Source organism: Pseudomonas danubii, from assembly GCF_042980055.1.
GTDB lineage: Bacteria > Pseudomonadota > Gammaproteobacteria > Pseudomonadales > Pseudomonadaceae > Aquipseudomonas > Aquipseudomonas danubii.
The window spans coordinates 660,071-716,538 of the sequence record NZ_CP116502.1 but is presented as its reverse complement, the minus strand read 5'-3'; the positions used below and the strand labels follow the sequence as shown (position 1 = coordinate 716,538).

Annotated in this window: 51 protein-coding genes (2 of these 51 running past the window's edge); 25 read left to right on the top strand and 26 right to left on the bottom strand. The window is 63.2% G+C overall.

Going from position 1 to position 56,468, the window contains the following annotated elements:
* From epd to fba, 5 genes are all read left to right on the top strand, one after another.
* A protein-coding gene (epd, locus tag PFZ56_RS03385; protein ID WP_110652412.1) for an erythrose-4-phosphate dehydrogenase crosses the window boundary here: on the top strand, nt 1-764 show its 3' portion. The gene continues 316 nt to the left of window position 1, outside the view; only the last 764 of its 1,080 coding nucleotides appear in the window; its start codon lies beyond the left edge, outside the window; it ends in the stop codon at nt 762-764.
* 17 nt (nt 765-781) lie between these two features.
* Entirely contained in the window at nt 782-1,945 is a 1,164-nt protein-coding gene (locus tag PFZ56_RS03380) for a phosphoglycerate kinase (RefSeq protein ID WP_102862035.1), read from the top strand.
* Nucleotides 1,946-1,977: 32 nt separating this feature from the next.
* Entirely contained in the window at nt 1,978-2,199 is a 222-nt protein-coding gene (locus tag PFZ56_RS03375) for a hypothetical protein (protein ID WP_102881132.1), read from the top strand.
* 60 nt (nt 2,200-2,259) lie between these two features.
* A complete protein-coding gene (locus PFZ56_RS03370; RefSeq protein ID WP_102862033.1) occupies nt 2,260-2,589 on the top strand; it encodes an MliC family protein in 330 nt (109 codons plus the stop codon).
* Between the two features lie 209 nt (nt 2,590-2,798).
* Nucleotides 2,799-3,863, top strand: a complete 1,065-nt coding sequence (gene fba / locus PFZ56_RS03365) for a class II fructose-bisphosphate aldolase (RefSeq protein WP_003229012.1) — start codon at nt 2,799-2,801, stop codon at nt 3,861-3,863.
* A 73-nt stretch (nt 3,864-3,936) separates the two neighbouring features.
* Here the strand turns inward: fba and PFZ56_RS03360 are convergent, their stop codons facing one another.
* Nucleotides 3,937-4,608: a polysaccharide lyase family 7 protein gene (locus tag PFZ56_RS03360; RefSeq protein ID WP_102881131.1), complete on the bottom strand. Its 672-nt coding sequence runs from the start codon at nt 4,606-4,608 to the stop codon at nt 3,937-3,939.
* Between the two features lie 319 nt (nt 4,609-4,927).
* Between PFZ56_RS03360 and PFZ56_RS03355 the strand changes: the two genes are divergently transcribed.
* Genes PFZ56_RS03355 through PFZ56_RS03345 form a run of 3 tightly spaced genes read left to right on the top strand, consistent with a single transcriptional unit; the run spans nt 4,928 to nt 7,926 of the window.
* Entirely contained in the window at nt 4,928-7,051 is a 2,124-nt protein-coding gene (locus PFZ56_RS03355; protein WP_102881130.1) for a bifunctional diguanylate cyclase/phosphodiesterase, read from the top strand.
* 42 nt (nt 7,052-7,093) lie between these two features.
* Nucleotides 7,094-7,606, top strand: a complete 513-nt coding sequence (locus PFZ56_RS03350; RefSeq protein ID WP_110594381.1) for a M48 family metallopeptidase — start codon at nt 7,094-7,096, stop codon at nt 7,604-7,606.
* Between the two features lie 23 nt (nt 7,607-7,629).
* Complete coding sequence (locus PFZ56_RS03345) at nt 7,630-7,926, top strand: helix-turn-helix domain-containing protein (protein ID WP_102862029.1); 297 nt, start codon at nt 7,630-7,632, stop codon at nt 7,924-7,926.
* A 3-nt stretch (nt 7,927-7,929) separates the two neighbouring features.
* Here the strand turns inward: PFZ56_RS03345 and PFZ56_RS03340 are convergent, their stop codons facing one another.
* On the bottom strand, nt 7,930-8,382 hold the full coding sequence (locus PFZ56_RS03340; protein ID WP_102881128.1) for a GNAT family N-acetyltransferase: 453 nt from the start codon (nt 8,380-8,382) through the stop codon (nt 7,930-7,932).
* Between the two features lie 277 nt (nt 8,383-8,659).
* Here PFZ56_RS03340 and PFZ56_RS03335 point away from each other — a divergent pair, with 277 nt between their 5' ends.
* Complete coding sequence (locus tag PFZ56_RS03335; protein ID WP_102881127.1) at nt 8,660-9,397, top strand: ABC transporter substrate-binding protein; 738 nt, start codon at nt 8,660-8,662, stop codon at nt 9,395-9,397.
* Between the two features lie 96 nt (nt 9,398-9,493).
* Here the strand turns inward: PFZ56_RS03335 and yccS are convergent, their stop codons facing one another.
* From yccS to betI, 9 genes are all read right to left on the bottom strand, one after another.
* Entirely contained in the window at nt 9,494-11,686 is a 2,193-nt protein-coding gene (gene yccS / locus PFZ56_RS03330; RefSeq protein WP_102881126.1) for a YccS family putative transporter, read from the bottom strand.
* A 228-nt stretch (nt 11,687-11,914) separates the two neighbouring features.
* The gene (locus PFZ56_RS03325; RefSeq protein WP_110652410.1) at nt 11,915-13,093 is read right to left on the bottom strand and encodes an NAD(P)/FAD-dependent oxidoreductase; all 1,179 of its coding nucleotides are present in this window, start codon (nt 13,091-13,093) and stop codon (nt 11,915-11,917) included.
* Between the two features lie 125 nt (nt 13,094-13,218).
* Nucleotides 13,219-14,604 carry an ATP-dependent RNA helicase DbpA gene (gene dbpA / locus PFZ56_RS03320; RefSeq protein WP_170001837.1) on the bottom strand — a complete coding sequence of 462 codons (1,386 nt, stop codon included), beginning with the start codon at nt 14,602-14,604 and terminating at the stop codon, nt 13,219-13,221.
* A gap of 195 nt (nt 14,605-14,799) precedes the next feature.
* Complete coding sequence (mdtD, locus tag PFZ56_RS03315) at nt 14,800-16,230, bottom strand: multidrug transporter subunit MdtD (protein WP_102881123.1); 1,431 nt, start codon at nt 16,228-16,230, stop codon at nt 14,800-14,802.
* A 75-nt stretch (nt 16,231-16,305) separates the two neighbouring features.
* On the bottom strand, nt 16,306-17,643 hold the full coding sequence (locus PFZ56_RS03310; RefSeq protein ID WP_170001839.1) for a TldD/PmbA family protein: 1,338 nt from the start codon (nt 17,641-17,643) through the stop codon (nt 16,306-16,308).
* Nucleotides 17,643-19,085: a TldD/PmbA family protein gene (locus PFZ56_RS03305; protein WP_170001841.1), complete on the bottom strand. Its 1,443-nt coding sequence runs from the start codon at nt 19,083-19,085 to the stop codon at nt 17,643-17,645. The genes PFZ56_RS03310 and PFZ56_RS03305 overlap by 1 nt, the downstream gene beginning before the upstream one ends.
* A 241-nt stretch (nt 19,086-19,326) precedes the next feature.
* Nucleotides 19,327-21,030 carry a choline dehydrogenase gene (gene betA / locus PFZ56_RS03300; RefSeq protein WP_102881120.1) on the bottom strand — a complete coding sequence of 568 codons (1,704 nt, stop codon included), beginning with the start codon at nt 21,028-21,030 and terminating at the stop codon, nt 19,327-19,329.
* Nucleotides 21,031-21,204: 174 nt separating this feature from the next.
* The gene (gene betB / locus PFZ56_RS03295; RefSeq protein ID WP_102881119.1) at nt 21,205-22,677 is read right to left on the bottom strand and encodes a betaine-aldehyde dehydrogenase; all 1,473 of its coding nucleotides are present in this window, start codon (nt 22,675-22,677) and stop codon (nt 21,205-21,207) included.
* 81 nt (nt 22,678-22,758) lie between these two features.
* A complete protein-coding gene (gene betI / locus PFZ56_RS03290) occupies nt 22,759-23,379 on the bottom strand; it encodes a transcriptional regulator BetI (RefSeq protein ID WP_016966359.1) in 621 nt (206 codons plus the stop codon).
* A 486-nt stretch (nt 23,380-23,865) separates the two neighbouring features.
* Here betI and PFZ56_RS03285 point away from each other — a divergent pair, with 486 nt between their 5' ends.
* Nucleotides 23,866-25,818: a BCCT family transporter gene (locus PFZ56_RS03285; RefSeq protein WP_346010519.1), complete on the top strand. Its 1,953-nt coding sequence runs from the start codon at nt 23,866-23,868 to the stop codon at nt 25,816-25,818.
* Between the two features lie 188 nt (nt 25,819-26,006).
* On the opposite strand, the gene choV is transcribed toward PFZ56_RS03285, so the two are convergent.
* The 3 genes from choV to PFZ56_RS03270 form a co-directional block, all read right to left on the bottom strand.
* Nucleotides 26,007-27,185 carry a choline ABC transporter ATP-binding protein gene (gene choV / locus PFZ56_RS03280; RefSeq protein WP_170001845.1) on the bottom strand — a complete coding sequence of 393 codons (1,179 nt, stop codon included), beginning with the start codon at nt 27,183-27,185 and terminating at the stop codon, nt 26,007-26,009.
* Entirely contained in the window at nt 27,182-28,027 is an 846-nt protein-coding gene (gene choW, locus PFZ56_RS03275) for a choline ABC transporter permease subunit (RefSeq protein WP_102862017.1), read from the bottom strand. Before choW ends, choV begins: the two co-directional genes overlap by 4 nt.
* Before the next feature lie 65 nt (nt 28,028-28,092).
* The gene (locus tag PFZ56_RS03270; RefSeq protein ID WP_102881117.1) at nt 28,093-29,037 is read right to left on the bottom strand and encodes a choline ABC transporter substrate-binding protein; all 945 of its coding nucleotides are present in this window, start codon (nt 29,035-29,037) and stop codon (nt 28,093-28,095) included.
* Between the two features lie 427 nt (nt 29,038-29,464).
* On the opposite strand from PFZ56_RS03270, the gene PFZ56_RS03265 reads away from it, so the two are divergent.
* Together PFZ56_RS03265 and PFZ56_RS03260 are read left to right on the top strand one after the other, a co-directional pair.
* Entirely contained in the window at nt 29,465-30,841 is a 1,377-nt protein-coding gene (locus PFZ56_RS03265; protein ID WP_102881116.1) for an L-serine ammonia-lyase, read from the top strand.
* Nucleotides 30,842-31,288: 447 nt separating this feature from the next.
* Nucleotides 31,289-32,392 (top strand): GlxA family transcriptional regulator, encoded by a 1,104-nt coding sequence (locus PFZ56_RS03260; RefSeq protein ID WP_060841469.1) that lies wholly within the window; start codon nt 31,289-31,291, stop codon nt 32,390-32,392.
* Here the strand turns inward: PFZ56_RS03260 and aac(6') are convergent, their stop codons facing one another.
* On the bottom strand, nt 32,393-32,839 hold the full coding sequence (gene aac(6') / locus PFZ56_RS03255) for an aminoglycoside 6'-N-acetyltransferase (RefSeq protein WP_102862014.1): 447 nt from the start codon (nt 32,837-32,839) through the stop codon (nt 32,393-32,395).
* A gap of 65 nt (nt 32,840-32,904) precedes the next feature.
* Nucleotides 32,905-33,168: a hypothetical protein gene (locus PFZ56_RS03250; RefSeq protein ID WP_025131152.1), complete on the bottom strand. Its 264-nt coding sequence runs from the start codon at nt 33,166-33,168 to the stop codon at nt 32,905-32,907.
* 313 nt (nt 33,169-33,481) lie between these two features.
* Between PFZ56_RS03250 and PFZ56_RS03245 the strand changes: the two genes are divergently transcribed.
* Entirely contained in the window at nt 33,482-33,910 is a 429-nt protein-coding gene (locus PFZ56_RS03245) for a DUF4952 domain-containing protein (protein ID WP_170004463.1), read from the top strand.
* Nucleotides 33,911-34,162: 252 nt separating this feature from the next.
* Here the strand turns inward: PFZ56_RS03245 and PFZ56_RS03240 are convergent, their stop codons facing one another.
* From PFZ56_RS03240 to PFZ56_RS03220, 5 genes are all read right to left on the bottom strand, one after another.
* Nucleotides 34,163-35,323: a gamma-butyrobetaine dioxygenase gene (locus PFZ56_RS03240; RefSeq protein ID WP_170004465.1), complete on the bottom strand. Its 1,161-nt coding sequence runs from the start codon at nt 35,321-35,323 to the stop codon at nt 34,163-34,165.
* A 25-nt stretch (nt 35,324-35,348) separates the two neighbouring features.
* The gene (locus PFZ56_RS03235; protein ID WP_170004467.1) at nt 35,349-35,825 is read right to left on the bottom strand and encodes a thioesterase family protein; all 477 of its coding nucleotides are present in this window, start codon (nt 35,823-35,825) and stop codon (nt 35,349-35,351) included.
* Nucleotides 35,826-35,934: 109 nt separating this feature from the next.
* Nucleotides 35,935-36,900 (bottom strand): L-carnitine dehydrogenase, encoded by a 966-nt coding sequence (locus tag PFZ56_RS03230; protein ID WP_102881111.1) that lies wholly within the window; start codon nt 36,898-36,900, stop codon nt 35,935-35,937.
* A gap of 157 nt (nt 36,901-37,057) precedes the next feature.
* A complete protein-coding gene (locus PFZ56_RS03225; RefSeq protein ID WP_102881110.1) occupies nt 37,058-37,945 on the bottom strand; it encodes a 3-keto-5-aminohexanoate cleavage protein in 888 nt (295 codons plus the stop codon).
* An 88-nt stretch (nt 37,946-38,033) separates the two neighbouring features.
* Entirely contained in the window at nt 38,034-38,978 is a 945-nt protein-coding gene (locus PFZ56_RS03220; RefSeq protein ID WP_110652401.1) for a choline ABC transporter substrate-binding protein, read from the bottom strand.
* A 194-nt stretch (nt 38,979-39,172) separates the two neighbouring features.
* On the opposite strand from PFZ56_RS03220, the gene PFZ56_RS03215 reads away from it, so the two are divergent.
* Together PFZ56_RS03215 and PFZ56_RS03210 are read left to right on the top strand one after the other, a co-directional pair.
* A complete protein-coding gene (locus PFZ56_RS03215; RefSeq protein ID WP_102881108.1) occupies nt 39,173-40,132 on the top strand; it encodes a GlxA family transcriptional regulator in 960 nt (319 codons plus the stop codon).
* 68 nt (nt 40,133-40,200) lie between these two features.
* A complete protein-coding gene (locus PFZ56_RS03210; RefSeq protein WP_102881107.1) occupies nt 40,201-41,376 on the top strand; it encodes an AAA family ATPase in 1,176 nt (391 codons plus the stop codon).
* 205 nt (nt 41,377-41,581) lie between these two features.
* Here the strand turns inward: PFZ56_RS03210 and PFZ56_RS03205 are convergent, their stop codons facing one another.
* The 4 genes from PFZ56_RS03205 to PFZ56_RS03190 form a co-directional block, all read right to left on the bottom strand.
* A complete protein-coding gene (locus PFZ56_RS03205) occupies nt 41,582-41,998 on the bottom strand; it encodes a DUF3010 family protein (protein ID WP_102881106.1) in 417 nt (138 codons plus the stop codon).
* 34 nt (nt 41,999-42,032) lie between these two features.
* Entirely contained in the window at nt 42,033-42,356 is a 324-nt protein-coding gene (locus PFZ56_RS03200) for a helix-turn-helix domain-containing protein (protein WP_110652400.1), read from the bottom strand.
* A complete protein-coding gene (locus tag PFZ56_RS03195) occupies nt 42,340-42,594 on the bottom strand; it encodes a type II toxin-antitoxin system RelE/ParE family toxin (RefSeq protein ID WP_102881104.1) in 255 nt (84 codons plus the stop codon). The genes PFZ56_RS03200 and PFZ56_RS03195 overlap by 17 nt, the downstream gene beginning before the upstream one ends.
* A 99-nt stretch (nt 42,595-42,693) precedes the next feature.
* Nucleotides 42,694-43,608 (bottom strand): LysR family transcriptional regulator, encoded by a 915-nt coding sequence (locus tag PFZ56_RS03190; protein WP_102881103.1) that lies wholly within the window; start codon nt 43,606-43,608, stop codon nt 42,694-42,696.
* A 181-nt stretch (nt 43,609-43,789) separates the two neighbouring features.
* Between PFZ56_RS03190 and PFZ56_RS03185 the strand changes: the two genes are divergently transcribed.
* From PFZ56_RS03185 to PFZ56_RS03175, 3 genes are read left to right on the top strand one after another with little or no spacing between them, the layout of a single operon-like run.
* Complete coding sequence (locus tag PFZ56_RS03185) at nt 43,790-45,127, top strand: nucleobase:cation symporter-2 family protein (protein WP_170004469.1); 1,338 nt, start codon at nt 43,790-43,792, stop codon at nt 45,125-45,127.
* A gap of 59 nt (nt 45,128-45,186) precedes the next feature.
* A complete protein-coding gene (locus PFZ56_RS03180) occupies nt 45,187-45,696 on the top strand; it encodes a nucleoside deaminase (protein ID WP_102881101.1) in 510 nt (169 codons plus the stop codon).
* Nucleotides 45,693-46,043, top strand: coding sequence for a hydroxyisourate hydrolase (locus PFZ56_RS03175; protein ID WP_110594407.1), 351 nt, complete (start codon nt 45,693-45,695; stop codon nt 46,041-46,043). Before PFZ56_RS03180 ends, PFZ56_RS03175 begins: the two co-directional genes overlap by 4 nt.
* Before the next feature lie 107 nt (nt 46,044-46,150).
* On the opposite strand, the gene PFZ56_RS03170 is transcribed toward PFZ56_RS03175, so the two are convergent.
* Nucleotides 46,151-46,552, bottom strand: a complete 402-nt coding sequence (locus tag PFZ56_RS03170) for a lysozyme inhibitor LprI family protein (RefSeq protein WP_110594409.1) — start codon at nt 46,550-46,552, stop codon at nt 46,151-46,153.
* 236 nt (nt 46,553-46,788) lie between these two features.
* Between PFZ56_RS03170 and PFZ56_RS03165 the strand changes: the two genes are divergently transcribed.
* From PFZ56_RS03165 to PFZ56_RS03135, 7 genes are all read left to right on the top strand, one after another.
* Complete coding sequence (locus tag PFZ56_RS03165) at nt 46,789-47,766, top strand: dipeptidase (protein ID WP_110594410.1); 978 nt, start codon at nt 46,789-46,791, stop codon at nt 47,764-47,766.
* 161 nt (nt 47,767-47,927) lie between these two features.
* Nucleotides 47,928-48,458 carry a 4-vinyl reductase gene (locus tag PFZ56_RS03160; RefSeq protein WP_102881098.1) on the top strand — a complete coding sequence of 177 codons (531 nt, stop codon included), beginning with the start codon at nt 47,928-47,930 and terminating at the stop codon, nt 48,456-48,458.
* A 15-nt stretch (nt 48,459-48,473) separates the two neighbouring features.
* Nucleotides 48,474-50,534, top strand: a complete 2,061-nt coding sequence (gene dgcA, locus PFZ56_RS03155; protein ID WP_102881097.1) for a dimethylglycine demethylation protein DgcA — start codon at nt 48,474-48,476, stop codon at nt 50,532-50,534.
* 147 nt (nt 50,535-50,681) lie between these two features.
* Complete coding sequence (gene dgcB, locus PFZ56_RS03150; RefSeq protein WP_110594414.1) at nt 50,682-52,631, top strand: dimethylglycine demethylation protein DgcB; 1,950 nt, start codon at nt 50,682-50,684, stop codon at nt 52,629-52,631.
* Nucleotides 52,631-53,851, top strand: coding sequence for an electron transfer flavoprotein subunit alpha/FixB family protein (locus PFZ56_RS03145; RefSeq protein WP_110594416.1), 1,221 nt, complete (start codon nt 52,631-52,633; stop codon nt 53,849-53,851). Before dgcB ends, PFZ56_RS03145 begins: the two co-directional genes overlap by 1 nt.
* Before the next feature lie 9 nt (nt 53,852-53,860).
* Nucleotides 53,861-54,631 (top strand): electron transfer flavoprotein subunit beta, encoded by a 771-nt coding sequence (locus PFZ56_RS03140; protein WP_102881094.1) that lies wholly within the window; start codon nt 53,861-53,863, stop codon nt 54,629-54,631.
* 1,189 nt (nt 54,632-55,820) lie between these two features.
* Nucleotides 55,821-56,468 carry the 5' end (the start) of an alpha/beta fold hydrolase gene (locus tag PFZ56_RS03135; RefSeq protein ID WP_170004473.1) on the top strand. The gene runs 2,805 nt beyond the window's last position, so 648 of the gene's 3,453 nt are visible here — the first part of the coding sequence; its start codon is at nt 55,821-55,823; its stop codon lies off the right edge, out of view.

Here is a 56,468-nt window from a genome sequence, read left to right as displayed (position 1 = left end):
CCTACCACACCCGGGCAGACGGCCAGCGTTTCCTCGACGCCGGCGCGCCACGGGTGCTGTTCTCCCAACCGATGGCCAGCGAGGCGGATGTCGACGCGACCATCGTTTACGGGGTCAACCAGGAGTGTCTGACCGGCGCCGAGCTGCTGGTCTCCAACGCCTCCTGCACCACCAACTGTGGTGTGCCGCTGTTGCGCCTGCTGGATCAGGCCATCGGCCTGGAATATGTGTCGATCACCACCATTCACTCGGCGATGAACGACCAGCCGGTGATCGACGCCTATCACCACGAGGATCTGCGTCGGACCCGTTCGGCGTTCCAGTCGGTGATCCCGGTGTCCACTGGTCTGGCGCGTGGTATCGAGCGCTTGTTGCCGGAACTTGCCGGGCGAATTCAGGCCAAAGCTGTGCGAGTGCCGACGGTCAATGTGTCCTGCCTGGATATCACCATGCAGACCGTGAGCGATACCGACGCCACCGAGGTCAACCGGATTCTGCGCGAGGCCGCCACCAGCGGTCCGCTCAAGGGCTTGCTGGCCTATACCGAGTTGCCTCACGCCAGCTGTGATTTCAATCATGATCCCCATTCGGCGATCGTCGATGCCAGTCAGACCCGCGTTTCCGGCCCCCGGCTGGTGAACATCCTGGCCTGGTTCGACAACGAATGGGGCTTTGCCAACCGGATGCTGGATGTTGCTGGGCACTACCTGCAAACAGCCACTCCACGCTCTGACTCTAAACTCTCTGTTTCTGAACAACAGTAACCCAGGAATTGCGACCCATGACCGTGTTGAAGATGACCGACCTCGATCTGCAAGGTAAGCGCGTACTGATCCGCGAAGACCTCAACGTCCCAGTCAAGGACGGTGTTGTCACCAGCGATGCGCGGATCCTGGCTTCGCTGCCGACCATCAAGCTGGCCTTGGAAAAAGGCGCGGCGGTGATGGTCTGCTCGCACCTGGGCCGCCCGACCGAAGGCGAGTTCTCTGCCGAGAACAGCCTCAAGCCGGTAGCCGATTACCTGAGCCGCGCCCTAGGCCGTGAAGTGCCACTGGTGGCCGACTACTTGGGTGGTGTCGAGGTCAAGGCCGGCGACATCGTGCTGTTCGAAAACGTGCGCTTCAACAAGGGCGAGAAAAAGAACGCCGACGAATTGGCCCAGCAATACGCTGCCCTGTGCGACGTGTTCGTGATGGATGCTTTTGGCACCGCGCACCGCGCCGAGGGTTCGACCCATGGCGTGGCCAAGTTCGCCAAAGTAGCCGCTGCAGGTCCCCTGCTGGCTGCTGAGCTGGAGGCGCTGGGCAAGGCCCTGGGCAACCCGGCCAAGCCGATGGCGGCCATCGTTGCCGGTTCCAAGGTGTCCACCAAGCTGGATGTGCTCAACAGCCTGAGCCAGATCTGCGACCAGTTGATCGTCGGTGGCGGCATCGCCAACACCTTCCTGGCCGCTGCCGGGCATCCGGTGGGCAAGTCGTTGTACGAGCCGGACCTCTTGGACACCGCCCGAGCCATCGCCGCCAAGGTCAGCGTACCGCTGCCGGTGGACGTGGTCGTGGCCAAGGAGTTCGCCGAAAGCGCCGAAGCTACCGTCAAGCTGATCGCTGATGTTGCCGCTGACGACATGATCCTCGACATCGGTCCACAGACTGCCGCGCAGTTCGCCGAGCTGCTGAAATCCTCCAAGACCATCCTCTGGAACGGTCCTGTAGGCGTGTTCGAATTCGACCAGTTCGGCAACGGCACCCAAGTGCTGGCCCAGGCCATCGCCGACAGCGCCGCGTTCTCCATTGCTGGCGGTGGCGACACCCTGGCGGCCATCGACAAGTATGGCGTGGCCCAGCAGATCTCCTACATTTCTACCGGTGGCGGCGCTTTCCTCGAGTTCGTCGAGGGCAAGGTACTGCCGGCGGTTGAAGTCCTGGAAGCCCGGGCCAAGGCCTGAGATTCCCGTTGGCCGGGCAAAGGAGTGTTCTGATGGTCAAGACATTGCCACTGTTGATCGCCGCGGCTTTGCTGGCGGGGTGCTCCGGCACTCCCCAGGCAAAATCGGCCGATGAGGCCGGTGAGCCGGACAAAGGCTGCTATCAGGCCGATTGGCAGGCCGAGACGGCGCCGGTGATTAACAAGCGTCTGGGCCCAGAGGGCCTGGAGAAGTACGAGACACCGTCAAAGACCAGGGAACAGGGCTGCCCTTGACGGGTCGGATTGGATAACGCAACGCGCTGGGGCCTGTGGGCTGTCAGCCGAGGAACATCGATGAAAGGTTTGATCGCCGTGGCGATGCTGGGCTTGCTGGCAGGGTGTGCCAACCTGAACCTGCTCAAGTCGCCGGCTCCCGACAACTGGACGACCTGGGTGTGTGACAGCCAGGCACAAGTGCTTTGGCGCTACACCGACGACAGCCGCAAGGCGGTCGACGTGCGCCTGGGGGGCGACGATCAGGTTCGGCGCCTTAAGCTTGAGCCCAGTGGTTCGGGTTCGCTGTACAGCGATGACATGCTGGCGTTTCACGTCAAGGGTGAAGAGGGCCTGGTTTACTGGGTCGCCACCAATGACTTGATCGGCCGCGGCTGCAAGGCCCAGTAGGAGCTGGCTTGCCAGCCAAGGCGGCGTCCAGACCTGTGCAAGGTCAAGGGCCCCTTTACCGGCGAACTGGTTCCTGAAGGGCTGTAGAGATTTGGTTTTAACGGATACAACAGAGCGGGCTGACCCCCGATCTGCAATCACTTGAATAGCAGTCGCCGCTACGGCAGGCTTGCACGATTAACGACCCTCGACCGGGAGAGACACACACAATGGCACTCATCAGCATGCGCCAGATGCTGGACCACGCAGCCGAGTTCGGCTACGGCGTTCCAGCCTTCAACGTCAACAACCTTGAGCAGATGCGCGCCATCATGGAAGCCGCTGACAAGACTGACTCCCCGGTGATCGTTCAGGCGTCCGCCGGTGCGCGCAAGTACGCCGGTGCGCCGTTCCTGCGTCACCTGATCCTGGCGGCGATCGAAGAGTTCCCGCATATCCCGGTGTGCATGCACCAGGACCACGGCACCAGCCCTGACGTCTGCCAGCGCTCGATCCAGCTGGGCTTCTCCTCGGTCATGATGGACGGCTCCCTGGGCGAAGACGGCAAGACGCCGACCGATTATGAATACAACGTGCGCGTCACCCAGCAGACCGTGGCCATGGCCCACGCCTGCGGCGTGTCGGTAGAAGGCGAGCTGGGCTGCCTGGGTTCCCTGGAAACCGGCATGGCCGGTGAAGAAGATGGCATCGGTGCCGAAGGCGTGCTGGACCACAGCCAGATGCTGACCGATCCGGAAGAGGCTGCGGACTTCGTCAAGAAGACCCAGGTCGACGCCCTGGCCATCGCCATCGGCACCAGCCACGGTGCCTACAAGTTCACCAAGCCGCCTACCGGCGACGTGCTTGCCATCGACCGCATCAAGGAAATCCACAAGCGCATCCCTAACACTCACCTGGTGATGCACGGCTCTTCGTCGGTTCCGCAAGAGTGGCTGGCGATCATCAACCAGTACGGCGGCGACATCAAAGAAACCTACGGCGTGCCGGTTGAAGAAATCGTCGAAGGCATCAAGTACGGCGTGCGCAAGGTCAACATCGACACCGACCTGCGTCTGGCGTCCACCGGTGCCATGCGTCGCCTGATGGCCACCAACCCGAGCGAGTTCGACCCACGCAAGTTCTTCGGGGCCACCGTGACCGCCATGCGCGACGTGTGCATCGCCCGTTACGAAGCCTTCGGTACTGCCGGCAACGCTTCGAAGATCAAGCCGATCTCCCTGGAAGCGATGTTCCAGCGCTACCTCAAGGGTGAGCTGAACGCCAAGGTCAACTAAGCCTTAGCGTCATCCGGAAAGCCCGCAGCGATGCGGGCTTTTTTGTGCCTGGGATTCCTGCACAGAGACGGGGTTAGATTTTGTTGTGGTCGATATCCAGCTTGGAGAAGGTCACCTTGCCGCCCTCGCTGGTGTAGCCGCTGTTGTCCTGGACATAAACGCCAGCCTTGAAATACAGCGGCTTGTCGCGCCAGGTGGCGCTCAGCTGGCCATCCCATTGATAGCCCGCAGCACTGATCCCCAGGGCACCACCGGGGCTCAGGTGGATCAGGTAGGAAAACTCCCGATCCATAGGCACGTTCCTGGCGACGGTGATGACCCGGCCTTCGTCGTCATCCGGGCGCATGCGCACCTTGGCCACGACATTGCCGCTGCCCTGGCTGGTCTTGTACTGGTACTCCACTTTCACCAGGGGCTTGGTGCTGTTGTAGGCATGGATCTGGCCGACGACGATCTTGCCCGACGAGGGCACCTGCTTCACTGCCAGGGTGGCGTACAACAGGTTGTCGGCCTCGGGATAGGTCCAGTTGCGCAGGGTGCCGTTGGAATAGGTTTCCCGCAGCTCGGTGCGCGGGTAGATGGCGTTCTCGGTTTTTGATCCGGTCACCGGCGACCAGAAGAACAGGGTGCCGCTATCGGAGTGGAAGTACTGGTCCTTGAAGCCTTTGACCAGGGTGGGGGTGTCAATGGTTGCCGGTGGGCTGCCGACGGGAACGCTGAGGTTCCAGGTTGCCAGATCGATCATGGTGAGAGGTTCCGCAAGGAAAGGTCTGGTGCAGGTCGCCGAGGGCTTTAGCCTGCGCTTCTTCGGGCGTCTTTATAACGCAGAACGGATGCCGGGCGAGGTCCGTACGGCGGATATCTGACGTCAGCAAAATATCGAAATGCCATCCTTCCCGGTTTTTATGCTGCACAACTGTGACCGTTAGTCGGGAGTCGGCGCCATTGGCGGAGCGATGACGTGATGGCGGCTTCTGCTTTTCAAGATCCGGGTCTAGAGTGAGTCCACAGTTTTAGCCAGGTTTTCTCACCCGCTCAGTCTTATTACAGGCAAGAGAAGCAGCATGGAATGCGTGCATCCGGAGGTGGCCGAAGGCCACTCCACTCTTCTGATCGTTGATGACTATCCTGAAAATCTCCTAAGCATGCGTGCTCTGTTGCAGCGCCAGGACTGGCGGGTGATGACCGCTGCCTCCGGTGTCGAGGCCCTGGGCCTGTTGCTCGAGCATGAGGTGGATCTGGTGCTGCTGGATGTGCAGATGCCCGGCATGGATGGTTTTGAGGTGGCTCGACTGATGCGCGGCAGCCAGCGTACCCGGCTGACACCGATCATCTTCCTCACCGCGAACGAGCAGTCCCAGGATGCCGTGATCAAGGGCTACGCCAGTGGCGCGGTGGACTACCTGTTCAAACCCTTCGACCCGCAGATCCTCAAGCCCAAGGTCCAGGCTTTGCTGGAGCAACAGCGCAACCGCCGAGCCCTGCAGCACCTCAGTCATGATCTGGAGGTGGCGCGAGCGTTCAACGCCGCGGTGTTGGACAACGCCGCCGAAGGCATCCTGGTGGTGGACGAAGGCGGCCATGTGCGCTTCGCCAATCCAGCGGTCTCGCGCTTGCTCAATGCCCAGGTGCAAGATCTGGAAGGCTCGCCCTTCCTCGATTACCTGCAAAAGCCCCACGTCCCCGACTGGAACGAATCCGAACTCTACGCCTGCTACCGCAGGGGCGAGACCTATCGTCTGCATGACGCCCTGTTGCGGACCGTCCCTGGCCAGCAGATCTGCGTGGCCCTGTCCTGCGCGCCCCTGCCCAGCGAACAGAAGGCCATGGTGGTGACCTTGCTGGATATGTCCGAGGTTCGACACCTGCATCAACAGCTGGAGTACCAGGCCGTTACCGATCCGCTGACGGGCCTGCTCAACCGGCGCGGTTTCTATCAGACCGTGGAGAACATCCTGCTGCGCAGCGATCGCTCGGGAAAGTCTCTGGTCCTGCTCTACCTGGACCTGGACGGCTTCAAACGAGTCAACGACTCCCTGGGGCACGATGCCGGTGACCGGGTGCTGCGCTGGGTCTCCGAACAGTTGAAGGAATGCCTGCATTCGTTCGACATTCTCGGGCGCATGGGCGGCGACGAGTTCACGGCCCTGCTGGAGCTGAGCTTCCCGGAGCAGGCGGCAAAAATCGCCGAAAAACTGATCGAACGCCTGTCCATCAGCCAGCAGATCGATGGCATGGAGGTGGTGCTGGGGGCCAGCATTGGCATCGCCATCTACCCTGACTGCGGTTCCAATCTGGATGGCCTGTTGCGCGCGGCGGATATCGCCATGTACGAGGCCAAGCGTGCCGGCCGTCAGCAGTACCGTTACTACGACCATGAAATGAACGGCCGTGCCCGGTCCCGGCTGATGCTTGAAGAAAGCGTGCGCAGCGCGGTGGAGCGCAAGGAGTTCACCCTGGTGTATCAGCCCCAGGTGGCTATTGCCGATGGCCGCTTGCGAGGGTTCGAGGCGTTGCTGCGCTGGCGGCACCCGAGTGTCGGCGATGTACCGCCCGGGCTGTTTCTGCCGTTGTTGGAAGAGGCGCGGTTGATCAGCCGCCTGGGCAGTTGGATCTATCAACAGGGCGCCGCTCAGCGCAAGGATTGGGAACAGGTATTCAGCCCGGACCTGGTGCTGGGTGTCAGCCTCAGCGCTACCCAGTTCGGCATGCCCAACCTGGCAACCGAACTGCGCCAGGTGTTGTTGCGCCATGGCCTGCAGCCTCGTCAGCTGGAGGTGGAGGTGACCGAGGCGGCACTGACCCAGAACCTCGACGAGACCCGCAAGCAGTTGCAGCAGTTGCATGAGCTGGGGGTGCGGGTGGCCCTGGACGATTTCGGATCAGGCAGCTGCTGTCTGGCGTACCTGCGTGACCTGCAGTTGGACACCCTCAAGCTTGACCGGCACCTGATCGCTCGCCTGCTGACTTCGCCGCGAGATGCCGCCATCGCCCGCAGCGTGATCGATCTGTGCAAACAGTTCGGCCTGCTGGTGATTGCCGAAGGCGTGGAAACCCTCGAACAATACGAGTGGCTCAAGGCCAATGGTTGTGAATACGTGCAGGGTTTCCTGGTGGCGCGCCCCCTGACTGCCAGCAGTGCCAGTCAGTTTGCCCAGCCTTTTGACTGGAGCGCGTTGCCGGCCTGAATTCGCTACACTGGCGCTCTTTGCACCTTGCGTTGCCCCTTCATGACTGCACTCAAATACCTTCAGGCCTACCCCGTCGCCCTGCAACAGCAAGTGCGCCAGCTGATCGACGAAGATCGCCTGGGGGACTACCTGAGCCGGCGCTATCCGAACAAGCACGCGGTACAGAGCGACAAGGCGTTGTACAACTACGCTCTGGAACTGAAGCAGGAATACCTGCGCAACGCCCCGGCCATCGACAAGGTGCTGTTCGATAACCGCCTGGACCTGACCCACCGCGCCCTGGGCCTGCACACCACGGTGTCCCGGGTACAGGGCGGCAAGCTCAAGGCCAAGAAGGAGATCCGCATCGCCTCCCTGTTCAAGGAGGCGGCGCCGGAGTTCTTGCGGATGATCGTGGTGCACGAGCTGGCGCACTTCAAGGAATCGGACCACAACAAGGCGTTCTACAAGCTCTGCGAGCATATGCTGCCGGGCTATCACCAGCTGGAGTTCGACCTGCGGGTCTACCTGACCTGGCGCGACCTGCAAGCCAAGGCAGGAGCGGCGGATTAGTGCTTAGTGAAAGGGAGTAGGCGATGGATGTCAGCAAGACCAAGAGCAGTTTCTACCGCCGCCTGTATGTGGCGTATCTGATCGACAGCGGCCTGGCCAGCAGTGTGCCGGCGCTGACCGAGGTCACGGGCATGCCCCGACGCACCGCCCAGGACACCATCGCCGCCCTGGCGGACCTGGACATCCTCTGCGAGTTCGAGCAGCAGGATGGCGCCCGCAATCATGCCGGGCGCTACCGGATCCATAGCTGGGGGGCCATCGACAAGGGCTGGATCGAGCCCAATCTGCGGCAGATCAAGACAGTGCTGGGTTATCCCTGAGTCTCAGGCCCGGCGCATGCCGATATGGGGAATGCCGTCCTCAAGGTATTCCTCACCCGCGACGATGAAGCCGTAGCGTCCGTAGTAATCCTGCAGATGGGCCTGGGCCGAGAGGTAGATCGGGGTTTCTGGCCAGTGCCGTTGCGCCTGTTTCAGCGCCTGCTCCATCAGGGCATGACCCAGGCCCTGGCCACGGGCCTGTTCGGCGATCACTACGCGGCCGATCACGACGTCGCCGCCTTGGGAGATCGGGTCCAGCAGGCGCACATAGGCCAGCAGGCGGTCGTCGTCCCAGGCCATCAAGTGGCAGGTATCGCCTTCAAGGTCGCGGCCGTCCACTTCCTGGTAGGGGCATTTCTGTTCCACGACAAAGACTTCGGTGCGCAGTTGCAGGATGGCGTACAACTGTTCCTTGCCCAGATCGGTGTGATGCTTGCAGACCCATTCGATGGTCATCTTCATATCCTGTAGAAAGTGCTGTGCGAAATACTAGGCACATCGCCGCCGGATGTCTTGTCGAGCAGCACCCAGAGGCTGTTTCTGTGAGTTAGGTCAAAATGCCACCATTGTTGTTACTGGCCTTTGTCTTCTTTGTGTAATCTGTTTTCAAGTCCTGTGCAGCGGTTCTGATGAGCTAGTGTTAGGGGCTGGGCTGCCCTGTCGAATACCGGCAGGGGCCCTCGAGTGTCGGCTGGAACGCGCTGGGCCCTGTGCCCGCTAAGGATCTTTTAGCATGCTGCGATTGCATCGAGCTTTGGCTTTGATCGGATTGCTGTTGCTGGGCCACAGCGCTTCTGCGGAGAAGCTGCGCCTGGTCGCTGACGCCTGGCCCCCCTTTACCGACGCGACCCTGGTCAATGGCGGGGTGGCCACCGATATCGTCAGCACCGCCCTGTCCCGTGCCGGCTATGCCAGCGAGTTCGAACAGGTGCCCTGGGCCCGGGCTCTGATGGGGGTTGGCGAGGGACGCTACGACGTACTGGTCAATGCCTGGTACAACGAAGAGCGCACCCATCTGGGGCAGTTTTCCTCGGAGTACCTGGTCAACCGAGTGCGCTTCATCAAGCGCAAGGATGCCTCGCTGGAATACAACAACCTCAAGCAACTGCATCAGTACCCGGTGGCGGTGGTGCGTGGCTACGCCTATTCGCCGGAGTTCGACAACGACCCGAACCTGCAGAAAGTTCTGGTGCATAACTTCGCCATGGCCGTGCGCATGCTGGCGGCGGACCGGGTCAAGCTGACTCTGGAAGACGAATACGTCGCCCGCTACTACCTGGCCCGGGAATCGCCTCGGGTGCGCAACGCCGTGGAGTTCCTGCCCAAGCCCCTGAGCGAGAACGGCCTGCATATCCTGGTCAGCCTGAAAAACCCCGAGCACGCGCAGATCGTTGCCAAGTTCGACCGGGAAATTGCCGCCATGAAGGCCGACGGCAGTTACGACCGCCTGTTGCGCCAACACGGTATGTAACCGAACAGGGGGCTGTCTGTAGGAGCTGGCTTGCCAGCGAAAGCGGCCCCGGACCTTGCATAAATCTTGCGGCCTCTTTCGCCGGCAAGCCGGCTCCTACGGTTTTGCGTCGTCGCTGGTGTCTTTGATCAGGTGTGCCGCCAGGGTCCGCAACGGACCCAGTTGTCGACAGATCAGTGCCAGCTGGGTCTGCACCAGACGCTGGCCTTCGTCGATTTCATCCGGCATCTGCTCCAGCTCATTGGCCAACGCTTCCTCGGCATCGCTCTGGATGGCGATCGGGGTCTTGTTGGCCAGGCCCTGGGCAATCTCGTCGATGCTCGCCGCCAGGCTGACCCCGGCACCGTCGATCAGGTGCTCGCGGACTTCCCCCGGCAGTTGGGTTTCCCGGTGCGCGCCCAACCCCGAGAGGTAGCTGAGCAAGGTGTGTGACAGCACCAGGAAGCGGAACCCCACGTCGGCTTCCTTACGGAAATGCCCCGGCTCCATGAGCATGTTGGCCAGGGTGGTGGACAGCGCCGCGTCGGCGTTGTGGGCGTTGCGCCGGGCCAGGCGGTAGGCCAGGTCGTCGCTTTTGCCTGCGGCGTACTGCTGCATGATCTGGCGCAGGTAGATGCTGTTGCAGGTCAGGGTGTTGGCCAGCACCTTGTTCAGGCGTCGGCCCTGCCAGTCCGGTAGGAACAGGAACACCGCCAGCCCGGCGATCAGACTGCCCAGCAGGGTATCGAACAGCCGCGGCAGGAACAGCCCGTAACCGTCGCCCACCTGGTTGAAGCAGAACAGCACCATCAGGGTGATGGCGGCGGTGGCCAGGGTGTAGCGGGTGGTGCGGTTGGTAAAGAACACCACCCCGGCGGCGATGGCGAACAGCGATTGCACCAAGGGGCTCGGGAACAGGTCGAACAGCGCCCAGGCGATGGTCAGGCCGATGGCGGTGCCGACGATCCGCTGCCCCAGCTTGCGCCGGGTGGCGCCGTAGTTGGGCTGGCAGACGAACAGCGTGGTGAGGATGATCCAGTAGCCCTGGGATGGGTGGATCAAATGCACCATGCCGTAGCCGATACTCAGCGCCAGGGGCAGGCGCAGGGCATGGCGGAACAGCAGTGACGTCGGTGTCAGCTGGGTGCGCAGGCGAGTCCAGACATCCTTGAGGTTGCGCGGCGAGCGGTCCAGCAGGCTGCTGTCGGTGGCATCGGCCAGGGCGTCGGGGTTGCTGGCGTCGCTGAGCAGGCGGTCGAGGGTGCCAAGGTTGGCCGCCAGGGCGCGCAGCGAGCGCAGCAGCCCGCGCCAGGCCGGGTTGCTCTGGATGCGCAGGTGTTCCAGGGAGGCGTGCAGGTCGCTCAGGGCCTCGGCGAAGCTGGCGTCATAGACGAACGGCTGGCGCAGCTGGATGGATTCGGCCAGGGCGCGGCAGGCCTTGCCCTGCTGGCGCAACAGGCGCTGGCAGCGAAACAGCACGTCGCTGTGGAAGAAGGCGTCGGTCAGGGCGTTATAGGGGTAGTGAGACGAACTGGCGCGCTCGTGGATGTCCTGGGCCAGGAAGTACAGCTTCAGGTAGCGGCTGACTTTCGACCCCGGCCGGCCATTGCCCACCCGGTGCAGGATGATCTCCTTGGCGGCGTTGAGGGCTGCCACGACCTTGCCATTTTGCTGGGCCAGCTCCAGGCGCCGGGCTTCCACATCCAACTGGCGGATTGGCTCGAACAGGGATGACTTGAGCTTGAGGTAGAAACCCAGCTCACGAAACAGCCGGGCCAGGCTCTGCTGCACCGGCTGGTTGGAGAACAGCGCCTGCCACAGGACCGAGAGCAGGCCATACCAGGCCGCGCCGGCCACCAGCAGCAGCGGCTCGTGCCAGAAATCGATCACCGCGCCGCCGCGCTGGTCGACGCCGATCATGGTGTAGACCGAGAGAATCAGGGTCGCCGAGGCGATGGCGCCATAGCGTTCCCCCAGAGCCCCGAGCATGGTCAGGCCGAAGCTGGCCAGGGCCAGGGCAATGGCGAAGATCCAGGGGTAGGGGAACAACAATTCCACCGACAGCGCGGCGATGCTGAAGCACACCAGGGTCACGGCCAGGGCGTTGAGCCGGCCTTGCCAGCTGTCGTCGGTTTCCGCCAGGGCGCTGGCGATGATGCCGAGGAACAGTGGAATCAGCAGGCCCATCTCATCCTGATACCAGCACAGCGCCATGCTGCCGGTCAGGGCGATGAACACCCGCACGCTGTAGCTGAATTTATCCAGCGCCCAGAGGCGGCGCAGAGACTGACGAAAAGAAGTCGATGACATGGAGTGGGACAGGCCTTCCGGGGCGATGCAGCTAAATTGAGCCAGTATTGACGACGGCGCAATGCCGCCGTCACATCGGCCGACAAATTCTGTTGCCGTTGCCGGTCGGGCGCCTGTAGCCGCTGCCGTAGGCTGCGAACGACCCGAAGGGGCGCGGCGATTCAAGGTCCGCTGAGGTCCTGCGGACCTGTCGCAGCCTGCGGCAGCGGCTACAGGGATTGCAGCGGCTCAGACGTATTGCGCCGCCGCGTAGCCCGAGGCCCAGGCCCACTGGAAGTTGAAGCCGCCCAGGTGGCCGGTGACGTCCAGCACTTCACCGATGAAATACAGCCCCGGGCTCTTCAGCGATTCCATGGTCTTGGACGACACCTCGCGGGTATCGACCCCGCCCAGGGTCACTTCGGCGGTGCGGTAGCCCTCGGTGCCCGCCGGCACCAACTGCCAGCTGCCGAGTTTTTGCGCCACGTCCGCCAGTTCCGCCGGGGTGTACTGCTTCATCGGCTTGGAGACGAACCAGTGCTCGGCCAGCAGTCCCGCCATCTTCTTGGTGAAGATTTCCCCCAGTAGGGTTTTCAGCTCGCTGTTGGGGCGCTCGGCCTGCTGCTGTTGCAGCCAGCCCAGGGCGTCGTGGTCTGGCAGCAGGTTGATCTCGACACTGTCGCCGGGTTGCCAGTAGGAGGAAATCTGCAGGATCGCCGGGCCGCTGAGGCCACGATGAGTGAACAGAATGTTCTCGCGAAAGCTCTGCTCGTTGCAGCTCACCAGACAGTCCACCGAGGTGCCCGACAACTCGCTGCACAGCTCCTTGAGCTGATCGGTGATGGTGAAGGGCACCAGGCCGGCACGGGTCGGCAGCAGTTCATGGCCGAACTGCTTGGCGACTTGATAGCCAAAACCGGTAGCGCCCAAGGTTGGGATCGACAGGCCGCCGGTGGCAATCACCAGGGATTGGCACTGCACCGCGCCCAGGGTGGTCTGCAGCAGATAGCCGGCTTCAAGCTTTTCGATCTGCTGGATCGAGGTGTCCAGGCGCAGTTCGACGCCGACCTGATCGCATTCGTCGAGCAGCATGCCGAGGATGTCGCTGGACTTGTTATCGCAGAACAGCTGGCCGAGTTTCTTCTCGTGGTAGGGCACGCCGTGCTTGGCCACCAGGCCGATGAAGTCCCACTGGGTGTAGCGGGCCAGGGCCGATTTACAGAAATGCGGGTTCTGCGAAAGGAAGTTGGCGGGCTCGGTGTACATATTGGTGAAGTTGCAGCGGCCACCGCCGGACATCAGGATTTTCTTGCCGGCCTTGTTGGCGTGGTCCAGCAACAGCACCTGGCGGCCCCGGCCGGCCGCGGTCAGGGCGCACATCAGGCCGGCCGCGCCAGCGCCGATGATCACGACTTGGGTAGAACGCAAAACGGTGTCCTCGCACAAATTTGTGTAGGAGCGAGCTTGCTCGCGATAACGGTGCCGGGTTCAACCTCGATGTCGGCTGTTCGGACGCTATCGCGAGCAAGCTCGCTCCTACAGGGACGGTGGGGTTAGAGGACGCGCACGCGCAGCGAACGGCCCTTGATCTTGCCGTTGTTCAAACGTTGCAGCGCCTGCATGACCACGGTGCGATCAACCGCCACATACGACTGGAAGTCGAAGATCGCGATCTTGCCGACCTGGGCGCCCGGGATGCCGGCGTCGCCAGTCAGTGCACCGAGAATATCGCCCGGACGCACTTTGTCCTTGCGCCCGCCCGCGATGCACAGCGTGCTCATCGGTGGCTGCAGCGGGGCGCCGCCCTGGGACTTGAGGTTGTCGACCTGATCCCAGTTCAGCGGGGCTCTCTGCAGCTGTTCGATGGCTTGCGCGCGATGGGCTTCGGACGGTGCGACGAGGCTGACCGCGATACCTTTTTCGCCAGCGCGACCGGTACGGCCAACGCGGTGAATGTGGATTTCCGAATCGCGGGCCAGCTCGACGTTGATCACCATGTCCAGCGCATCGATGTCCAGGCCACGGGCGGCCACGTCGGTGGCGACCAGTACCGAAGTACTGCGGTTGGCGAACATCGCCAGCACCTGATCGCGGTCACGCTGTTCCAGATCGCCGTGCAGGCCGACGGCGGAAATGCCTTTGGAGGTCAGGTGATCGACGGTTTCCTGCACTTGCTGCTTGGTGAAGCAGAAAGCGACGCAGGAAGCCGGGCGGAAGTGGTGCAGGACTTTGGTCACTGCGCTCATGCGTTCTTCCGGGGAAATCTCGTAGAAACGCTGTTCGATCTGCGTGTCGTCGTGGAACGCTTCGGCTTTCACCGTCTGCGGATCACGCATGAACTTCGACGCCAGTTGCTTGATGCCCACCGGGTACGTGGCGGAGAACAGCAGGGTCTGCCGGCGCGACGGGGTCTGCTCGATGATGTCTTCGATGGCGTCGTAGAAACCCATGTCGAGCATGCGGTCGGCTTCGTCGAGGATCAGCGTGTTCAGGCCATCAAGCACCAGCGAGCCCTTGCGCAGGTGTTGCTGGATACGCCCCGGGGTGCCGACGATGATGTGCGCACCGTGTTCCAGGGAAGCGATCTGCGGGCCGAAGGACACGCCGCCGCACAGGGTCAGGACCTTGATGTTGTCTTCGGCACGGGCCAGGCGCCGGATTTCCTTGGCCACCTGGTCGGCCAGCTCGCGGGTCGGGCAGATCACCAGGGCCTGGCAGCCGAAGTAGCGCGGGTTGATCGGGTTCAGCAGGCCGATGCCGAAGGCCGCGGTCTTGCCGCTGCCGGTCTTGGCCTGGGCGATCAGGTCCATGCCCTTGAGGATCACCGGCAAGCTCTGCGCCTGGATCGGCGTCATCTGGGCATAACCGAGGGAGTCGAGGTTAGCCAGCATGGCGGGAGACAGGGGCAAAGTATTAAAAGCGGTGGCAATGGTGGTCACGGGACTGGCCTGCAAAACAAAATGTCGCGCAGTGTATCAGCCTCGCTCCCATAACCTGCAAATTCTGGACGAGCAACCGCGCAAAGGTGGTTTTGTGTAGGAGCTGGCTTGCCAGCGAAAGCGGTCGCGAGGTTGGTGCAATGCTCGGGGGCCTCTTCGCCGGCGAGCCGGCTCCTACGGAGGGAGGTGTGCGGCTCAATGCTCGATGTGCTGTTCCTCGACCTTGCGCGCCCTTCGGCCATCGGTGGGCGACAGCTGGAGGAAGATCGCCGCCGCCAGCATCGCCATGATGCCCACGGTGAGAAAGGTCAGCTGGAAGGCGCCGAGCACGGTGTTCACTCCGTCATTGCCTACTTGTGCAGTAAAACCGCCCAGCAGCGCACCGGCACAGGCCACCCCCAGGCTCAGGGACAACTGCGCTACCACCGACAGTAAGCTGTTGCCGCTGCTGGCGGCGGCATCGTCGAGGTCGATCAGGGTCACGGTGTTCATCGCGGTGAACTGCAGCGAGTTGATCGCCCCCAGCACCGCCAGCATGCCCAGCAGCAGGGGATAAGGCGTGTGCTCGCTGACCAGCCCCATGCTGGCCAGCATCAGCCCCAGGGCCAGGGTGTTGCCGGTGAGCACGATGCGGTAGCCCAGGCGCTCGATCAACGGCCGGGCAATGGACTTGGCCAGCATCGCCGCGGCCGCCAGGGGCAGCATGCTCATCCCCGCCTGGGACGGTGAATAACCCAGCGCCACCTGCAGCAGCAGCGGCACCAGGAACGGCAGGGCACCGCTGCCCAGGCGGGCGAACAGGTTGCCGAGGATGCCCACGGCAAAGGTCCGCACCTTGAACAGCGAAGGGGCGAACAGCGGGGTGTCGATATGCCCGGCCCGTAGCCAGTAGGCGGCCAGGCAGGCCAGCCCGGCAAACAGCAGCAACATCACCCGCAGGTGTGGCAGGTGCAGTTCCCCCAGGCCTTCCATGGCGATGGTGATCAGCACCATCGCCGCGCCGAACAGCACAAAGCCCAGGCCATCGAAACGGGTGCGCTCGCTGCCTCGCAGGTCGGGGATAAAACGCCACACCGCATAGCAGCCCACCGCACCCACTGGCAGGTTGATCAGGAAGATCCAGTGCCAGGTCAGGTACTGCACCATCCAGCCGCCCATGGTCGGGCCGATCAGCGGGCCCAGCAGCCCGGGAATGGTGATGAAGCCCATGATCCGCACCAGCTCCGAGCGCGGGTAGGCTCGCAGCACCACCAACCGTCCCACCGGCAGCATCAGTGCCCCGCCCAGGCCCTGGATCACCCGGGCGCCGATCAGTTGGCTCAGGGTGTTGGACATCGCGCACAGCAGGGAACCGATGCTGAACAGCAAGATGGCGCCGAAGAAGATCTTCTTGGTGCCGAAGCGGTCGGCGATCCAGCCCGATGCTGGGATCAGCAGGGCCACGGTGAGCATGTAGGCGATGATCACCCCCTGCATGCGCAGCGGGTCTTCCGCCAGGTCCTGGGCCATGGCTGGCAGCGCCGTATTGAGGATGGTGCCGTCCAGGGATTGCATGAAGAAGGCGATGGCCACCACCCAGGGCACCCAGCGGGCGGTGGTGGCATCGAGAGGCGTGCGTTCGGGCATGGGATCTCCCAAGGGCAGCGGCAAGCGGCAAGCCATAAGCTTCAAGCTTGCCGCTTACAGCTTGCGGCTTGTCGCTTACAAGGTGAGGGTCAGGCGACTGACCAGGGCTCCGGGCAAATGCATCGAGGCGGTCTGGCGCTGGCCGTAGGTGCTGGCCGAAAGCAGCAGTTCCCGTTGCGCCGTCAGGGCCTCCAGTTGCGAACCCAGCAGGCTGTAGACGCTGTCATCGAAACGCATGGTGCTCACCGGGGCCTGGATCTCGCCGTTCTCCACCCAGAAGGTGGCGAAGCGGGTCATGCCGGTCAGGCGCGCTGCCGGCAGGTCCGAGTAGTTGAGGTACCACAGGTTGCTGATGTACAGGCCGGTGCCCAGTTGCTTGAGGATCTCCTGCTGCGACAGCTGCCCGGCGGCCATGTTCAGCGCACTGGGGTATTCGCTGCTGCCGGCGCCGTTGCTGGTCAGGCCGTACTCGGCGGCGCTGCGGGAGTTGATCAACTGGGCGTTGGCATTGCCGGCGGCGATCAGCGACAGGTCGCTGCGCGGGTAGCCCTCATCGGAAAAGGCCGGACTCAGGGAGCCGCTGACCTGTTCGTCCAGGGACACCAGGGGGCTCAGGGCGGCATCGCCCGCGTAGAGCTTCTGCAGGGGGCTGTGCTTGCTGGCAATGGACTGGGCCGAGAACCCGCCCCAGGCCAGCATGCCCATGATCTCCTCCAGGGCCGCCGGTGCCAGGTAGGCGCGGTACTGCCCCGGCGTCAGGGTGCGCAGCGGTCGACCGAGGAACTCCAGTTGCTGACGGGCCTGGTCGAAGCGCTGGGCGAAGGCTGCGTCGTCCCAGGCGTGTCCCGCGTAGCTGGCCTTCACCGCTTCGCCGTTTGCGTGGAACAGGCTGAAGTCGAAGTTGAAGCTATTGGCCTGATGCCAGCCGAACGCTCCGCCGGAACTGGCAAAACCTCGGCTGATGGGGCCGGCGGCATAGATGCCCACCAGATCCAGGCCGGCACCGGCGCGGCCGATCTGTGCCACCACCTGCTCGCTATCGGGCAGCGGATGGTCCTGCACGTGGTGGGATTGCCATTGGGCGTGATTGAGCATCAGGTACGGGTCCGCCGGCAGCAGCGGCAGGGTTTCGCGCAACTGTTGCAGGGCTTCGACCAGGCGCTGACGGTCCACCTCGGGGTCGTTGCTCAAGGTGATGCTCAAGTCGGCGTGGCGTCCGTCGTCGATCAGTTTGAAGTGCAGGCTGGCCTGTTGCACCTGCCCGGCCTGACGCACCTTGGCGTGGTTGAAACGGATGAACTCCGAGGACTCGGCCGAGTAGCTCAGAGTGAACTGTTCCGATTCCTTGATCGCGTCCTGCAGCCACTGCACCCATGCCTTGAACTGCTCGGCCTGATTCATCGTCCTGTTCATCAGGCGTCTCCTCCGAATACGTCAATCTTGCTGAACACGCAGGCCGGCGAAGCGTGGCCGACGCGGATTACCTGGTTGGGCTCGCCCTTGCCGCAGTTGGGCGTGCCCAGGACCTGGAAGGTGCTGCGATCGCCCACCGCGCTGAGGTTGCGCCAGAACTGTGCGGAGATGCCCCGGTAGTTGGGGTTCTTGACCACGCCCTTGAGCTCGCCGTTTTCGATCAACTGGCCCCATTCGCAGCCGAACTGGAACTTGTTGCGCGCATCGTCGATGGACCAGGATCGATTGGTGGACATCAGGATGCCGTGTTCGATCTGGCCGATCAGGCGGTCCAGGGGCTGGTCGCCGGGCTCGACGTTGAGGTTGGCCATGCGGTCGATGGGGGCGCGGTTCCAACTGCTGGCGCGGCTGTTGGCAACGCCGTCGAGGCCACTGCGGTATTGCGACAGGGCACTGCCCAGGGGACGTACCAGCAGCCCCTCGCGGATCAGGAACTGCTTGCTGGCGGCGCTGCCATCGTCGTCATGCCCATAGCTGGCCAACTCCTCGGGAATCTCTGGGTCGAAGGTCACGTTGAGCAGGGACGAGCCATATTGCAGGCGGCCGAAATCTTCCTGTTTGACGAAACTGGTGCCGGCGTAGTTGCGCTCGTCGCCGAGGATGCGGTCCAGTTCCAGGGGGTGGCCGATGGACTCGTGGATCTGCAGCATCATCTGGTCCGGCATCAGCAGCAGGTCCCGCTGGCCTGGCGGGGTGTTCGGCGCCAGCAGCAGTTGCAGCGCCTGGTCGGCCACCCGTGGCGCCGCGCCCAGCAGGCCACAGCGGCTGATCACATCGCCGGCGCCCTGCTGGCCGAAGTTTTCCCGGCCCAGGCTGCGGGTCTGGCTGTCGCTACCGTCGTAGGCGGTGACATCCAGGCCCGGGTAGACAAACCGCTGAGCCTGGCGCAGCTCGGCGCCGGCGCTGTTGAGGTAGATCTGCTCGACCTGGGTCACGCCGATGCCCACTTGCCAGTTCACCAGGCGCTCGTCCTTGGGCACCGAGGCCGATTCGTCGCCCAGCAACTGGTAGCAGTCGCTGAGGGATGGGAAGGGCTGGTCCAGATTCGGCGAAAGGTAGTCGCCACGGTGGCTGGATACCGGTTGCTCGCGCAGGTCCAGCAGGGCGTGGGCGGCGATCACCCGAGCCAGGTGTTCGGCGCGGTCGAGGGCGGCTTGCAGGCCGCCTTGCGAGAGGTCACTGGTGGCGGCGTAGGCTTCCACACCACGCACCCTTGCGGTCAGCATTGCCCCCTCGTCGCGGCCCAGGCTCGGTGGTTCGGCAACGTTCTTGCGCACTGACAGGTATTGGTCCGACTCGCGCACGTAGCGCAGGGAAAAGAATTCGGCGCCCGTGCGCAAGGCAGCAAAGCGCTGCTTGAGCTGGGGGTGAAAGTCGAACATGGAGAACCTCCTTGTGAGACGCGATAGCGGGCGGGTCTTGTCGCCAGCAAACGGAACGCTGCCCGGCGGCTCCTACAGATATAGGCGTCGGTGGACTCCGGGGCGAAGGGGATGGGCAAGTTGCAGAACTGTAGCTGCTGCCGGAGGCTGCGATCAAGGAGGCAGTGCGGGCAATGCGGGGGCAGGAAATACGCGGGGAGGTGAAAAAGGCACCGACCCTTGCGGTCGGTGCCCGTACTGCTTACTGCGCGGTCGGAGTGATATCGCGCATTGGCTTGCCACGCACCGGGGCGTTGCCCGCTACGTAGTAGTCGGCCTTGCTGCGGGGCAGCGGCTGACGGCCACGGATCTTGTCGGCGATTTTCTCGGCCATCATGATGGTCGGCGCGTTGAGGTTGCCGGTGGTGATGATCGGCATGATCGAGGCATCCACCACGCGCAGGCCTTGCATGCCGTGCACGCGACCCTGGCCATCCACTACCGCCATGTCGTCGGTGCCCATCTTGCACGAGCAGGATGGGTGGAACGCGGTCTCGGCGTGCTCGCGGATGAACGTGTCCAGTTGCTCGTCGGTCTGCACCTCGATGCCCGGGCTGATTTCTCGACCGCGGAAGGCGTCCAGGGCCGGCTGTTGCATGATTTCCCGGGTCAGGCGGATGCCGTCGCGGAATTCCTGCCAGTCCTGCTCGGTGGCCATGTAGTTGAAGAGGATGCTCGGGTGCTGGCGCGGGTCCTTGGACTTGATCTGCACGCGACCACGGCTCGGCGAGCGCATGGAACCCATGTGCGCCTGGAAACCGTGCTCTTTCACGCCGTTGCTGCCGTTGTAGTTAATCGCCACCGGCAGGAAGTGGTACTGGATGTTCGGCCATTCGAACTCTTCACGAGTGCGAATGAAACCGCCGGCTTCGAACTGGTTGCTGGCGCCGATGCCGGTGCCGTTGAACAGCCATTCGGCACCGATGGCCGGCTGGTTCCACCACAGCAGCGATGGGTACAGCGACACCGGTTGGGTGCAGGCGTACTGCAGGTACAGTTCCAGGTGGTCCTGCAGGTTCTCGCCGACGCCCGGCAGGTCGTGGACCACCGGGATGTCCAGGCTTTCCAGCAGGGCGCGGGGGCCGACGCCGGAGCGTTGCAGCAGTTGCGGCGAGGCGATGGCGCCTGAGCTGACGATCACTTCCTTGCGGGCGCGGGCTTCCACGCGCTCTTCGGTGCTGCCTTGCAGGTAACTCACGCCGACTGCGCGCTTGCCGTCAAAGAGGATCTTGTCGGTCAGGGCGTGGGTGACGATGGTCAGGGTCGAACGCTTCTTGGCGATGTCCAGGTAACCGCGTGCGGTGCTGGAGCGACGACCTTTAGGGGTGACCGTACGGTCCATCGGGCCGAAGCCTTCCTGCTGGTAGCCGTTCAGGTCTTCGGTGCGCGGGTAACCGGCTTGTACACCGGCTTCGACCATGGCGTGGAACAGCGGGTTGTTGCCGGCTTTGGGCGTGGTCACGCTGACCGGGCCTTCGCCGCCGTGGTAGTCGTTGGGGCCGATGTCACGGGTTTCCGCCTTGCGGAAGTACGGCAGGCAGTCCAGGTAGGTCCAGTCTTCCAGGCCTGGCAGCTTGGCCCAGCCGTCGTAGTCCATGGCGTTGCCGCGGATGTAGCACATGCCGTTGATCAGCGACGAGCCACCCAGGCCCTTGCCGCGACCACACTCCATGCGACGACCGTTCATGTGTGGCTCTGGATCGGTCTCGTAGGCCCAGTTGTAGCGACGGCCTTGCAGTGGGAAGGCCAGTGCCGCCGGCATCTGGGTACGGAAGTCGAAGCGATAGTCCGGGCCGCCGGCTTCCAGCAGCAGGACGGTGACGCCTTCGTCTTCAGTCAGACGGGTCGCCAGGGTGTTACCGGCAGAGCCGGCACCCACAATGATGTAATCGAATTCTTGGGACATTGAATGCACCCTCTTTGAGATTGGTCAGGTCGCACGATCAATAGGCCTGTAGCTGCTGCCGAAGGCTGCGATCGGCCGCGCAGCGGACGTGCTTCGGCGATCGCAGGAAGGTCCTTCGGACCTTTTCGCAGCCTGCGGCAGCGGCTACAGGGGTTGTCGTTCAGGCTGGGTGTCTTAGAACACCGAGGCGTAGTCGCCCAGCTCGACCTGTACCGACTTGATGCGGGTGAAGTTGTTCAGCGAGCTGATGCCGTTCTCACGGCCAACACCCGATTGCTTGTAGCCGCCAACCGGCATCTTGGCGTCGGATTCGCCCCAGGCGTTGATCCAGCAGATACCGGCTTCGAGCTGATGAATCACGCGGTGGGCGCGGTTCAGGTCCTTGGTGACGATACCGGCAGCCAGGCCGAAGTCGGTGTCGTTGGCGCGGCGGATCACTTCTTCTTCGGTTTCGTAAGTCAGGATCGCCATCACTGGGCCGAAGATTTCTTCACGGACGATGGTCATGTCGTCGGTGCAGTCGGTGAACACGGTCGGTGCAACGAAGGCACCCTTGGCGAATTCGCCGTCGGTCAGGCGCTCGCCGCCGCACAGTACGCGGGCACCTTCTGCTTTGCCCTTGGCGATGTAGCCCAGCACGCTTTCCATGTGCTGGAAGCTGACCAGCGGACCGAAGTTGGTGTTTTCGTCTTCCGGGTTGCCGATGCGGATGCGCGCTACGCGCTCGGCGATCTTGGCTTCGAAAGCGGCTTTCAGGTGGCTCGGTACGAACACGCGAGTACCGTTGGTGCAGACCTGACCGGAGCTGTAGAAGTTGGCCATCATGGCGGTGTCGGCGGCGCGATCCAGGTCAGCGTCGTCGAAGATGATCAGCGGCGACTTGCCGCCCAGTTCCATGGTCACGTCTTTGAGCGAGGAGCTGGAAGCGCTGGCCATGACTTTCTTGCCGGTGTCGGTGCCGCCGGTGAAGGAGACTTTCTCGATGCGCGGATGCTCGGTCAGCCAGGTGCCGACTTCACGGCCGCTGCCGGTCAGGACGTTGAACACGCCAGCCGGTACGCCGGCTTCGGTGTAGATCTCGGCCAGTTTCAGGGTGGTCAGCGAGGTGACTTCGCTGGGCTTGAAGATCATCGCGTTACCGGCGGCCAGGGCTGGCGCGGATTTCCACAGGGCGATCTGGATCGGGTAGTTCCAGGCACCGATGCCGGCGACTACGCCCAGAGGCTCGCGACGGGTGTAGACGAAGGAGGTGGTGCGCAGCGGGATCTGCTCGCCTTCGATGGCCGGTACCAGGCCTGCGTAGTATTCCAGCACGTCAGCGCCGGTGACGATGTCCACGTATTTGGTTTCGGAGAAGGCTTTACCGGTGTCCAGGGTTTCCAGAGCGGCCAGTTCGTCGTTGCGCTCGCGGAGGATTTCCACGGCGCGACGCAGGATGCGCGAACGCTCCATGGCAGTCATGGCGGCCCAGATCTTCTGGCCTTTTTCGGCGCTGACCACGGCGCGTTCCACGTCTTCCTTGGTCGCACGCTGCACTTGTGCGAGAACTTCACCGTTGGCCGGGTTGATGGCATCGAAAGTGGCGTCGCTGCCGGCATCGGTGTAGCCGCCGTCGATGTAGAGTTTTTGCAGTTCGAAACGGGCCATAGTGTCCTCGCAAGTGCATTAAGTAGTGGGCTTGACCACCGGGCGTATCCCGAAGTTCAGGACACGTTGATCAGTGGCGGGTCAGGGGCCGAGCGTCTCTTTTGTGCTCTGGCGCTCCTGCTTAGCCAGTTGTAGATCCATGTATTCGTAAGCGATCCGTATCGCCTGGTCGGTGTCGAATGCATCACCCGACAAGGCACCACGCAGCCACAAACCGTCGATCAAAGCCGCCAGGCCGCGAGCTGCCTTGCGCGCATGGTAGAGCGGCAGGGCACGGCGGAACTGGCAACACAGGTTGGAATACAAGCGGTGGTCGTTGATCCGCTGCAACCTGTGCAAATCGGGCTGGTGCATGCTGGAAGCCCAGAAGGCCAACCAGGTTTTCATTGCCGGGCCGTTCACCTGGCTGGCATCGAAGTTGCCCTCGATGATCACTTTCAGGTGAGCGCGCGGGCTGTCGTCCGTCAGGGCCTGGCGGCGTGCTCTGACGCCTTCGTTGAGCATGCTCATGATGTAACCCATCGTCGCTGCGATCAGGCCGTTCTTGTCCCGAAAGTAGTGACTGATGATGCCGTTTGAAACACCGGCCAAACGGGCGATCAGCGCAATGCTGGCGTCCCCCATTCCGACCTGATCGACGGCCTGTAGCGTGGCCTCGATCAATTGCTGGCGGCGTATGGGTTGCATACCGACCTTGGGCATCTGATACCTCTCCTTAGGCCTGTCGGCGGGCGTATGACGCCGGTCGACTTGTGGGCCAGTCTATTTTGTTTTGATTGAACGTTCAATCAACAAAGAATAAGATCTGCGACAAATCGTCGCTGCCTGGGGAGGTTTTCCTACTCGCGGACGGCGGGAAAACGACCTCCGAAATAGCCCAAAACTTACACGTGGCATGGCGTGGACCGGCAAGAGTAAGGACGTGTTGAAGGGGCAGGACGCTCCGGGGAACAGGCGACGAGCTGCAGGTTCGTCACTGACCTTGGATGCGGGTGCGCAACGCGGCTTTTGCGGTTTCGGGCTTTTTCGGGGTGTCTTTATATCACCCGATGATCGGCTGCCAACTAACCGATTGGTCGGGTGCGGTGTTGCCTTGTGTCCTTCTCTCGCACTGCCTGGAGCATCTGTGCAATGAGTTCTGCCTCTCTTATAAAGACCCCACCGGAGAAGGTGCGGGTCAACGGTTGGGTGTTCTACACCTCCACCGCGCTGATCCTGTTGTTGACCGCCATTCTGATCATCGCCCCGCAAGAGGCCGGCCGACTGCTGGGCATTGCCCAGGCCTGGTTGTCCCGCAGCTTCGGCTGGTACTACATGGTGGTGATCGCCGCTTACCTGGTGTTCGTGGTGGGCCTGGCGTTCTCCTCCTACGGCAAGCTCAAGCTGGGGACCAAGCAAGACACCCCGGACTTCAGCTACGGTGCCTGGGCCGGGATGCTGTTCTCTTCCGGTATCGGTATCTCGCTGCTGTACTTCGGTGCTTCCGAGCCCCTGGATCACTACTTCAACCCGCCCGAAGGCGTACCCGGCAGCAACCTGGCCGCACGCCAGGCGTTGCAGCTGACCTTCCTGCACTGGGGCCTGCATGGCTGGGCGATCTACGCCCTGGTGGGCCTGGCGGTGGCGTACTTTGCCTATCGTCATAACCAGCCGCTGGCGCTGCGTTCGGCGTTGTATCCGCTGGTGGGCGAGCGCTGGGTCAAGGGCGCGGCCGGCCACGCAGTGGACGGTTTCGGCATGTTCGTGACCCTGCTGGGCCTGGTGACCAACCTCGGGATTGGTTCGATGCAGGTGTCTTCCGGCCTGGAAAACCTGTTCGGCATGGAGCACAGCAACACCAACCTGCTGATCGTGATCATCGTCATGAGCACGGTGGCCACCATCGCCGCGGTGTCCGGTGTGGAAAACGGCATCCGCCGCCTGTCCAACCTGAACATCGTGCTGTTCAGCGGTCTGTTGATTTTCGTCCTGCTGTTCGGCCCGACCCTGCACCTGCTCAACGGCTTCGTGCAGAACATCGGCGACTACCTCAACGGTGTGGTGCTCAAGACCTTCGACCTCTATGTGTACGAAGGCGACAACGCCAAGTCCGACCGCTGGCTGGGCCTGTGGACCCTGTTCTACTGGGCCTGGTGGATTTCCTGGGCGCCATTCGTAGGCATGTTCATTGCGCGTATTTCCCGTGGTCGCACCGTGCGTGAGCTGGTCGCCGGCGTGCTGCTGATTCCCCTGGGCTTCACCCTGGCCTGGCTGTCGATCTTCGGTAACTCGGCCCTGGACCTGGTGGTCAACCAGGGAGCGGTGGAACTGGGCAAGACGGCGCTGGAACAGCCGTCCATGGCGATCTACCAACTGCTTGAGCACTACCCGGCCTCGAAGATTGTCATCGGTGTCTCGATCTTCGTCGGCTTCGTGCTGTTCCTGACCCCCGCCGACTCCGGCGCGGTGATGATGGCCAACCTGTCCTGCAAAGGCGGCAACGTCGACGAAGACGCCCCGCACTGGCTGCGGATCTTCTGGTCGGTGGTGATCACCCTGGTGACCATCGGTCTGTTGTTCGCCGGTAACTTCGAAGCCATGCAGACCATGGTGGTGCTGGCCGGCCTGCCGTTCTCGGTGGTGCTGATCTTCTTCATGTTCGGTTTGCACAAGGCCATGCGCCAGGACGTGCAGATCGAGCAGGAACAAGCGCAATTGGCCGAGCGAGGTCGCCGTGGCTTCAGCGAGCGCCTGACCCAGCTGGACCTGCAACCGACCCAGTCGGTGGTGCAGCGTTACATGGACAAGCACATCAGCCCGGCGCTGCAGGAAGCCGTCGCGCAACTGCGCACCCTGGGCCATGAAGTGCAGGCCAACCTGGGCAAGTCCAAGAGTTTGCTGGGCCTGCGGGTGGAAATGGAGGAAGGCAATCCCTTCGTCTATGAAGTGAGCCTGGACGGTTACCTGGCGGCGCCGAGCGAATCGGCCCAGCCGGAAGGGGCTGACAGCGAAGTGCGCAGTCGTTTCTACCGCGCCGAGGTGTACCTGCACAACGGCAGCCAGGAATACGACTTGATGGGCTTTACCCAGGAGCAGATCACCCGTGATGTGCTCGATCAGTTCGAAAGCCATCGGCAGCTCCTTGGCCGGGTCTATAGCTGAGTGAAGTAACGGACCGCTCCCGAGGGGCGGCTCCACCCGCTGTAGGAAGCCGGCTTGCCGGCGAAGGCGCCCTTCAAGGGGGCTGCAAGGCTTCAGGGCCTGTTCGCTGGCAAGCCAGCTCCTACAGAAGAGGGAGTGTCGATAAAGCAAAACGCCGCGATTGCTCGCGGCGTTTTTGTGTCTGCGGCTTAACCCAGGTTCTTGCCGAGCAGCGCGTGGTAGAGCTCGCTGTCGCCGAGAATCCCCACCACCTGCTGGTTGTCGTGGAGCACCAGTTTGTTGCCGGTCTGGTAGCGGATCTGCAGGGCGTCGCGCATGCCGATGTTGGAGTCCACCAGGGTCGGGCGCCGGCCCAGTTCTTCCACCGCCTGCCCCGGAACCCAGTTCTGCAGGTCCATCTGCGAGCCGTTGCGCCGGGCGCCCTTGATGGTATTGCCCTCCGCCAGGTCGAGCCAGGAATCGCCGCCCGGGTCCAGGCACACCGAGCCGTTGACCCGCTTGCAGTTGTCCAGGCTGCGCATCAGGCTGCGACCGCAGAGCACGTTCAGTGGGTTGGTGTGGGCGACGAAGGTGCGCACATAGTCGTCCGCGGGGTTGAGCACGATCTCTTCCGGCTTGCTGTACTGGATGATCCGCCCGTCTTTCATGATGGCGATGCGGCTGCCCAGCTTCAGGGCCTCGTCCAGGTCGTGGCTGACGAAGACGATGGTCTTGCTCAGCTTGCGTTGCAGTTCCAGCAGCTCGTCCTGCAGACCTTGGCGGATCAGCGGGTCGAGGGCCGAGAAAGGTTCGTCCATCAGCAGGATATCGGCGTCCATGGCCAGGGCGCGGGCCAGGCCCACACGCTGCTGCATGCCGCCGGACAGCTCGTCGGGCTTCTTGTTGCGCCACTGGGTCAGGCCCACCAGCTCAAGTTTCTCGTCCACCAGCTTGCGCCGTTCCTTCTCCGGTCGGCCCTGCATCTCCAGGCCGAAGCTGATGTTCTCGCGCACCGTCAGCCAGGGCATCAGGGCGAATTTCTGGAACACCATGGCGATGCGCTGGGTGCGCATCATCTTCAGTTCGGCGGGGGAGCAGGAGGCAATGTCGATCTGCTGGCCTTCGTGTTCGACGAACAGCTTGCCGCGGCTCACGGTGTTCAGGCCGTTGATGCAGCGCAACAGGCTCGACTTGCCGGAGCCGGAAAGGCCCATGAGTACGCAGATCTCGCCTTTCTGGATGTCCAGGCTGGCTTTTTCCACGCCGACGATCTGCCCGGTTTTCTTCAGGATCTCGTTGCGGGTCATGCCCTGGTCCAGCAGCTTGAGCGCCTCCCGTGGGTCCTTGGAGAAGATAACGTCGACGTTATCGAAGCGGATTATGCTCATGCGTCACCCCCTACTTTGGCTTCAGGTTGTTTGCAGATGCGGTCGAGCATGATCGCCAGCAGCACGATCGCCAGGCCGGCTTCGAAGCCCAGGGCAATGTCGGCGGTGTTGAGTGCGTTGACCACGGGTTTGCCCAGGCCGTCGGCGCCGACCAGGGCGGCGATCACCACCATCGACAGCGACAGCATGATGCATTGGGTAATACCGGCGGCGATGCTCGGCATGGCGTGGGGCAGCTCAATGCGCGACAACAACTGACGGCGCGAACAGCCAAAGGCCTTGCCCGCGTCCATCAACTCTTGTGGAACATCGCGAATGCCCAGGTAGGTCAGGCGGATCGGCGCGGCAATGGCGAACACCACCGTGGAGATCAGGCCGGGTACCACCCCGAGGCCGAACAGGGTCAGGGTCGGGATCAGGTAGACGAATGTGGGGACGGTCTGCATCAGGTCCAGGACCGGACGCATCATGGTGTAGAACAGCGGCTTGTGCGCGGCGACGATTCCCAGGGGCACGCCGATCAGCACGCAGACCAGGGTGGCGAACAGCACCTGGGCCAGGGTTTCCATGGTTTCCTGCCAGTACCCCAGATTGAGGATCAGCAGGAAGGACAGCACGACAAATACAGTCAGGCCCCATTTGCGCTGGATCAGGTGCGCCAGCAGGGCAATCAGGCCGATCAGGGCCAGGGGATTGAACCAGGTCAGCGCGAACGTCACGCCGTGGATCATGGTTTCCAGGGTGGTAGCGATCGCATCGAAGGTGCTGGCACCGTGTTTCGTCAACCAGTCTACGAAAGCCGCGATGTACTGGCCCAGGGGGATTTTCTGATCAGTGAGCATGGTATTGAACGTCCGCATGCAAGGAAAAAACAGCCCGGGCGGGCAAGCCCGCCCGGCGTAAGCGATTACTGGGCAAGCTTGGCCTTCACGGCTTCCAGGCCGGGTTTACCGTCAATGGTGGTCACGCCAGCGAGCCAGGTATCGAGCACCTGTGGATTCTTCTTCAGCCAGGCCTTGGCGGCCGCGTCAGGCTTCATCTTGTCGTCCAGCACGTTGCCCATCAGGGTGCTTTCCATGTTCAGGGTGAACGACAGGTTCTTCAGCAACTGGCCCACGTTGCTGCACTCGGTGGTGTAGCCCTTGCGGGTGTTGGTGTAGATGGTGGCCTGGCCGAAGTTGGGGCCGAAGAAGTCGTCGCCACCGGTCAGGTACTTCATCTTGAAGCGTGTGTTCATCGGGTGCGGTTCCCAGCCCAGGAACACCACCGCGGTGTCGCGACGCTGAGCGCGCTCAACCTGGGACAGCATGCCCGCCTCGCTGGACTCCACCACCTTGAAGCCGGCGTCCTTGAGGCCAAAGGCGTTCTTGTCGATCATCGTCTGGATGGTGCGGTTGCCGTCGTTGCCCGGCTCGATGCCGTAGATCTTGCCGTCCAGCTCCTTCTTGAACTTGGCGATGTCGGCGAAGTCTTTCAGGCCTTTGTCATACAGCGACTCGGGCACTGCCAGGGTGTACTTGGCGTTTTCCAGGTTGGCGCGCACGGTCTCAACGGTGCCGGCATCACGGTAGGGCTTGATGTCGTTTTCCATGGTCGGCATCCAGTTGCCGAGGAACACGTCCATGTTCTTGCCGTCGGCCAGGGACTTGTAGGTCACCGGCACGGAAATCATCGTGGTCTTGGTCTTGTAGCCCAGGGCGTTGAGCACAACGCTGGTGGTGGCGGTGGTCACGGTGATATCGGTCCAGCCGACATCGGAGAAGTTTACGGTGCTGCATTGCTCCGGTTCTGCGGCGTGTGCCAGAAGCGGCAGACTCAGCATGGCGGCCAACAACAACGGGGAACCTTTCATAGGGGGGACTCCTGGATGTTTTTCTGGCGGCGTATGGACCGCGCTTATAAGTGTGGCGGTTGGTGTGCCGGGGACAGCTCTACCACCGTGCCTTGCAATCGAGTCGAGACTGATCATGTACCAGTGAAAAACTGTCGCCTACGGGGTGCGTCGTATCCAGTACAGGGAGGGTCGCATCCAGTGTCGGTGAGGTCGCTTACAGTGTTTCCGGGCATTTTTTCCTGCATCTGCACCGCAAAAAACGCCCAGAACCCGAGCCTCGCGCCAGGCGGCGTTGGTGGACATGAGTGAGTCGGTGTCAGACGTCGCGAGGCGCGGTAAAAGCCTGATGATGCGCCCTTCTCGGCGGATTGCAGCTTGAGCGTAGCAGCTCCGTCAGAGGGCGTTTTCAGCGCCTGGACTGTGCTCATCGAGGAGTTACGCAGTAATGGCTATCAGTGTTTTCGACTTGTTCAAGATCGGCATCGGGCCTTCCAGTTCCCACACCGTCGGGCCCATGCGCGCCGCGGCGTTATTTGTCCAGGTATTGAAGGAACGCCATCTGTTGGAGCAGGTGCGGCGGATCGAAGTGCAACTGTTCGGTTCGTTGTCGGCCACCGGCATTGGCCATGGCAGCGACAACGCGGTGATCATGGGCTTGATGGGGGAGTGGCCCGATGCGATCGACCCGTCGCTGATCGGCCCGCGCATCGAACGGCTCAGGGAAACCCACACCCTGTTGCTGGACGGACGGCTGGCTGTGCCGTTCACCTGGTCCCGGGACATGCGCCTGCTGGACGAAAACCTGCCCTTTCACCCTAACGCCATGACCCTGGTGGCCGAAGGTGAGGGCGGGGAGCTGTTGCGCGATACCTATTATTCAGTGGGCGGCGGTTTTGTCGTCGACCAGGCCCAGGCCAGTAGTGGCGTGGCGGACCTGGATCGTAGCGAGCTGCCTTACGATTTCTCCAGTGCGGTGGAACTGCTCAGCCTGTGCCAGAAGCACAACCTGCGAGTCGCCGAACTGATGCTGGCCAACGAGAAGGTCTGGCGTTCGGAAGAGGAAATCCGCAGCGGCCTGATGACGCTGTGGCGCGCGATGCAGGATTGCGTGGAACAGGGGCTCAAACACGAAGGCATCCTGCCCGGCGGGCTCAATGTACGTCGGCGCGCGGCCAAGCTGCATCGCAGCCTGCAGGAGCTCAATAAACCCAATGTGATCGGCTCGACCTTGAGCGCCATGGAGTGGGTCAACCTGTTCGCCCTGGCGGTGAACGAGGAGAACGCCGCCGGTGGACGCATGGTCACCGCGCCCACCAACGGCGCAGCGGGGATCATTCCGGCGGTACTGCACTATTTCATGAAGTTCAGCGAGGACGTGACCGACGCCAACGTGGTGGACTTTTTTCTGGGCGCGGCGGCCATCGGCATCCTGTGCAAGAAGAACGCTTCGATTTCCGGGGCCGAAGTCGGTTGCCAGGGCGAAGTGGGTTCGGCCTGTGCCATGGCTGCGGCGGGGTTGGCGGAGATTCTCGGGGCCACGCCCGAGCAGTTGTGCAACGCCGCGGAAATTGGCCTGGAGCATAACCTCGGCCTGACCTGCGACCCGGTGGGCGGGCTGGTGCAGGTGCCCTGCATCGAGCGCAACGCGATTGCCGCGGTGAAGGCGATCAATGCCGCGCAGATGGCCTTGCGCGGCGATGGCCAACACTTCATCTCCCTGGATCGGGTGATCCGCACCATGCGTGATACCGGGGCCGACATGCACGACAAATATAAAGAGACTTCTCGCGGTGGGCTGGCGGTGAGTGCGGTGGAGTGTTGAGTCTGCACGGGGCGCTACGCCGGCTACTGCACAGGGACGGCGGCGCGCCCAAATTGCTCATCAGAGGAGGGGCGCGCCACCTTTTAGCGCGTCGTGAATAGACAAGTAGCCAAGCGGGCTGATGGACCTCGGCGTCCGTCGCTCGGTTGTGCTTTGAGTGACACTCGCCAGTCCTGGCCCGACGCATCGGTCGCGCAAGTGCTACCTAACTGCTCACCGCTGCGCCTGCCGCCTTCTGTGCGGTGATTCCGGCGCTTCTTATCCGCACATTGCCAAGGGCTATATAGACGCGTCGCGACGTCGTTTTCAGGAGTTATTGAATGCCCATTCAACTTTAGGCATGGCAATTGCTCTGTGAATATCAAGCCCGCCTCCGATGAGTCGCAGGGCACATAAAAAGAGCCTCCGCCTGAGGCCATCACCCGCTTTGTGTGAGGAGATATCGCGATGACGTCGTTCAACTCCGGGGCCCAACCCCAGAACCGTGCGCCTCAATCCATCGGCTTTCTGCTGCTGGACAATTTCACGCTGATTTCCCTGGCCTCCGCAGTCGAACCCCTGCGCATGGCCAACCAACTGTCCGGCCGCGAGCTGTATCGCTGGACCACCCTCAGCGTCGATGGCGGTCAGGTCTGGGCCAGTGACGGTCTGCAAATCACCCCCGACGCCTCCATGCACAAAGCCCCCAGCCTCGACACCGTGATCGTCTGCGGCGGCATCGGCATCCAGCGCACCGTGACCCGTGAACATGTGTCCTGGTTGCAAAGCCAGGCCCGCCAGTCGCGCCGCCTCGGCGCGGTGTGCACCGGCAGTTGGGCCCTGGCCTGCGCCGGTCTGCTGGACGGCTTCGATTGCAGCGTGCACTGGGAATGCCTGGCGTCGATGCAGGAAGCCTTCCCCCGGGTCGCCATGAGCACCCGCCTGTTCACCCTCGACCGCAACCGTTTCACCAGCTCCGGCGGCACCGCGCCACTGGACATGATGCTGCACCTGATCAGTCGCGATCATGGCCGTGAGTTGTCGGCGGCGATCTCGGAGATGTTCGTCTACGAGCGCATCCGCAACGAGCAGGATCACCAGCGCGTGCCCCTCAAGCACATGCTTGGCACCAACCAGCCCAAGCTCCAGGAAATCGTTGCGCTGATGGAAGCCAACCTCGAAGAGCCGATCGATCTGGACGAGCTGGCTGTGTACGTGGCCGTGTCCCGGCGTCAGTTGGAGCGGCTGTTCCAGAAGTACCTGCATTGTTCGCCGTCGCGCTACTACCTCAAGCTGCGGTTGATCCGCGCGCGGCAACTGCTCAAGCAGACGCCGATGTCGATCATCGAAGTGGCGTCGGTGTGTGGTTTCGTCTCTACGCCACACTTCTCCAAGTGCTACCGCGAGTACTTCGGCATTCCGCCCCGTGACGAGCGCATCGGCTCCAACACCACCCAGCAGGTGGCGATGATGCCGCTGCCGCAAGCCATGGTCCTGGCGCCGCTGTCCGGCCCGCTGTCGGCCTTGAGTCAGGCGCGCAACGAGTCGACCTTCGCCAGCGTGCGTCTGTAGTCACAGACGCTTCTTGAAATACACCACGCGTTCGGTTTCTTCGAAACCCAGCGCGTGGTGCAGTGTCTGGCTGGCCAGATTGTCCAGGCTGGTGTCAGACGCGATCTCCACACACCCGGCCTGGCGTCCCCACTGGCTGACCTGCTCGATCAGTTGCTGGGCAACGCCCTGGCGACGGTGCTCGGGAGCCACATAGATTCCTTCGAGAAACACCACCGGCGAACTCTCGGTGCCGTTGACGTAGTCGTGGCGCAGCGCCGCCTCGGCCAGGCCGATGGCTTCACCGTTCTGGGCAAAGGCCAGCCAACAGCCATAGCGCTGGGGGGCGGCCAGCATCTGGCGGATTTCGGCCAGGTGCTCCTCTGGTGGGCAGTCGGGCCACAGGCCCAGGCGCAATTGCAGCCAGCTGGCCGCGTCGGCGGATGAGCCGGGCTGTATCGGGATCATGAGTGCTTGCCTGTTTTCGCCAGAGGGACGCGCACTCTAGCAACCCGCTCAGGGCACAGGGAGACTCACGCGCGTTTTTGCTGCAGGTACTCGGCCAGGGCCGGCAGCAACTGGCGATCAATGGCCTGGCGCACCGCGGGAAGAATGGTCGCATTACCGGTGAGCATCTGCTCCACCATGCCCTTGAGCGCCTTGGCCCGTGCATCGCTCAAACCGCGCACCGCACATTCACAGGCCTGCTCGGCGCTGGCGCCTGCGGGCATCTCGAAACCCAGGGCCCGGAGTTGTCCCAGCAGGTCGTCCTGATCAATCAAATCCGCATGCATCATGACGCTCATCCTTATTCAGGTAACGTGGTCGTCAGTCGATTCTGGTTGGCCGTCCGGGCGGCGGCAAGGACAGATGGTCGCGATGGCCCGTTTACCTATGAACAGGTCGTTTTCGGCTAACTCGATGGCTGATGGCCGGTTGCAACAGCGTCTGGAAAAAGACGGTCAATCAAGTCTCGCGGCACTTGCGTGTGATGGCCCGGGCTTGCATAAGGGTGGGTATTGAGCCGTGCTGGCGCTCAAGGACCCCCGCCGCAAGCGGCGGGGGTTGGCAGGATGGCCGTTGGGGCAGAAATATAGGGAGCTGTAGTGGATGAAAGTGATGTTCAACCTGGGTTTGGCCTGTTTGTTGTGGATGGTTTGCAGCGCGGCTGCGGCAGCCACCGAGTGTGGCGATTTTTTGCGGGCCATGACCGATCCGCCGAAATCCCTGGAGTTTTTTCACTGTGAGTCGCAGCCCGAGGATCAGGGCGCACCGCTGACCGCGAGGTATCGGGTCAAAGGTCAGGATGCCCATCAGGTAGAGCGCTATCTGCAGCGGGAACTGGGGCTGCAGGAGGAGCTCAAGTTTGTCTGCTGTGGCTGGGAAACGAAGGGGTTCATTTCCTATAGGGATAAGAAGACCGGGCGTCATTATCAGATCGGCATGGGCTCTGAAGAGACGCCCTACAACCAGCGCCGGGATTGGCACAAGATCGGCTATTTCTACGTGACGGTGGTGTTCTATACCGAGGACATCTGACCCCCTGCAATGACCCTATTGCCTACGGGCAGGTCGTTTTCGGCTAACTCGCGAGTAGGCAGAGTGGGCAGACTGCAACCAGCTCGCGCCGTGTTGGTTTGGTCACCTTCTCACCGCAGCTCCTCAGCAGTAGTTCCTGCCTCGATCCTGTCACGGCTTGATCGGGGCTTTTTTTTGCCTGTGGAGGTTTTGCCGGCAAGCTTCGCTGGCCAGCCGGCTCCTGCGGGGAGCCGGTGGCCGGTGGGATGGGGATCAGCGCTGCAGGACCAGGATCCTGGAGAGCAGCTCGTCGCGGTCGATGTAGCAACCCTGGAAATGCCGGGCGCCGCTGGACGGGTCGAAGGCGTTGCGGGCATGCAGGGTGCGGCGGTTGTCGAAGCACCAGAGTTGTCCCGGGTCGAGGCGGCGGATGACCCGGAACCGCGTCTCTCGGGTCATGGCGATAAATCGACGGTAAGCGTGGTACAGCCTGGGCATCTGCTCCACCGAGGTGTCGAAAGGCCCGCGCAGGAAGTTGGCCATGCGGATCTCCGCCACCCGGCCCAGGGCATCCAGGGCAATGATCGGCGCCAGGCAGCGGTAGTCGCTGTGGCGGTCCTTGTTGCGAAATTCCACGGGTGTTTCACACAGCGTCAGGAAGGCCTCTGGGTCTTCACGGCGCAAGGCATCGGCGATGGCAAAGCCGTCGACGAAGATGCTTTCACCGCCCACGGCGTCATTGACCAGGCAATGCAGGAACTGCAGCCCCGGTTGCAGTTCGCGGGTGGGCAGGTCGCTGTGCAGCGGCAGGTTGAAAGCGGTGTAGGCGTTGCTGTCGGCATCGGCCTTGGATTGCACGTTGAACAGCACGCCGAAGTTGCTCTCGCGGATGAACGAGATGCGTCGGGCGATCAGCGCCAGCGAACCGGGTTCCGTGGGGGCGCCCCGGACCTGGGTCAGGCCGGTGTCGCGCAGGGCCAGCAGCCATTGCAGCAGAGCCGCAGGATCGTCCATCAGGGCCTGATACTCGAATACCGGTAGTTGCAGGCTGCTGTCCCACAACTGGCTGTGCGCCTTGTGGGCGCGGCGCTCCTCGCGGGATTGCTCGTCATAGGCATGGGCCCGCAGCCAGCCGGGATCGAAGCGGCTACGGTGGCCGTCCGCCCAGTCGAGGCACAGGCAGCCCTGGCTGTCGATGTGCGCCCCGTGGCAGCCGAGGTCCTCGGCCACATCGACGATTTCCAGCACCTGTTCACGGGTCACGCTGTAGACGCATTCCGGGCAGGGGCAGTTGTCCCGCAGCCATTGATGGTGAAAGGGGCTGAGGCGGCCATCGGCCCAGTGCACCTGGACCCGGTCCGGCAGTACCTGGACGGCGCTCAACGGGCTGATCAGCGGATAACGGCGATAGTCGGCAAGGGCGGCGATGTTCACGGCGATCTCCTTTTCGGGCTGGTTGTCATTTTTCCGTTGGCAGGCCAATTACCCGGCCGATGTAGGTGGGACGCGGCAGCTCGACCTGCTCGGCCGCCATGGTTTGCAGGCGCTGCAACACCGCTTCGTCGAACGGCGCGGAGCGGGGGCCGGCGAGGTCGACGTGGAGCAGCATCTGTTCGTTGCCGGCCAGCTCCTGGGGATCACCGACCTTGTGCAGGCTGTGATACAGGTGCAGGCGCTTGCGGTCGTGGCCGATGATCCGGGTATGGACTTCGACCTCGGTGTCGAGCTTCACCTCGTGCAGGTAGTTCAGGTGCAGTTCCAGGGTGAACAGTGAGTGGCCGCTGGCGTCGCGGTTGTCGCTGTCGAGCCCCAGGCGATCCATCAGTGCATCGGTGGCATAGCTGAAGATCAGCAGGTAGAAGGCATCACGCAGATGGCCGTTGTAGTCGACCCAGTCTTTGATGATGCGGGTGCTGTAGGTGGTCAGGGCAGGCATAGGATCACCGGATAACGGTAGGAGCCGGCTTGCCGGCGCAGGCGTCCGTTGGGTTTGCGCCTGGCTTGAGGGCCTATTCGCTGGCAAGCCAGCTCCTACAGGGGTTGGGTTAGTCGTGAAAGTGCATGCCGTGCTTGGCCTTGGTGGTTTTCACCGCCTCCAGCACCGCCAGCAGGCAGTCATCACGATAGCGCTCCAGGGCCGAAATGCTGTGGCTGCCCAGTTGCTCGGCGGTGCCCTCGACCACGTCATCGATCAGTTTGTCGGTCAACTCCGGGGCCGGCAGGTAGGTCCAGGGCAGTTGCAGCGCCGGGCCGAACTGGGCCATGAAGTGGCGCATGCCGGCGTCGCCTCCGGCCAGGGTGTAGGTGAGGAAGGTGCCCATGAACGACCAGCGCAGGCCGGCGCCAAAGCGGATCGCGTCGTCGATTTCCCCGGTGGTCGCCACCCCGTCATTGACCAGGTGCAAGGCTTCGCGCCACAGGGCTTCGAGCAAGCGATCGGCGATGAAGCCCGGCACTTCCTTGCGCACATGCAGTGGCCGCATCCCCAAGGATTCATAGACCTGGATCGCCGCCTGTATCGCCTCGGGTGCGGTGTGCTGGCCGCCCACCACTTCCACCAGCGGCAGCAGGTACACCGGGTTGAACGGGTGACCCACCACGCAGCGTTGCGGGTGGGTCGAGCCTTCGTAGAATTCGCTGGGCAGCAGGCCCGAGGTGCTGGAGCCGATCAGGGCGTCGGGCTTGGCCGCGGCGCTGATCTTGCTGTGCAGTTCCAGCTTGAGCTCCAGTCGCTCGGGAGCGCTTTCCTGGATGAAGTCGGCGTCTTTCACACACTCTTCGATGGTGCTGACAAAGCGCAGGCGCTGTGGCGAGGCGCCGGGGGCCAGGCCCTGTTGTTCCAGGGCGCCCCAGGCGTTGGCTACCCGCTGGCGCAGGGCCGCTTCAGCGCCCGGCGCCGGGTCCCAGGCCACCACGTCCAGGCCGTGGGCCAGGGCGCGGGCCACCCAGCCACTGCCGATCACACCGCTGCCCAGAGCGGCGAAGGTTTTGATGTTGGTGATAAAAGTCATCGCGTCTTCCTGAAAAAAGAATCTGTAGGCGCTGGCTTGCCAGCGAAGCGCTTGGCGGCTTTGCGCGCACCTGCGTCGGCAAGCTGGCTGCTATGGGGTCTGATGTGACGGCCTCTTCGCGAGCAAGCTCGCTCCTACACAGAGAGGTGGATTGGGGTCAGCCGCGTTGCTTGAGGCCCATTTTCTGGCGGCCCTCGGCCGGGGTCAGGACCCGGGCCCCGAGGCGGTTGAGGATCTCCGTGGCCCGCTCCACCAGTTGGCCGTTGGTGGCGAGCACGCCGCGATCCAGCCACAGGTTGTCTTCCAGGCCGACCCGCACGTTGCCCCCCAGCAGCACCGCTTGCGCGGCCATGGGCATCTGCATGCGCCCGATACCGAAGCCGGCCCAGACCGCATCCGCCGGCAGGTTGTCGACCATGGCCTTCATGGTGGTGGTGTCCGCCGGGGCGCCCCAGGGAATGCCCAGGCACAGTTGGAACAGCGGGTTGTCCAGCAGGCCTTCCTTGATCATCTGCTTGGCGAACCACAGGTGCCCGGTGTCGAAGATTTCCAGCTCGGCTTTCACCCCCAACTCCTGGATGCGTCTGGCGCCGGCCCGCAGTTGGGCCGGGGTGGACACGTAGATGGTGTCGCCATCGCCGAAGTTGAGGGTGCCGCAGTCCAGGGTGCAGATCTCCGGCAGCAGTTCCTCGACATGGGCCAGGCGGGTCAGCGGCCCGACCAGATCGGTGTTGGGCCCGAACTCCATGGGGCTTTCGCCGGCGCCGATCTCCAGATCGCCGCCCATGCCGGCGGTGAGGTTGACGATGATGTCGACGTCGGCCTCGCGAATGCGCTCCATGACTTCGCGGTACAGCGCGACATCACGGCTGAACTTGCCGCTCGCAGGGTCCCGGACGTGGCAGTGGACCACCGTGGCGCCGGCCTTGGCGGCTTCGACCGCGGCGGCGGCTATCTGCTTCGGGGTGACCGGCACATGGGGGCTCTTGGCGGTCGTGTCGCCAGCACCGGTGAGTGCGCAGGTGATGATGACGTCGTGGTTCATGGTGCGGTTCCTTACAGGCGTGTTTGCTGGGGGCATGAGGTGGCCATGCGCAGCCCGGTGCGGGCTGCGGGGCGGTAGTGGCGGTTGCTTACTTGCTGGTCAGTTGCAGGTGTTCGGCGGCCGGCTTGCCATCGAAGGTGGTCACCCCTTCAAGCCAGCGCTGCTGGTCCTGCGGGTGGTCCTTGAGCCACTGCCGGGCGGACTCCAGGGCGTCCTTGTGCTCCAGCAGCGGCTGCATCATCCGGCTCTCGTCCTCGGCGCTGAAGGTCAGGTTGGTCAGCAACCGGTGCACGTTCGGGCACTGCTCGGCATAGTTCGGCGCGGTGACGGTCCAGACCGTGGCCTGGCCCTCGTTGGGCCCCAGGGCGTTTTCACTGCCGCTGAGGTAGGTCATCTTGATGTTGACGTTCATCGGGTGCGGCGCCCAGCCGAAGAACACGATGGCTTCATTGCGTTTCACCGCCCGGGCCACCGCCGACAACATGCCGGCCTCGCTGGACTCCACCAGCTGGAACTTGCCCAGGCCGAACTGGTTCTTGGCGATCATGTCCTTGATCTGGGTATTGGCTCCCGAGCCGGGCTCGATGCCGTAGATCTTGCCCCCCAGCTCCTTCTGGAACCTGGCGATGTCGGCGAAGGTCTTCAGGCCCTTGTCGGCCAGGTAGGAGGGGACGGCCAGGGTAGCGCGGGCGTCCTTGAGGCTGGGCTCGGCCAGGACCTTGACCTGGTTGGCGTCGACGAACGGGGTGATGGTCTGGGTCATCAGCGGGTTCCAGTAGCCGAGGAACAGGTCCAGGCGCTGGTCGCGGATGCCGGCGAAGATGATCTGTTGCGAGGCGCTGGTCTGCTTGGTCTTGTAGCCGAGGCCGTCGAGCAGGACCTGGGTCATGGCGCTGGTGGCGATCACGTCGGTCCAGTTGACCACGCCCAGGCGTACGTTCTGGCAACTGGGGGCGTCGGCGGCCATGGCTCCCGACGTCAGAAAAACGCTACCACTAAGCGCAAGCACACAGCGGCTGATCAGTCGTTTCATGTGGGTTCCCTCGGCAGGTTGTTATTGTCGATCCCGGCGTCTTGGTGCGTCGGTGAGCTCAAGGTACGCAGGCGTCGCCGGCGGTAAACGCACAGCGGCGACCGACTCTTGCACTGCAGCGACCTGGCCTCTTGTGGCAGGGGGGCATTTGGCGTATCACAGGGCCCACGCTGGCCGTCACCGGAGTGCGTTGCATGTCCCAGGACTTCTACTTCCTGCTGATGCCGGGGTTCTCCGCCATCGGTTTCATTTCCGCCATCGAGCCACTGCGGGTGGCCAACCGTTTTCGTGGCGAGCTGTATCGCTGGCATGTGCTCAGCGCCGACGGCGGCGCGGTGTTGGCCAGCAACGGCATGTCGGTCAATGTTGACGCGGCCCTGGAGCCGCTGAAGAAGGGCGCAACCTTGTGGGTGGTGGCCGGCTTCGAGCCGTTGAAGTGCCTGAGTCCCGCCCTGGAACACTGGTTGCGCCGCCTGGACCTGGAGGGCGTGACCCTGGGCGGTATCGACACCGGCAGCGTGATTCTCGCGGAATCCGGGCTGCTGGAGGGGCACCGGGTGACCCTGCACTGGGAAGCCATCGAGGCCTTCAAGGAGTCTTATCCACAGTTGAGCGTGACCCAGGAGTTGTTCGAGATCGATCGTCGGCGCATCACCTGTGCCGGTGGCACCGCGTCCATCGACATGATGCTCGACCTGATCGCCCAGGCCCACGGCCCGCAACTGGCGATCCAGGTCAGCGAACAGTTCGTGCTCGGGCGCATCCGCCCGCGCAAGGATCACCAGCGCATGGAAGTCGCCAGCCGCTATGGCATCAGCAACAAGAAACTGGTGCAGGTGATCGGCGAGATGGAGCAGCACAGCGAGCCGCCCCTGAGCACCCTGGCCCTGGCGGAATCGATCAAGGTCACCCGGCGCCAGCTGGAGCGGCTGTTCCGCCTGCACTTGAACGACACCCCGAGCAACTTCTATCTGGGCCTGCGCCTGGAGAAGGCCCGGCAACTGCTGCGCCAGACCGACATGAGCGTGCTGGAGGTGAGCATCGCCTGCGGGTTTGAGTCGCCGTCCTACTTCACCCGCAGTTACCGCGCGCGTTTCGTGCACTGTCCCCGTGAAGACCGACGCCTGCTGGGGAGCGGCCAGGAGTCGGTTTGACAGGGGTTTATAGTCAATTATACTCGCGGCTATAAATTATAGTCCTGGCAATAATTGAGTATAAAACCATGTCGAAAAACACCGGTTTCGTGTTTCGTCGTCCTGCTCTGGCGCTCAATATTGCCGATGGCCTGGTGGGTTCGGGGATTCAGGATTACAGCTCGGGGCTGTTCCTGGCGGCGCCGCGGCGCACCGGGAAAAGTACCTTCCTGCGCGAGGACCTGCTGCCCGAATGCCAGAGCCGTGGCTGGCTGGCGGTTTATGTCGACCTCTGGGCCAATCGCGAAAAAGACCCCGCCGAGCTGATCGCCGCGGCCATTGCCGGGGCGCTGGTGCCTTTCGAGAAAGGCATTCGCAAACTGGCCAAGTCCCTCGGGGTGGAGAAGCTTAGCTTTCTGCGCACCCTGTCCTGGGATTTCAGCAAGTCCCAGTTGCCCGAAGGCGCGACCCTGACCCAGGCCCTGGAATTGCTCCACAGCGCCGCGGGCAAGACGGTGGTCCTGATAATCGACGAGGCCCAGCATGCCTTGAGCTCGGAGGCCGGGTTGAATGCCATGTTCGCGCTCAAGGCGGCCCGGGATCAGCTCAATCAGGGGCGGGACATGGATACCAGTGGCTTGCGCCTGGTGTTCACCGGGTCCAATCGCGACAAGCTGGCCCATCTGGTGCTCAACCGTAACCAGCCGTTCTTTGGTTCGAGCATCACCCCGTTCCCGCTGTTGGGACGGGATTTCACCAAGGCCTACACGGCCCATCTGAACGCTCATCTGGCGCCCACCAACCAGTTCAATGCCGATGATCTGGACCAGGCCTTCGAATGGGTTGGCCGGCGTCCGGAAATGCTCCGCAGCATCATCGGCCAGGTGGCCCTGGAGCTGGGGGAGGCGAGCCAGCTCAACGAGTTGTTGCGCAGCAGCGCCGAGATCCTCCGCGCCGGGGTCTGGAGCGAATTCGAAAGCGCCTGGAACGGTCTGACCCTGTCCCAGCGGGCGGTGCTGGAAGTGATGGTGGAGCGTTCGCGCAACAACCTGCCGTTCGCGCCCTTTACCGACGACACCCTGGCGGCGGTGGCCAAGGCGTTGCAGGCCATGGGCAGCGATACGCAACCGGGCACCCAGACGGTGCAAGCCTGTATCGATGCCCTGCGGGAAAAGGAGTTGGTGTGGAAGTCCAGCCGGGGCGCCTATGCCCTGGAAGACAATTCATTCGCCGACTGGCTGCAGCATTATCGGCGCCAACTGTAGCCGCTGCCGCAGGCTGCGAACGGCCCGCAGGGACGCGAGGATCTCAGGCGCGCTGGATGTTTGGCGTCAGACCGCCAAGCAAGGCCCTGCGGTCCTTGTCGCAGCCTCGCCATGGCTCGACAGCGGCTACAGGCTTCGTTGCGAACGGTGAGGGTCTCAGGCGCGCTGGATGTTTGGCGTTAGACCGCTAAGCAGGGCCTCAGGATCATTTCTTCAGCAAGGCGGCGCAGGCGGTCTTGTAGGCTTCGTGCTGGTATTTGTTGAGGCTCGCCCCCAGCTCGAAGCTGTGCTTCTTGTGCTGGGCATTGATGGTTTGCGGCGACAGCAGGGTCACTTCGCAATTATCCAGCAACTGAAACACGCCTTCGATCTTGAAGGTGGTAGGGCCGCCGGCAAATTCGCCTTTCTTGCTGCGCTTCTTGATGGCGATGCGGGTAATCCCGTGTTCGCGGACAAAGGCGTCGATCCGGGCGGCGAAGTCGCGAACGTTGCCCGCGTCATCGTCGTCTTCCAGGGCGATCTTCTTGATGGCCAGCGCCTGGTGGTGCGGTGCGCCGTCTTGCAGGGAGGCGAGGGCGAAGATGGCTTCGCTGCCCTTGATCTCGATACCGCAGATGCTCATGAGTAACCCTTTCAATCGTTGAGTGGGGCGCAGCTTACAGCTCCAGCTGGTCGGCGCGTATACCGAAGACGGCGGCAATTTTTTCCCGGGTGCTCTTGCGGGGTCGGGCCACGCTCTCTTGTTGGGCGAAGGCCGGCTGAGAGATCCCCAGCCGCTTGGCAACCTCATCCTGGGTCAGGTGCAGGTACTCGCGCCAGGCCCGGATCGGCGTGGCGCCATCGACCATGCGACTGACCACGCCATGGGGGATCAGATCAGGCTCATTCTGCTGCGCAACGTACTGCGCGTAGGGAATCACCACGAACGCAGGCTTGCCGTCCGGGCCGTGGATGATCTGGATGTCAGTAGGTGCGTTCATCACGTTTTTTGACCTCTTGAACACTGACGATATGGATAACCCCGTCCCAATCAAACAGCACGCGGTACTGGCCAACCCGCAGGCGATAGGCATAGGTGTGGCCGGACAGGGCTTTGACGTTGCCACTGGCGGGCATGTCGGCCAGCAGGGCGATCGCATCACGAACCTGGACCTGATGCTCGTGGTGCAGTCGCATCAACTGCTTGACCGCTTTTCGACTCCAGAGGATTTCGTTCATGGCGGACTATATAAGCCTTTTATAAGGATTGCGAATCCTTGCTTATATTTACTGCCCGGCCAAGCTCAGAACCTTGTCCCTTTGTTGCCCGCGCCAGCGTTACCAGGTCGTGGACTGTCCGCGCCGATCCACTTCGTACACCTTGTGCCGCAGCAGGCGTTCCTTGAGCCAGCGTTCGGCCTTGCCCATCACCCGTTGCCGGGCCCACAGCAGGTCCACGCCTACCAGCCAGTCGGTGTGGGGATAGGCCCCCAGTTGCAGTTCCACCAGCTCGCCCTTGGCCAGTTCACGCTGGATCAGTTGCCGGGGCAGGGTGGCCCAGCCCAGGCCGGCGCGGACCATTTCCAGCAGCGCCAGGTAGTTTTCCGCCTGCCACAGTTGGCTGCAGCGCAGGTACTCGCTGCTGGGCAGCTTGTCGGCGTGGGCGCTGAAGGCCAGGCGTCGATGCCCATGCAGGTCGTCGAAGGTCACGTTGTCCAGCCGGGCCAGGGGATGATCCGGGTGGCAGACGTGCAACATGATCAGCTTGCCCATCTGCTGGAACTCCAGCTCCTGGGGATAGCCCGGTTGCGAAAAGGCGATCCCCAGCACCGCATCGCCACGGGCCACCAACTCACTGGCATCTCCGGACAGCGGATGACGGATCAGCAGGTCGACATAGGGGAAGGCCTGCTCGAACTCGCGCAAGACCGGCATCAGCGGGCCGTAAGGGGTTTCGATCACGATGGACAACTGCGGCTCCAGCGCCTCCGACAGGCAGTCGGCATTGGCTTGCAGGGTCAGGCAGCGCTCCAGCACCGCCTCGGCCTGCAGCAGCATCTTCTTTCCGCTGGCGGTCAGCACCGGGCTGCGGCTGCTACGGTCGAACAGCTCCACCCCCAGGTCGGCCTCCAGGTTGGCAATGGCCACGCTGACCGTGGACTGGGTCTTGCCCAGCTTGCGGGCAGCGGCCGAGAACGAGCCGGTTTGTGCGGCCTGAACGAACATCTGCAGTTGTTCCAGTGAAAAGCGCATCGCGTCTCCCGACCCCAGGACAGGCTTGTCCAATCCATCGTTAAAAACGATGGCTGCTCATTTGTTGCATCGTATTCAAGCACAGATCATGGGCGCCGACGTTCGTACATCCTGCCGGGGCATTGCCCCCGGATGCCTGCCAGAACAACAACAAGAGCTGCACTTTCAGGAGATCTGCGACATGAACATTCCCCGGGTTCACCCAGTGGACGAGGTCCTGCCCGTTCGCCAGTTGTTCACCTTCGGCCTGCAGCATGTGCTGGTGATGTATGCCGGTGCGGTGGCAGTGCCGTTGATTCTAGGCAATGCCCTGGGCTTGACTGCGGCCCAGGTGGTTTTACTGATCAACGCCAACCTGTTGACGTCCGGCGTTGCCACCCTGATCCAGACCCTGGGCTTCTGGCGCTTCGGCGCACGCTTGCCGTTGATCCAGGGCTGCTCCTTCATTGCCCTGGCGCCGATGATCATGATCGGCAAGCAGTTCGGCCTGGCCGAGGTGTTCGGCGCGGTGATCGCCGCCGGGGTCCTGACCATTGCCATGGCTCCGCTGTTCAGCCGTCTGCTGAGGTTCTTTCCTCCGGTGGTGATCGGCAGTCTGATCACCATCATCGGCATTTCCCTGATGCCGGCGGCGGCCGTCTGGCTGGGGGGCGGCAACCCCGCCGCCGAGGATTTCGGCGCACCGGCCAACCTGTTGCTGGGGCTGGCCACGGTGGCGGTGACCCTGGTGATCTATGGCAAGTTCTCCGGCTTTATCGGCAACTTCAGTGTGCTGATCGGGCTGCTGGTGGGCAGCCTGATCGCTGCGGCCTGCGGCATGACCCACTTTGCCCAGGTGGGCGAAGCGGCCTGGTTCGAGCTGAGCCCGCCCATGGCCTTCGGGGTTCCGCAATTCTCCCTGATGCCGATCCTGATCATGACCCTGGCGATGCTGGTGATCATGGCCGAGACCACCGGCAACTGCCTGGCCATTGGCAAGCTCACCGGCAAGCCGACCACCCAGCGCACCCTGGGCGACGCCTTTCGCGCCGACGGCCTGTCCACCCTGCTCGGCGGCCTGTTCAACAGCTTCCCCTACAACGCCTTTACCCAGAACACCGGACTGATCGCGCTCTCCAAGATCAAGAGCCGCTTCGTGGTGGCGGCAGCCGGCGCGATCATGGTGCTCATGGGGTTGTTTCCCAAGCTCGGGGCGCTGGTGGCTGCGGTGCCGACCCCGGTACTGGGGGGCTGCGCCATCGTCATGTTCGGCATGACCACCGTGGCCGGCATCCAGGAGCTGTCACGGGTGAGGTTCGAGGGCACTGGCAACGGCATCATCGTCGCCGTGTCGGTCAGTGTCGGCGTGCTGCCGATGTCCTTTCCGGCGTTGTTCGCCCAGGCCCACGGCCCCCTCAAGCTGCTGCTGGAAAGCGGCATCTTCCTCGGCGCCCTCACCGCCATCGTGCTCAACCTGCTGCTCAATCCCCGCATGTCTGCGGCCCAAGAACTGGCCGCCCAGGCCGGGCTTGGTGACTGAAAACGGCTATCAGGCCCGCTTTTTTTCGGCGGGCCCCTGTCCATGAAAAGGAGGTCAAGATGACCCAGATTCTTTCCCCTATCCCTGCCGGCGTCAGCCAGCTGGACCTGCAACTGCTGCGCCAGAGCATTGAACTGGCCGAAGAGGCCAAGGCCCGCGGTCGCCACCCGTTCGCCGCCCTGGTGGCGGACCGCAACGGCAAGATCATTGCCAGTGCCGGCAACAACTCCATGCCCCCCGAAGGCGACCCGACCCAGCACGCCGAACTCGCCGCTGCCGCCAAGGCCGCAAGGCTCCTGGGCCCCGAGGAGCTGGCCCAGTGCACCCTGTACACCAGCGCCGAGCCCTGCTGCATGTGTGCCGGGGCCATCTACTGGACCGGGATTGGTCGGGTGGTCTACGCCTTGTCCGAGCATGCCTTGCTGGCACTGACCGGCGATCACCCGGAAAACCCGACCTTTTCCCTGCCATGCCGTGAAGTCTTTGCCCGGGGGCAGCGGCAGATCCCGGTGCTGGGGCCGATGCTGGAACACGAAGCGGCCCAGGCTCATGTGGGGTTCTGGAAATGAACGGCGGAGTGTCCATCCATGTGGTGGATGTCGCCAGCGGCAAGGTGGCCGCAGGCATGCAGGTTCGGGTACGCCGCCTGGGCGAGGAGTGGCTCTGCGAAGGGCAGATTGCCGACAACGGCCTGCTGGCCCCGCTGAGCGAGCTGGCGGCCCGCTTCGACCGGGGCGTCTACGAGGTGGAACTGGACGTGGCGGCGTTCTATCGCCAACAAGGCCAGGTGCTGCCCACGCAGCCCTTCCTGGATGTGCTGGTCTACCGCTTCGGCCTGGACGACCCGCGCCAGCACTACCATCTGCCGTTCAAGCTGACGGCCTGGGGTGTCTCGTGCTTTCGCGGCGGCGCCTGACGCCATGACCTGCGTAGGAGCGAGCTTGCTCGCGAAGCTTTTCCCGCCGCGACATGGGGCGGGGTCGGGCATGCTTCGCGGGCAAGCCCGCTCCTACCGGTGACGGGTCATTCCTGGGCGATGGACTCGATGAACTCCGAGCGCTCATCGCTCATCCGCGCCAGGCAATCATTGGTGGCGATGGTGTAGGCCTTGGTTCCGGGCTTGGCCGGGAAGGATTCCACCGCGCAGTCGGCGTCGCGCTGCTTCTGCCACAGCTGCTGGGCGTTCTTGACCTTGGCGCTGATGTCGGCCAGTTGCGCCTTGTCGTTGCCGTACAGGGTGCCCAGGCGTTCCAGCAGGCTTTGCACGTTGTCGCTCAGCAACTGCTCGGCGGTGGTGCGGTTGTAGGTCGCGCATTCCAGGGTCTGTACGTCGTTTTCCACGCCGTCGCAGGGCGTGCTGTCGGCCTCTTCGGCCGCCTGTACGCCGGTGGCTATCAATATCAAGGCCAGGAAGATCGGTTTCATTGCAGCACTGCCCCTCATCCAGTGAAGCTTTCGTTGAAGCGGCGAATTCTGGCGCAAGCCCCAGGCAAAGAACAGAGGGCGCCATGCCCCTACATCCGGCCCTTTGTCGGGTCTTGACGCTTTCGGCAATTCCCCTGTCGTTTTTGCACCGGGGCGCCCCGGCCCTCAAGCATATGCTGACCCCAAAGCGCCGGCAGACGATTCGGCGCAGGAATCGCCAATAAGGGGACAGCCTGATGAGCCCAGCCGAATTACACGCCGACAGCATCGTTATCGACGGGCTGATCATTGCCAAGTGGAACCGCGAGCTGTTCGAGGACATGCGCAAGGGCGGCCTGACCGCAGCCAACTGCACGGTGTCGGTTTGGGAAGGGTTTCAGGCCACGGTCAACAACATTGCCGCCAGCCAGAAACTGATCCGCGAAAACAGCGACCTGGTGATGCCGGTGCGCACCACCGCGGATATCCGCAAGGCCAAGGAAATGGGCAAGACCGGCATCCTCTTCGGCTTCCAGAATGCCCACGCTTTCGAAGACCAGATCGGCTACGTCGAGGTGTTCAAGCAGCTGGGCGTGGGCATTGTGCAGATGTGCTACAACACCCAGAACCTGGTGGGCACCGGCTGCTACGAGCGTGATGGCGGGCTCTCGGGGTTCGGCCGCGAGATCGTCGCCGAGATGAACCGCGTCGGGGTCATGTGCGACCTGTCCCACGTCGGTTCCAAGACCAGCGAGGAAGTGATCCTCGAATCCAAGAAGCCGGTCTGCTACTCCCACTGCCTGCCGTCCGGGCTCAAGGAGCACCCGCGCAACAAGTCCGACGCCGAGTTGAAATTCATCGCCGACCACGGCGGTTTCGTCGGCGTGACCATGTTCGCGCCGTTCCTGGCCAAGGGCATCGATTCGACCATCGACGATTACGCCGAAGCCATCGAATACACCATGAACATTGTCGGTGAGGATTCCATCGGCATCGGCACCGACTTCACCCAGGGCCATGGCCAGGACTTCTTCGAATACCTGACCCACGACAAGGGCTACGCCCGGCGCCTGACCAACTTCGGCAAGATCATCAACCCCCTGGGCATCCGCACCGTGGGCGAGTTCCCCAACCTCACCGAGACCCTGCTCAAGCGCGGCCACAGCGAGCGCGTGGTGCGCAAGATCATGGGCGAGAACTGGGTCAGCGTCCTGAAGGACGTCTGGGGCGAATAAGGCCACCCCCCACAGCACATTCCTGTAGCCGCTGCCGCAGGCTGCGATCGGCTCCGAAGGAGACGCGCTCTTGCGGCCCTCGGAAGGCTCTTCGAGCCTTTTCGCAGCCTGCGGCAGCGGCTACAGACGTACTTATCCACAGAATTCCGGAGTTTTGAAACATGGCCAAAATCGCCCCGCAACTGCCTATCGAAGTCGACAGCGAAACCGGTGTCTGGACCTCCGACGCCCTGCCGATGCTCTACGTGCCACGGCATTTCTTCGTCAACAACCACATGGGCATCGAGGAAGTCCTGGGCGCCGATGCCTACGCCGAGATCCTCTACAAGGCCGGCTACAAGTCCGCCTGGCACTGGTGCGAAAAAGAAGCCGAATGCCACGGCCTGGAAGGCGTCGCGGTGTTCGAGCACTACATGAAGCGTCTGTCCCAGCGCGGCTGGGGCCTGTTCAAGATCCAGGACATCGACCTGGATAAAGGCACCGCCAGCGTCAAGCTCGAACACTCGGCGTTCGTCTACGTGTACGGCAAGGTCGGGCGCAAGGTCGACTACATGTTCACCGGCTGGTTCGCCGGTGCCATGGACCAGATCCTGGAAGCCCGTGGCAGCAAGATCCGCACCGTGGCAGAGCAGGTTTACGGTGGTTCCGAAGAAGGCCACGACGATGGCCTGTTCGTCGTCAAACCGTTGTAAGCGGAGTTAAGAAAAATGGCTTTCGAAGCGATGTTCCAGCCGATCCAGATCGGCAAACTGACCATCCGCAACCGTGTGCTGAGCACCGCCCACGCTGAGGTCTATGCCACCGACGGCGGCATGACGACTGAACGGTATGTGAAGTACTACGAAGAAAAGGCCAAGGGCGGCATCGGCCTGGCTATCTGCGGTGGTTCCTCGGTGGTGGCCATCGACAGCCCCCAGGAATGGTGGAGCTCGGTGAACCTGTCCACCGACCGCATCATCCCGCACTTCCAGAACTTGGCCGACGCCATGCACAAGCATGGCGCCAAGATCATGATCCAGATTACCCACATGGGCCGCCGCTCGCGTTGGGACGGCTTCAATTGGCCGACCCTGATGTCGCCGTCCGGGGTGCGTGAGCCGGTGCACCGCGCCACTTGCAAGACCATCGAGCCGGAAGAGATCTGGCGGGTGATCGGCAACTACGCCCAGGCTGCGCGTCGGGCCAAGGCCGGCGGCCTGGACGGCGTCGAGCTGTCGGCGGTGCACCAGCACATGATCGACCAGTTCTGGAGCCCGCGGGTCAACAAGCGCACCGACGAATGGGGCGGCACTTTCGAGAAACGCATGCGCTTCGGCCTGGAAGTGCTCAAGGCGGTGCGCGCTGAAGTGGGCGACGACTTCTGTGTCGGCATGCGCCTGTGCGGCGACGAATTCCACCCGGACGGCCTGTCCCACGAGGACATGAAACAGATCGCCAAGTATTACGACGACACCGGCATGCTGGACTTCATCGGCGTGGTCGGCTCGGGCTGCGACACCCACAACACCCTGGCCAACGTGATCCCCAACATGAGCTTCCCGCCGGAGCCGTTCCTGCACCTGGCGGCGGGCATCAAGGAAGTGGTCAAGGTCCCGGTGCTGCACGCACAGAACATCAAGGACCCGAACCAGGCCACGCGGATTCTCGAAGGCGGTTACGTCGACATGGTCGGCATGACCCGCGCCCACATGGCCGACCCGCACCTGATCGCCAAGATCAAGATGGGCCAGATCGACCAGATCAAGCAGTGCGTCGGCGCCAACTATTGCATCGACCGCCAGTACCAGGGCCTGGACGTGCTGTGCATCCAGAACGCCGCCACCTCCCGTGAATACATGGGCGTGCCGCACATCATCGAGAAGACCACCGGCATCAAGCGCAAGGTGGTGGTGGTCGGCGCCGGTCCTGCCGGTATGGAAGCCGCTCGCGTCGCCGCCGAACGTGGCCACGACGTGACCCTGTTCGAGAAAAAAGACGCCATTGGCGGGCAGATCACCACCGCCTCCAAGGCCCCGCAACGGGATCAGATCGCCGGCATTACCCGCTGGTATCAGCTGGAACTGGCGCGCTTGAAAGTCGACCTGCGCCTGGGCACCGCGGCGGACACCGCGACCATCCTCGACCTGCGCCCCGACGTGGTGGTGCTGGCCGTGGGCGGCCATCCGTTCATCGAGCAGAACGAGCACTGGGGCGCCGCCGAAGGGTTGGTGGTCAGCAGTTGGGACATCCTCGACGGCAAGGTGGCGCCGGGCAAGAACGTGCTGGTGTACGACACCATCTGCGAGTTCACCGGCATGTCGGTCACCGACTTCATCGCCGACAAGGGCTCGCAAGTGGAGATCGTCACCGACGACATCAAGCCGGGCATCGCCGTGGGCGGCACCTCGTTCCCTACCTACTACCGCAGCCTGTACCCCAAGGAAGTGATCATGACCGGGGACCTGACCCTGGAGAAGGTCTACCGCGAGGGCGACAAGCTGGTGGCGGTGCTGGAGAACGAATACACCGGCGCCCGCGAAGAGCGGGTGGTGGACCAGGTGGTGGTGGAAAACGGCGTGCGTCCTGACGAAGAGCTCTACTACGGGCTCAAGGAAGGTTCGCGCAACAAGGGCCAGATGGACGTCGAGGCGCTGTTCGCGATCAAGCCGCAGCCGTGCCTGAGCGAGACGGGGGAGGGCTACCTGTTGTTCCGCATTGGCGACTGCGTATCCCAGCGCAACACCCATGCTGCGATCTACGACGCACTGCGCCTGTGCAAGGATTTCTAAGCCACCTGTAGCCGCTGCCGCAGGCTGCGATAAGGCCCGAAGGGCCTTCCGGGGCCCTCAAGAGCATCTGTCCTGTGACGCAGTGCCGCCCGGGCGCAGCCTGCGGCAGCGGCTACAACGACCGACCCGGTCTTTGGGAGCTCCACCATGTTGAACACCCTTCTTCCCATTCTGTTGTTCGCCGCCGTCGGCCTCGCGGTCCTCGGCGCGCTGCGGCGCGTGGCCATGTGGCGCCAGGGGCGAGCCTCCAAGGTCGATCTGATTGGCGGGCTGCTGGCCATGCCCAAGCGCTACATGGTGGATCTGCACCATGTGGTGGCCCGGGACAAATACATGGCCAACACCCACGTGGCCACGGCGGGCGGCTTTGTCCTGGCGGCGGTGCTGGCGATCCTGGTGCATGGTTTTGGTCTGCATAACCGCATCCTCGGCTACGCCTTGCTGCTGGCCACCACGCTGATGTTCGTCGGCGCGCTGTTCGTCGCCAAGCGTCGGCGCAACCCACCGGCACGCCTGTCCAAGGGCCCGTGGATGCGCCTGCCGAAAAGCCTGCTGGCGTTCTCGGTGAGTTTCTTTGTGGTGACCTTGCCGGTGGCGGGCATCCTTCCCGAACATTTCGGTGGCTGGCTGCTGGCGACGATTCTGGCGGTCGGTGTGCTGTGGGGCGTGTCCGAGCTGTTCTTCGGCATGACCTGGGGCGGGCCGATGAAGCACGCCTTCGCTGGCGCCTTGCACCTGGCCTGGCACCGTCGCGCCGAGCGCTTTGGTGGCGGGCGCTCCACGGGCCTCAAACCGTTGGACCTGGAAGACCCAAGCGCGCCTTTGGGGGTGGAAAAGCCCAAGGATTTCACCTGGAACCAGCTGCTGGGCTTCGACGCCTGCGTGCAGTGCGGCAAGTGCGAGGCGGCGTGCCCGGCCTTCGCCGCCGGCCAGCCGCTGAACCCGAAAAAGCTGATCCAGGACATGGTGGTCGGCCTGGCTGGTGGCACCGACGCGCAATTCGCCGGTAGTCCCTATCCAGGAAAGCCTATCGGCGAGCACGGCGGCCATCCGCACCAGCCTATCGTCAACGGCCTGGTGGACGCCGAGACCCTGTGGTCCTGCACCACCTGCCGGGCCTGCGTCGAGGAATGCCCGATGATGATCGAGCACGTCGATGCCATCGTCGACATGCGTCGCCACCTGACCCTGGAGAAGGGCGCAACCCCGAACAAGGGCGCCGAGGTCCTGGAAAACCTCATCGCCACCGACAACCCCGGCGGCTTCAACCCGGGCGGACGGATGAACTGGGCGGCGGACCTGAACCTGTCCCTGCTTAGCGACAAGCAGAGTACCGATGTGCTGTTCTGGGTCGGCGACGGCGCCTTCGACATGCGCAACCAGCGCACCCTGCGCGCCTTCGTCAAAGTGCTGAAAGCGGCCAAGGTGGACTTCGCCGTGCTCGGCCTGGAAGAGCGCGACAGCGGCGACGTGGCCCGACGCCTGGGCGACGAAGCAACCTTCCAGCTATTGGCCAAGCGCAATATCCAGACCCTGGCCAAGTACCGCTTCAAGCGCATCGTCACCTGCGATCCCCACAGTTTCCATGTGCTGAAAAACGAGTACGGCGCCTTCAACGGCCACTATCTGGTGCAGCACCACAGCACTTACCTGGCCGAGCTGATCGGCGCCGGTGCGCTGAACCTGGGCCAGCACAAAGGCAGCAGCGTGACCTATCACGATCCTTGCTACCTGGGCCGCTACAACGGCGAGTACCAAGCCCCTCGGGACGTACTGCGGGCCCTGGGCATCGAGATCAAGGAAATGCAGCGCTCGGGCTTCCGTTCCCGTTGCTGCGGCGGTGGCGGCGGGGCGCCGATCACCGACATTCCGGGCAAGCAACGGATACCCGACATGCGCATGGAAGACATCCGCGAGACCGGCGCCGAGCTGGTGGCCGTGGGTTGTCCACAGTGCACGGCCATGCTCGAAGGGGTGGTGGAGCCACGGCCGATGATCAAGGACATCGCCGAACTGGTGGCCGACGCCTTGCTCGAAGACGCCGCCCCGGGCAAAGCGCCGGCATCGGTGAAACCCGAACCTGCGGAGGTGCACTGATGAGCGACATTATCCGCCGCGATCCCCGGGCTGAATGGATTGCCCGCAACCGCCTGCACCCGCTGCACGCGGCCATGCAGCCGGCGCAACACAGCTGGATGGGGCCCAATGGCCTGATCCGCAAGAATCCCCATGGCATCGGTTTTATCGGCCCCAACGGCCTCAAGCGCATCGACCGCAGTGGCGCCCAGCAGGGCGGCAGCGCCAAGCGCACGGCCGCGGCCGAGGTGCAGTTGCCGCTGCATCAGGTGGCGCAGCCGGCGTTCTACATCAGCGTGGTGCCGGACATGGTCGGCGGCCGCCTGAGCAGCCACGACCGCGACCTGCTGGGGCTGGCCCGCCAGTTGGCAGGCCAGGACGGCGCAGTGCTGGCAGTGGTGTTTGGCGAGCACAAGGAATCGGCCTTTGCCACGGCCGGCGTCGACCGCCTGCTGGTGCTGCAAGGCAGCGAGTTCGACGGTTATGCACCGGAACAACGGGTGCAGGGCCTGCGGGCTGTGGATAACCAGTTCAGCCCGCGTCACTGGCTGCTACCCGACAGCCGCAGCGGTGGCGGCGAACTGGGCCGGCGTTTGGCCGCGGCCCTGGGCGAACGCCCGGCGACCCGGGTCTGGCAGGTCAAGGACGGGCAGTGCATCGGCCGTGCCGGTGCCGGGCTGCAGGACCTGGCGCGGCCAGCGCCACGCTTGATCCTGGCCGCCGCCGAATGCGCCGAGCCGGTCAGCGAAACCCGCCACGAAGCCTTGCCGGTGGAGTTATCCACAACGGTGGCCCGCAGTCTGGCGCGGATCGAGGATCTGGGCGCGGTGGCGGTGGACCCGGCGGCGATTCCCATGGCCGAGGCCGAATTCATCTTTTCCGGGGGCAACGGGGTCAAGGACTGGCCACTGTTTCACCAGACCGCCGCGGCCCTGGGTGCCACCGAAGGCGCCTCGCGGGTGGCGGTGGACGACGGCTTCATGGCCCGGGATCGGCAAGTGGGGGCCAGCGGCATCTGGGTCACCGCGCGGGTCTACGTGGCGGTGGGGATTTCCGGGGCGATCCAGCACCTGCAGGGCATCGGCGCCTGCGACAAGGTGGTGGCCATCAATCTCGACCCGGGCTGCGACATGATCAAACGCGCCGACTTGTCGGTGATTGGCGACAGCGCGGAAATTCTCAAGGCCTTGATCGCGGCGGTAGCGGCTTACCGCAACGATGCCAAGCGCGATGCGGCTTAAGGGGACGTTATGAACAGCACTGTGATCAGCCTGGTATCGATAGGCGCTCACCCGACCTCCGGCCGTCCACGGCGTGCCGAGCAAGACGCCCGTGCGGTGGAACTGGGCCTGCAACTGGCGGGGGACAAACTGCAGGTGCTGCATGCCGGCGACGTCGCCGAACCGGCCCTGCGTGCTTACCTGGGCATGGGCCTGGAACAGCTGCACGTGCTGGAACAGCCTGCAGGCGCTGATGCCCTGCCGATCCTGACCCAGTACCTGCGCGACGCGGGCGCTCAGATGGTGCTCACCGGCAGTCAGGCAGAAACCGGCGAAGGCTCCGGCATGCTGCCGTTTTTGCTGGCGGAAAACCTCGGTTGGCCGCTGGTGGTGGGGCTGGCGCAAGTCGAATCCCTGGCCGATGGCGTGGCCCATGTCCTGCAAGCCTTGCCCCGTGGCCAGCGGCGGCGGCTCAAGGTGCGCCTGCCGTTTCTCGCCACTGTGGATAACGCCGCACCGAAACCGCGTCAGAGCGCCTATGGCCCGGCGCGCCGTGGTCTGTTGCAGGCCGATCAGGTCGTGGTGGTGGAAGACGAGTTACTCACAGCCTCCAGCCTGCAACCGGCCAAACCCCGGCCCAAGCGCCTGAAAGTGATCAAGGCCAAGAGCGGCGCGGATCGCATGAAGGCCGCCACCGCCAAGGCCAGCGGCGGCACCGGCCAAGTGCTCAAGGGCGTGAGCCCCGAGGCCGGCGCCGAGGCCATTCTCAAGTTGCTCATCGAAGAAGGCGTGGTCCGCTGAGCTCAGGCTTATGCACAGCCCTCGGGCCGTGCACCCACCTCTGAGCACCGCCGTTCGCTGGCAAGCCAGCTCCTACCAGGGAAATCGCGCCTGCACCCGCCGTAGAAGCCGGCTTGCCGGCGAAGGGGGCGTCATGGTTTTGCACATCTCTGGGCATCGCCGTTCGCTGGCAAACCAGCGCCTACAAGAGTAGCGATGGGTTACTCACAATCCCTGTGTGCGTACCTGTGGATAAGGTGTTCGCGCCTTGCTCAAGCCCTTGTGGAACAAGCCCTGTAGCCGTCTGTTCGAATTTTGATCAGTCTAAGCTGGCGATTTTCATGGCTTTTTTTCCAGGGCAGGGAAGTAGCCGAAGAGACTTTTGCACAGCACTTGCCCCCAAAGTCTGTTGGCGCTTCTGTGGATAAGATGTTCGCTTAGCGCTGCAGGCCCCGTAGAACCTGAGCTTGAATGGTTTGATCAAAAAACATCCAAATACGCTGTTCAGGCTCGATTATTCGGGTAAAGCCTCGATATTTCGCGGCCTCCAGGGGTTTTCCACAGTTGCTGATGCTTCTGACCCCAGTTGCCCCCAAAGTCTGTTGGCCGTTCTGTGGATAAGGTGTTCGCCTTCCTCTACAGGCCTCTGAATACGTGCCTTTCAGAGCTTTGTTCAATAATTGATCAATTGCCGGAAAAACCGCTGTTTTCCCATAAGTCACGGATTTTCTTGGCATTGCCTGCTGAAATATCCCCAACCCTCGCTCATTTGCCCACAGTTGCTGTGGGCCAAGGTGTGGATAACATGTTCGCGGAAGGCTGCACCCCCTGTAATCCATAGCGTGTACGGCAATAGATCAAATTTCGTACAGTTCTAATGGCTTTCTTGACAGTGATAGGTGGCCTGTCTTCACTGATGCCACAAGGACTTAGCGGCAACTTATCCACATCCGGCTCAGGGAGTGCAGGCAATGGATTGTCGTTTATCGCAGGTTTATCCGACCGGGGCCCCCCTCCCTAGACGTACCCGTCGCCGTGCCGCCAACCAGCGCGCACGCCTATAGACCTGCCCTTCGTTTTGTCCCTTCACTGACTTCACCGCTTGTGTTTCAGGCGCCTAGGCCTGCCTGTTCGGCTGCCTGCGCGCTGACGGATGCACCCATTAGAGGCGACCACAGAGTTGCCCCATCAGCCTGAGAGGAACCCCGCCATGACTCGGATCGCGACCCCCATCAGCGAGATCCAGGAACACTACGACGTTGTTGTCATCGGTTCCGGCTACGGAGGTGGCATCGCCGCTTCCCGATTGTCCCGGGCCGGTCGGCGTGTCTGCCTGCTGGAGCGAGGGCGGGAGATCCAGCCGGGCGAGTACCCCAACACCCTGGCCACCGCCACCGAAGAGCTGCAGGTGCATGACCCCGACGGCCACATCGGCTCACGCACCGGGCTCTTCGATCTGCACGTCAACGCCCAGCAGAACGTGGTGGTCGGTTGCGGCCTGGGAGGCACGTCGCTGATCAATGCCAACGTCGCCCTGGAGCCCGAACCCGGGGTCTTCGACGACCCGCGCTGGCCCCGGGCGGTGCGCGAGCATCGCGATACCCTGCTCAAGGAGGGATATGCCCGGGCCCGGGAGATGCTCAAGCCCAATCCCTATCCCGATTCGGCGCCGACCTTGCCCAAGCTCCAGGCCAACCAGAAGTCCGCGGAGTATCTCAAGCAGGGTGCGCACTTCTACAAGCCGCCGATCAACGTGACCTTCACCAAGCTGCCCAACAACCTCAACCATGTCGGGGTCGAGCAACTGCCGTGCAACCACTGTGGCGACTGTGTCTCGGGCTGTAACAACAAGGCCAAG

Bases quoted from the DNA above. Each gene is read 5' to 3' on its own strand.
- PFZ56_RS03175 (WP_110594407.1), top strand. From the start codon at position 45,693: ATGAACGGCGGAGTGTCCATCCATGTGGTGGATGTCGCCAGCGGCAAG.
- PFZ56_RS03380 (WP_102862035.1), top strand. From the start codon at position 782: ATGACCGTGTTGAAGATGACCGACCTCGATCTGCAAGGTAAGCGCGTA.
- PFZ56_RS03370 (WP_102862033.1), top strand. From the start codon at position 2,260: ATGAAAGGTTTGATCGCCGTGGCGATGCTGGGCTTGCTGGCAGGGTGT.
- dgcB (WP_110594414.1), top strand. From the start codon at position 50,682: ATGTTGAACACCCTTCTTCCCATTCTGTTGTTCGCCGCCGTCGGCCTC.
- PFZ56_RS03195 (WP_102881104.1), bottom strand. From the start codon at position 42,594: ATGAACGAAATCCTCTGGAGTCGAAAAGCGGTCAAGCAGTTGATGCGA.
- PFZ56_RS03270 (WP_102881117.1), bottom strand. From the start codon at position 29,037: ATGAAAGGTTCCCCGTTGTTGTTGGCCGCCATGCTGAGTCTGCCGCTT.
- betA (WP_102881120.1), bottom strand. From the start codon at position 21,030: ATGTCCCAAGAATTCGATTACATCATTGTGGGTGCCGGCTCTGCCGGT.
- choW (WP_102862017.1), bottom strand. From the start codon at position 28,027: ATGCTCACTGATCAGAAAATCCCCCTGGGCCAGTACATCGCGGCTTTC.
- PFZ56_RS03170 (WP_110594409.1), bottom strand. From the start codon at position 46,552: ATGAAACCGATCTTCCTGGCCTTGATATTGATAGCCACCGGCGTACAG.
- betI (WP_016966359.1), bottom strand. From the start codon at position 23,379: ATGCCCAAGGTCGGTATGCAACCCATACGCCGCCAGCAATTGATCGAG.
- PFZ56_RS03205 (WP_102881106.1), bottom strand. From the start codon at position 41,998: ATGAGCATCTGCGGTATCGAGATCAAGGGCAGCGAAGCCATCTTCGCC.
- PFZ56_RS03310 (WP_170001839.1), bottom strand. From the start codon at position 17,643: ATGAACAGGACGATGAATCAGGCCGAGCAGTTCAAGGCATGGGTGCAG.
- PFZ56_RS03265 (WP_102881116.1), top strand. From the start codon at position 29,465: ATGGCTATCAGTGTTTTCGACTTGTTCAAGATCGGCATCGGGCCTTCC.
- PFZ56_RS03350 (WP_110594381.1), top strand. From the start codon at position 7,094: ATGACTGCACTCAAATACCTTCAGGCCTACCCCGTCGCCCTGCAACAG.
- PFZ56_RS03375 (WP_102881132.1), top strand. From the start codon at position 1,978: ATGGTCAAGACATTGCCACTGTTGATCGCCGCGGCTTTGCTGGCGGGG.
- mdtD (WP_102881123.1), bottom strand. From the start codon at position 16,230: ATGCCCGAACGCACGCCTCTCGATGCCACCACCGCCCGCTGGGTGCCC.
- choV (WP_170001845.1), bottom strand. From the start codon at position 27,185: ATGAGCATAATCCGCTTCGATAACGTCGACGTTATCTTCTCCAAGGAC.
- PFZ56_RS03165 (WP_110594410.1), top strand. From the start codon at position 46,789: ATGAGCCCAGCCGAATTACACGCCGACAGCATCGTTATCGACGGGCTG.
- PFZ56_RS03245 (WP_170004463.1), top strand. From the start codon at position 33,482: ATGAAAGTGATGTTCAACCTGGGTTTGGCCTGTTTGTTGTGGATGGTT.
- yccS (WP_102881126.1), bottom strand. From the start codon at position 11,686: ATGTCATCGACTTCTTTTCGTCAGTCTCTGCGCCGCCTCTGGGCGCTG.
- PFZ56_RS03335 (WP_102881127.1), top strand. From the start codon at position 8,660: ATGCTGCGATTGCATCGAGCTTTGGCTTTGATCGGATTGCTGTTGCTG.
- PFZ56_RS03260 (WP_060841469.1), top strand. From the start codon at position 31,289: ATGACGTCGTTCAACTCCGGGGCCCAACCCCAGAACCGTGCGCCTCAA.
- PFZ56_RS03200 (WP_110652400.1), bottom strand. From the start codon at position 42,356: ATGAACGCACCTACTGACATCCAGATCATCCACGGCCCGGACGGCAAG.
- PFZ56_RS03180 (WP_102881101.1), top strand. From the start codon at position 45,187: ATGACCCAGATTCTTTCCCCTATCCCTGCCGGCGTCAGCCAGCTGGAC.
- PFZ56_RS03345 (WP_102862029.1), top strand. From the start codon at position 7,630: ATGGATGTCAGCAAGACCAAGAGCAGTTTCTACCGCCGCCTGTATGTG.
- betB (WP_102881119.1), bottom strand. From the start codon at position 22,677: ATGGCCCGTTTCGAACTGCAAAAACTCTACATCGACGGCGGCTACACC.
- PFZ56_RS03215 (WP_102881108.1), top strand. From the start codon at position 39,173: ATGTCCCAGGACTTCTACTTCCTGCTGATGCCGGGGTTCTCCGCCATC.
- PFZ56_RS03340 (WP_102881128.1), bottom strand. From the start codon at position 8,382: ATGACCATCGAATGGGTCTGCAAGCATCACACCGATCTGGGCAAGGAA.
- PFZ56_RS03160 (WP_102881098.1), top strand. From the start codon at position 47,928: ATGGCCAAAATCGCCCCGCAACTGCCTATCGAAGTCGACAGCGAAACC.
- PFZ56_RS03225 (WP_102881110.1), bottom strand. From the start codon at position 37,945: ATGAACCACGACGTCATCATCACCTGCGCACTCACCGGTGCTGGCGAC.
- fba (WP_003229012.1), top strand. From the start codon at position 2,799: ATGGCACTCATCAGCATGCGCCAGATGCTGGACCACGCAGCCGAGTTC.
- PFZ56_RS03235 (WP_170004467.1), bottom strand. From the start codon at position 35,825: ATGCCTGCCCTGACCACCTACAGCACCCGCATCATCAAAGACTGGGTC.
- PFZ56_RS03140 (WP_102881094.1), top strand. From the start codon at position 53,861: ATGAACAGCACTGTGATCAGCCTGGTATCGATAGGCGCTCACCCGACC.
- PFZ56_RS03355 (WP_102881130.1), top strand. From the start codon at position 4,928: ATGGAATGCGTGCATCCGGAGGTGGCCGAAGGCCACTCCACTCTTCTG.
- PFZ56_RS03305 (WP_170001841.1), bottom strand. From the start codon at position 19,085: ATGTTCGACTTTCACCCCCAGCTCAAGCAGCGCTTTGCTGCCTTGCGC.
- PFZ56_RS03360 (WP_102881131.1), bottom strand. From the start codon at position 4,608: ATGATCGATCTGGCAACCTGGAACCTCAGCGTTCCCGTCGGCAGCCCA.
- PFZ56_RS03185 (WP_170004469.1), top strand. From the start codon at position 43,790: ATGAACATTCCCCGGGTTCACCCAGTGGACGAGGTCCTGCCCGTTCGC.
- PFZ56_RS03190 (WP_102881103.1), bottom strand. From the start codon at position 43,608: ATGCGCTTTTCACTGGAACAACTGCAGATGTTCGTTCAGGCCGCACAA.
- PFZ56_RS03220 (WP_110652401.1), bottom strand. From the start codon at position 38,978: ATGAAACGACTGATCAGCCGCTGTGTGCTTGCGCTTAGTGGTAGCGTT.
- PFZ56_RS03230 (WP_102881111.1), bottom strand. From the start codon at position 36,900: ATGACTTTTATCACCAACATCAAAACCTTCGCCGCTCTGGGCAGCGGT.
- dgcA (WP_102881097.1), top strand. From the start codon at position 48,474: ATGGCTTTCGAAGCGATGTTCCAGCCGATCCAGATCGGCAAACTGACC.
- PFZ56_RS03210 (WP_102881107.1), top strand. From the start codon at position 40,201: ATGTCGAAAAACACCGGTTTCGTGTTTCGTCGTCCTGCTCTGGCGCTC.
- PFZ56_RS03145 (WP_110594416.1), top strand. From the start codon at position 52,631: ATGAGCGACATTATCCGCCGCGATCCCCGGGCTGAATGGATTGCCCGC.
- PFZ56_RS03250 (WP_025131152.1), bottom strand. From the start codon at position 33,168: ATGATGCATGCGGATTTGATTGATCAGGACGACCTGCTGGGACAACTC.